The sequence below is a fragment of the Providencia sp. Je.9.19 genome, assembly GCF_051129765.1.
Taxonomy (GTDB): Bacteria; Pseudomonadota; Gammaproteobacteria; order Enterobacterales; family Enterobacteriaceae; genus Providencia.
This window is the reverse complement of sequence record NZ_JBCPSS010000007.1, coordinates 57,672-115,342: the sequence shown is the minus strand read 5'-3', so window position 1 is coordinate 115,342 and position 57,671 is coordinate 57,672. Positions and strand designations below refer to the sequence as shown.

At 38.8% G+C, this 57,671-nt stretch carries 49 protein-coding genes and 1 other annotated feature (2 of these 50 cut by a window edge); of the genes, 17 read left to right on the top strand and 32 right to left on the bottom strand.

The genetic code is table 11. The features are described from left to right. Window positions 1–371, top strand: the 3' portion of a protein-coding gene (locus AAZR93_RS18945) for a GNAT family N-acetyltransferase (protein WP_434720740.1). 142 nt of this gene lie to the left of the window's left edge; the window shows 371 of its 513 coding nt (coding positions 143–513); its start codon lies beyond the left edge, outside the window; the stop codon is at window positions 369–371. A 68-nt stretch (window positions 372–439) separates the two neighbouring features. Here the strand turns inward: AAZR93_RS18945 and yedF are convergent, their stop codons facing one another. From yedF to exbB, 4 genes are all read right to left on the bottom strand, one after another. Next, window positions 440–679, bottom strand: a complete 240-nt coding sequence (yedF, locus tag AAZR93_RS18940; RefSeq protein ID WP_294108346.1) for a sulfurtransferase-like selenium metabolism protein YedF — start codon at window positions 677–679, stop codon at window positions 440–442. Continuing rightward, window positions 676–1,890 carry a selenium metabolism membrane protein YedE/FdhT gene (gene yedE, locus AAZR93_RS18935; RefSeq protein ID WP_434720778.1) on the bottom strand — a complete coding sequence of 405 codons (1,215 nt, stop codon included), beginning with the start codon at window positions 1,888–1,890 and terminating at the stop codon, window positions 676–678. Before yedE ends, yedF begins: the two co-directional genes overlap by 4 nt. 1,748 nt (window positions 1,891–3,638) lie before the next feature. Further along, window positions 3,639–4,064 carry a TonB system transport protein ExbD gene (exbD, locus tag AAZR93_RS18930; RefSeq protein WP_294108344.1) on the bottom strand — a complete coding sequence of 142 codons (426 nt, stop codon included), beginning with the start codon at window positions 4,062–4,064 and terminating at the stop codon, window positions 3,639–3,641. A gap of 5 nt (window positions 4,065–4,069) precedes the next feature. Then, the gene (exbB, locus tag AAZR93_RS18925; RefSeq protein ID WP_434720739.1) at window positions 4,070–5,026 is read right to left on the bottom strand and encodes a tonB-system energizer ExbB; all 957 of its coding nucleotides are present in this window, start codon (window positions 5,024–5,026) and stop codon (window positions 4,070–4,072) included. Window positions 5,027–5,579: 553 nt separating this feature from the next. Between exbB and metC the strand changes: the two genes are divergently transcribed. Both metC and AAZR93_RS18915 read left to right on the top strand, forming a co-directional pair. Next, window positions 5,580–6,764, top strand: coding sequence for a cystathionine beta-lyase (gene metC, locus AAZR93_RS18920; protein WP_434720738.1), 1,185 nt, complete (start codon window positions 5,580–5,582; stop codon window positions 6,762–6,764). A gap of 184 nt (window positions 6,765–6,948) precedes the next feature. Then, window positions 6,949–7,620: a DedA family protein gene (locus AAZR93_RS18915; RefSeq protein WP_294108336.1), complete on the top strand. Its 672-nt coding sequence runs from the start codon at window positions 6,949–6,951 to the stop codon at window positions 7,618–7,620. Between the two features lie 98 nt (window positions 7,621–7,718). Here AAZR93_RS18915 and carB read toward each other — a convergent pair whose 3' ends face one another. The 8 genes from carB to ribF form a co-directional block, all read right to left on the bottom strand. Beyond that, window positions 7,719–10,940 (bottom strand): carbamoyl-phosphate synthase large subunit, encoded by a 3,222-nt coding sequence (gene carB, locus AAZR93_RS18910; protein WP_434720737.1) that lies wholly within the window; start codon window positions 10,938–10,940, stop codon window positions 7,719–7,721. A 14-nt stretch (window positions 10,941–10,954) separates the two neighbouring features. After that, window positions 10,955–12,118 carry a glutamine-hydrolyzing carbamoyl-phosphate synthase small subunit gene (carA, locus tag AAZR93_RS18905; protein WP_434720736.1) on the bottom strand — a complete coding sequence of 388 codons (1,164 nt, stop codon included), beginning with the start codon at window positions 12,116–12,118 and terminating at the stop codon, window positions 10,955–10,957. Window positions 12,119–12,564: 446 nt separating this feature from the next. After that, complete coding sequence (gene dapB / locus AAZR93_RS18900) at window positions 12,565–13,386, bottom strand: 4-hydroxy-tetrahydrodipicolinate reductase (RefSeq protein ID WP_294108330.1); 822 nt, start codon at window positions 13,384–13,386, stop codon at window positions 12,565–12,567. Window positions 13,387–13,736: 350 nt separating this feature from the next. Next, window positions 13,737–14,690, bottom strand: coding sequence for a 4-hydroxy-3-methylbut-2-enyl diphosphate reductase (gene ispH, locus AAZR93_RS18895; RefSeq protein ID WP_294108328.1), 954 nt, complete (start codon window positions 14,688–14,690; stop codon window positions 13,737–13,739). Then, window positions 14,671–15,141 carry an FKBP-type peptidyl-prolyl cis-trans isomerase gene (gene fkpB, locus AAZR93_RS18890; protein WP_294108326.1) on the bottom strand — a complete coding sequence of 157 codons (471 nt, stop codon included), beginning with the start codon at window positions 15,139–15,141 and terminating at the stop codon, window positions 14,671–14,673. Before fkpB ends, ispH begins: the two co-directional genes overlap by 20 nt. A 102-nt stretch (window positions 15,142–15,243) precedes the next feature. After that, window positions 15,244–15,768: a signal peptidase II gene (gene lspA / locus AAZR93_RS18885; RefSeq protein ID WP_294108324.1), complete on the bottom strand. Its 525-nt coding sequence runs from the start codon at window positions 15,766–15,768 to the stop codon at window positions 15,244–15,246. Then, window positions 15,768–18,578, bottom strand: coding sequence for an isoleucine--tRNA ligase (ileS, locus tag AAZR93_RS18880; RefSeq protein ID WP_434720735.1), 2,811 nt, complete (start codon window positions 18,576–18,578; stop codon window positions 15,768–15,770). The genes lspA and ileS overlap by 1 nt, the downstream gene beginning before the upstream one ends. Window positions 18,579–18,606: 28 nt before the next feature. Beyond that, on the bottom strand, window positions 18,607–19,545 hold the full coding sequence (gene ribF / locus AAZR93_RS18875) for a bifunctional riboflavin kinase/FAD synthetase (protein ID WP_434720734.1): 939 nt from the start codon (window positions 19,543–19,545) through the stop codon (window positions 18,607–18,609). A 610-nt stretch (window positions 19,546–20,155) separates the two neighbouring features. Between ribF and rpsT the strand changes: the two genes are divergently transcribed. Continuing rightward, on the top strand, window positions 20,156–20,416 hold the full coding sequence (gene rpsT / locus AAZR93_RS18870; protein WP_294108320.1) for a 30S ribosomal protein S20: 261 nt from the start codon (window positions 20,156–20,158) through the stop codon (window positions 20,414–20,416). A gap of 52 nt (window positions 20,417–20,468) precedes the next feature. Here rpsT and nhaR read toward each other — a convergent pair whose 3' ends face one another. After that, window positions 20,469–21,392 carry a transcriptional activator NhaR gene (gene nhaR / locus AAZR93_RS18865; protein WP_294108319.1) on the bottom strand — a complete coding sequence of 308 codons (924 nt, stop codon included), beginning with the start codon at window positions 21,390–21,392 and terminating at the stop codon, window positions 20,469–20,471. 191 nt (window positions 21,393–21,583) lie between these two features. Then, window positions 21,584–22,756: a Na+/H+ antiporter NhaA gene (gene nhaA, locus AAZR93_RS18860; protein WP_294108317.1), complete on the bottom strand. Its 1,173-nt coding sequence runs from the start codon at window positions 22,754–22,756 to the stop codon at window positions 21,584–21,586. Between the two features lie 403 nt (window positions 22,757–23,159). Here nhaA and AAZR93_RS18855 point away from each other — a divergent pair, with 403 nt between their 5' ends. Then, window positions 23,160–24,008 (top strand): EamA family transporter, encoded by an 849-nt coding sequence (locus AAZR93_RS18855; RefSeq protein ID WP_434720733.1) that lies wholly within the window; start codon window positions 23,160–23,162, stop codon window positions 24,006–24,008. Between the two features lie 44 nt (window positions 24,009–24,052). Here the strand turns inward: AAZR93_RS18855 and AAZR93_RS18850 are convergent, their stop codons facing one another. Genes AAZR93_RS18850 through AAZR93_RS18840 form a run of 3 tightly spaced genes read right to left on the bottom strand, consistent with a single transcriptional unit; the run spans window position 24,053 to window position 26,920 of the window. Then, window positions 24,053–24,964 carry an alpha/beta hydrolase gene (locus AAZR93_RS18850; protein ID WP_434720732.1) on the bottom strand — a complete coding sequence of 304 codons (912 nt, stop codon included), beginning with the start codon at window positions 24,962–24,964 and terminating at the stop codon, window positions 24,053–24,055. A 1-nt stretch (window position 24,965) separates the two neighbouring features. After that, window positions 24,966–25,850: an alpha/beta fold hydrolase gene (locus AAZR93_RS18845; protein WP_434720731.1), complete on the bottom strand. Its 885-nt coding sequence runs from the start codon at window positions 25,848–25,850 to the stop codon at window positions 24,966–24,968. Further along, complete coding sequence (locus AAZR93_RS18840) at window positions 25,847–26,920, bottom strand: sugar phosphate isomerase/epimerase family protein (protein WP_336430897.1); 1,074 nt, start codon at window positions 26,918–26,920, stop codon at window positions 25,847–25,849. The genes AAZR93_RS18845 and AAZR93_RS18840 overlap by 4 nt, the downstream gene beginning before the upstream one ends. A gap of 181 nt (window positions 26,921–27,101) precedes the next feature. Here AAZR93_RS18840 and AAZR93_RS18835 point away from each other — a divergent pair, with 181 nt between their 5' ends. After that, on the top strand, window positions 27,102–27,698 hold the full coding sequence (locus AAZR93_RS18835; RefSeq protein ID WP_434720730.1) for a TetR/AcrR family transcriptional regulator: 597 nt from the start codon (window positions 27,102–27,104) through the stop codon (window positions 27,696–27,698). Window positions 27,699–27,758: 60 nt separating this feature from the next. Then, window positions 27,759–29,159 carry an amidohydrolase gene (locus AAZR93_RS18830; RefSeq protein WP_434720729.1) on the top strand — a complete coding sequence of 467 codons (1,401 nt, stop codon included), beginning with the start codon at window positions 27,759–27,761 and terminating at the stop codon, window positions 29,157–29,159. A gap of 67 nt (window positions 29,160–29,226) precedes the next feature. Here AAZR93_RS18830 and dnaJ read toward each other — a convergent pair whose 3' ends face one another. Both dnaJ and dnaK read right to left on the bottom strand, forming a co-directional pair. Continuing rightward, on the bottom strand, window positions 29,227–30,366 hold the full coding sequence (gene dnaJ / locus AAZR93_RS18825; protein ID WP_294108304.1) for a molecular chaperone DnaJ: 1,140 nt from the start codon (window positions 30,364–30,366) through the stop codon (window positions 29,227–29,229). A gap of 111 nt (window positions 30,367–30,477) precedes the next feature. After that, window positions 30,478–32,391, bottom strand: a complete 1,914-nt coding sequence (gene dnaK / locus AAZR93_RS18820; protein ID WP_434720728.1) for a molecular chaperone DnaK — start codon at window positions 32,389–32,391, stop codon at window positions 30,478–30,480. 335 nt (window positions 32,392–32,726) lie between these two features. On the opposite strand from dnaK, the gene satP reads away from it, so the two are divergent. After that, window positions 32,727–33,293 (top strand): acetate uptake transporter, encoded by a 567-nt coding sequence (satP, locus tag AAZR93_RS18815; RefSeq protein ID WP_294350725.1) that lies wholly within the window; start codon window positions 32,727–32,729, stop codon window positions 33,291–33,293. Window positions 33,294–33,372: 79 nt separating this feature from the next. Here satP and mog read toward each other — a convergent pair whose 3' ends face one another. Both mog and tal read right to left on the bottom strand, forming a co-directional pair. Further along, the gene (gene mog / locus AAZR93_RS18810) at window positions 33,373–33,957 is read right to left on the bottom strand and encodes a molybdopterin adenylyltransferase (RefSeq protein ID WP_294108298.1); all 585 of its coding nucleotides are present in this window, start codon (window positions 33,955–33,957) and stop codon (window positions 33,373–33,375) included. A 224-nt stretch (window positions 33,958–34,181) separates the two neighbouring features. Beyond that, window positions 34,182–35,135, bottom strand: coding sequence for a transaldolase (tal, locus tag AAZR93_RS18805; RefSeq protein ID WP_294108296.1), 954 nt, complete (start codon window positions 35,133–35,135; stop codon window positions 34,182–34,184). A gap of 387 nt (window positions 35,136–35,522) precedes the next feature. Between tal and yaaA the strand changes: the two genes are divergently transcribed. After that, on the top strand, window positions 35,523–36,299 hold the full coding sequence (gene yaaA / locus AAZR93_RS18800) for a peroxide stress protein YaaA (RefSeq protein WP_434720727.1): 777 nt from the start codon (window positions 35,523–35,525) through the stop codon (window positions 36,297–36,299). 253 nt (window positions 36,300–36,552) lie between these two features. After that, the gene (locus AAZR93_RS18795; protein WP_294108292.1) at window positions 36,553–37,548 is read left to right on the top strand and encodes an aldo/keto reductase; all 996 of its coding nucleotides are present in this window, start codon (window positions 36,553–36,555) and stop codon (window positions 37,546–37,548) included. Window positions 37,549–38,071: 523 nt separating this feature from the next. Here AAZR93_RS18795 and AAZR93_RS18790 read toward each other — a convergent pair. Genes AAZR93_RS18790 through AAZR93_RS18770 form a run of 5 tightly spaced genes read right to left on the bottom strand, consistent with a single transcriptional unit; the run spans window position 38,072 to window position 44,696 of the window. Beyond that, complete coding sequence (locus tag AAZR93_RS18790; RefSeq protein ID WP_434720726.1) at window positions 38,072–38,473, bottom strand: DUF411 domain-containing protein; 402 nt, start codon at window positions 38,471–38,473, stop codon at window positions 38,072–38,074. Window positions 38,474–38,521: 48 nt separating this feature from the next. Further along, window positions 38,522–41,659 carry a CusA/CzcA family heavy metal efflux RND transporter gene (locus AAZR93_RS18785; RefSeq protein WP_434720725.1) on the bottom strand — a complete coding sequence of 1,046 codons (3,138 nt, stop codon included), beginning with the start codon at window positions 41,657–41,659 and terminating at the stop codon, window positions 38,522–38,524. Window positions 41,660–41,662: 3 nt separating this feature from the next. Continuing rightward, window positions 41,663–42,931, bottom strand: a complete 1,269-nt coding sequence (locus AAZR93_RS18780) for an efflux RND transporter periplasmic adaptor subunit (protein ID WP_434720724.1) — start codon at window positions 42,929–42,931, stop codon at window positions 41,663–41,665. A gap of 17 nt (window positions 42,932–42,948) precedes the next feature. Next, entirely contained in the window at window positions 42,949–43,305 is a 357-nt protein-coding gene (locus AAZR93_RS18775; RefSeq protein WP_434720723.1) for a copper-binding protein, read from the bottom strand. Window positions 43,306–43,316: 11 nt separating this feature from the next. Beyond that, complete coding sequence (locus tag AAZR93_RS18770) at window positions 43,317–44,696, bottom strand: efflux transporter outer membrane subunit (RefSeq protein WP_434720722.1); 1,380 nt, start codon at window positions 44,694–44,696, stop codon at window positions 43,317–43,319. A 189-nt stretch (window positions 44,697–44,885) separates the two neighbouring features. Here AAZR93_RS18770 and AAZR93_RS18765 point away from each other — a divergent pair, with 189 nt between their 5' ends. The 5 genes from AAZR93_RS18765 to AAZR93_RS18745 all read left to right on the top strand — a co-directional run bounded on the left by AAZR93_RS18765 (window position 44,886) and on the right by AAZR93_RS18745 (window position 48,989). Next, complete coding sequence (locus tag AAZR93_RS18765; protein ID WP_434720721.1) at window positions 44,886–45,569, top strand: heavy metal response regulator transcription factor; 684 nt, start codon at window positions 44,886–44,888, stop codon at window positions 45,567–45,569. Continuing rightward, window positions 45,562–46,953, top strand: a complete 1,392-nt coding sequence (locus AAZR93_RS18760; RefSeq protein ID WP_434720720.1) for a Cu(+)/Ag(+) sensor histidine kinase — start codon at window positions 45,562–45,564, stop codon at window positions 46,951–46,953. Before AAZR93_RS18765 ends, AAZR93_RS18760 begins: the two co-directional genes overlap by 8 nt. A 102-nt stretch (window positions 46,954–47,055) precedes the next feature. Then, window positions 47,056–47,523 (top strand): hypothetical protein, encoded by a 468-nt coding sequence (locus tag AAZR93_RS18755; protein WP_294108279.1) that lies wholly within the window; start codon window positions 47,056–47,058, stop codon window positions 47,521–47,523. A gap of 275 nt (window positions 47,524–47,798) precedes the next feature. Beyond that, the gene (locus AAZR93_RS18750; RefSeq protein ID WP_294108277.1) at window positions 47,799–48,041 is read left to right on the top strand and encodes a hypothetical protein; all 243 of its coding nucleotides are present in this window, start codon (window positions 47,799–47,801) and stop codon (window positions 48,039–48,041) included. 54 nt (window positions 48,042–48,095) lie between these two features. Further along, entirely contained in the window at window positions 48,096–48,989 is an 894-nt protein-coding gene (locus AAZR93_RS18745; RefSeq protein WP_434720719.1) for a hypothetical protein, read from the top strand. Window positions 48,990–49,122: 133 nt separating this feature from the next. Here AAZR93_RS18745 and thrC read toward each other — a convergent pair whose 3' ends face one another. The 4 genes from thrC to thrL form a co-directional block, all read right to left on the bottom strand. Then, complete coding sequence (gene thrC / locus AAZR93_RS18740; RefSeq protein WP_434720718.1) at window positions 49,123–50,418, bottom strand: threonine synthase; 1,296 nt, start codon at window positions 50,416–50,418, stop codon at window positions 49,123–49,125. Between the two features lie 3 nt (window positions 50,419–50,421). Further along, window positions 50,422–51,351: a homoserine kinase gene (gene thrB, locus AAZR93_RS18735; protein WP_434720717.1), complete on the bottom strand. Its 930-nt coding sequence runs from the start codon at window positions 51,349–51,351 to the stop codon at window positions 50,422–50,424. A gap of 3 nt (window positions 51,352–51,354) precedes the next feature. Then, entirely contained in the window at window positions 51,355–53,814 is a 2,460-nt protein-coding gene (gene thrA, locus AAZR93_RS18730) for a bifunctional aspartate kinase/homoserine dehydrogenase I (RefSeq protein ID WP_434720716.1), read from the bottom strand. A gap of 24 nt (window positions 53,815–53,838) precedes the next feature. Beyond that, window positions 53,839–53,959 (bottom strand) — a sequence feature (Thr leader region). Beyond that, window positions 53,898–53,966, bottom strand: a complete 69-nt coding sequence (gene thrL / locus AAZR93_RS18725; RefSeq protein ID WP_434720777.1) for a thr operon leader peptide — start codon at window positions 53,964–53,966, stop codon at window positions 53,898–53,900. (Overlaps the previous feature by 62 nt.) A 1,127-nt stretch (window positions 53,967–55,093) precedes the next feature. Here thrL and arcA point away from each other — a divergent pair. Continuing rightward, window positions 55,094–55,810, top strand: a complete 717-nt coding sequence (gene arcA, locus AAZR93_RS18720; protein WP_004905684.1) for a two-component system response regulator ArcA — start codon at window positions 55,094–55,096, stop codon at window positions 55,808–55,810. An 87-nt stretch (window positions 55,811–55,897) separates the two neighbouring features. Here arcA and creA read toward each other — a convergent pair whose 3' ends face one another. Continuing rightward, the gene (creA, locus tag AAZR93_RS18715; protein WP_434720776.1) at window positions 55,898–56,365 is read right to left on the bottom strand and encodes a protein CreA; all 468 of its coding nucleotides are present in this window, start codon (window positions 56,363–56,365) and stop codon (window positions 55,898–55,900) included. A 208-nt stretch (window positions 56,366–56,573) separates the two neighbouring features. On the opposite strand from creA, the gene robA reads away from it, so the two are divergent. Next, complete coding sequence (gene robA / locus AAZR93_RS18710; RefSeq protein ID WP_434720715.1) at window positions 56,574–57,470, top strand: MDR efflux pump AcrAB transcriptional activator RobA; 897 nt, start codon at window positions 56,574–56,576, stop codon at window positions 57,468–57,470. 72 nt (window positions 57,471–57,542) lie between these two features. Here the strand turns inward: robA and gpmB are convergent, their stop codons facing one another. Further along, window positions 57,543–57,671, bottom strand: the 3' portion of a protein-coding gene (gene gpmB / locus AAZR93_RS18705) for a 2,3-diphosphoglycerate-dependent phosphoglycerate mutase GpmB (protein ID WP_294108182.1). 519 nt of this gene lie beyond the right edge of the window; the window shows 129 of its 648 coding nt (coding positions 520–648); its start codon lies off the right edge, out of view — the gene reads right to left on this strand; the stop codon is at window positions 57,543–57,545.

Sequence of the window (57,671 nt, the reverse complement as noted above, 5' to 3'; positions counted from 1 at the left end):
ATTCAATGGTTGAAGCCCAATTTTCAAATTGTGCTTGGTACCGCGGTATATACGCCGATGATACGCCCGTTGGATTCATTATGCTGCATTCAGGTTTAGATGACGATGAGCTCGAATATAACGGCATCATGCTCTGGCGCTTTATGATTGCAGAGCCTTATCAAAAACTCGGTTTTGGCCGTGAAGCGTTAATTCAAGTGATCAGTTATTTGAAAAATAAAGGGTATCCACGTCTGTATAATAGCTGCGGAGAAGGCGAAGAAAGCCCATTTGAATTTTATAAAAAATTAGGATTCATACCAACAGGCAACTATGTTGATGATGAATGTGAACTGGTACTCGATATTGTTAGTTGGAAAAGCGATAAATAAACCGAAAGTTTAATAAATACAAAATTAAAATGGCGAGCATTAATACTCGCCATTTTGACTCACAATCACTATTTTTGAATTAAATAGCGAATTGTTGGCCCATCTTGTTGAATATCCAGCACGGTATAACCATAGTTTTTAGCATCTAGCGGAATATTATTAATTGATTGTGGGCAATCACTCACCACCTCCAATATTTCCCCAGACTTAAGCGATGGCATCGCTTCAAGTGTTGCCACGGCAGGATAAGGACAAGGTTCACCAACCATATCCAAGCGATAATCTGGAACTATATCTTTCTTATTCATAATGCCTCCACTGATGTGCTAACCGATTTTTGAGCACGCTTACGGAAAAAGTGTTTTTCCCACAACAACATCAAGGCGAAAGCGATGGCTAATAATAAGTAAGTCACGATTAAACCGCCTTCGGGACCAAATGTTTCAAGTAAATTGACCTTATCAAAGTCTGTTGCCAACCAAGGCGCCAAATCATCCCAATAATAAGCCAGGATTGTTGCGCCAATGATATTACCAAAACCGACCCACCAGTAATGAACTTGACCTTCAACAGCACGATACATCCAGCCAGTTTCACACCCCCCAGCCAGCACGATACCAAACCCAAACAGCAATCCACCAATAACCGCATTCGGACCTGCCCAAAGTATTTTTGGCGTCGCACCTAATTGTACGTAGCTAAAAATACCAATGGCACTAACCGCCATGCCGATAATAATGGCTTTTGCCATATGCGTACGTCCGGTGATCCATAAATCACGGAAAGCGGAAGTAAAACAAATTTGAGCGCGTTCAATCAATAGACCGAAACCAATTCCACATAATATCGCAAAGCCCATTACAGGCGCGTCGAATAAAGTATAAAGACCCCACGCCATTGATAAAGTGAAAACAATCATGCCTAATCTGAAACGTCTTTTAGCAACATCCTGTCTTTGCGTCAAAGGTGACGCTGCGCTAACTTTTTGCAGCTTAACGGGAATTCTAAACATGGGCATTAATGTAAATTTTGCACCAAAATAAGAACCTGCCGCAGTAGCCACTGCAAAATACCACGCATGCAAAGAAAACTGAGGGATCCCAGTAAAAAATGCCGCTAAATTACACCCCATTGCTAGGCGTGCACCAAAGCCTGCAATAATTCCACCAATAATCGCCTGAAAAATCCTAATTCGATGTTGAGGCATACGCAATTTAACGTTATTCGCCCATAGTGCTGCCGCAATACATCCTGCAAACATACCGATGATCATCACACCATCAATTCGATCTAGCGGGCTTCCTTCAAAACCAATAACTTTAAAATAGCCCCAGTTTTGTGGCTCAGCACCGAATAGTTGAAGAACGTGTCCACCCCAACGTGTGAATTCACCCGTAACAGCCCAGAAAGTGCCAGTAAGTCCAAAATAATAAGTAGACAAAATACCTGCGGCAATAACAGCAGGAAGGGGTTTCCAAAAAGCGATGAGATAGCGAGATTTGAACTCAAACCAAGTCATTGTAACTTCCAATTCATTCATACCAGAACCTGGCAAAGAATTTCGCTGTTGTATAAATGTGTTACATAACACCCCCACAGCGAAGAGGTGCACATCATACTCCGATTAGTAATTTCGTGAAGAATAAATATCACAAAGTGTTTAAAAATATTGCTCAATTGGATGTACATCAAAGATTGCCAATCACTTCATTCATTTTTACTCACATACTGTTAGTATTTTGAGTTCAAACTAACATAACTAATGAGAAAATCGCCTTCAATGATATTGATCTCGATTATAAAAAGAGAATAAATTACAAAAATATAATGGTAATAGAAAATATCGTTAATCACGATTTTTTTGCAAAAAAAAGCGTTATCTTTTAGATAACGCTGGAAATGTAGTCTTATTTTATTTATAGAGGAGTATAATATGAAACTGCCGTTTTACGGCATTGCTTGCTATGCGTAGTCTGAAGTCAGCCCATTGACCCCAGTAATAACATTTAACTTAATAAGTACTATGCTTTATTTGAAATACAGCTCGACACATAAATTGAGCAAAATTATCTATTTTAATATAAAGTCTCATTTAAATTACATTAAGACTTTATTCATTCCCTAGCATAAGTAAATTTCAAAAATAAACATTTCAATATTAGCAAGTATTAAAAAGTGTTTCTAAATGTTATTGATTGCATTATAACGCAACAATTATGTTGCGCAAGTGTTTTTTAAAATCACCAAAAACCACCAAAAACAAAACAAAAATACTTAAAAATCAATATAATACAAACTAAGCAATCGAATAAATCATTTATTTAAAATAATTATAGTCATTAATATAATTTTAACTAAAAAAATTATATTGAGTAATAAATTAATTTTTTAATTAAAATAATTTATGTTAAGTAGAGCTTGAAAATAATGTCACCTGCTTCCTTTGTTTTCAAAATTATATTAATAAGCATAAATTAAACTTACCCTTTAAATGGATTTTTACTTAGTTAATACCGCATCTTCTTTCTGTTTTTTCATAAAGAATAATATTAAATTTATTTTATCCTTATAAAAATCAAACATTTTTAGACTATCTATACAGATGATTTATTTTATTTGACCAAGTATTAATACTTATAAATTATCGCGCTAACACATACCCTTACTTATTAAATGGTTTATTTTTCATTATCACTTTCCATACAATCAAACCAATAATATAGGCATCGATAGAATTTAAATCTCTCATAACGCTAATTTTAAAACAAAGAAATAACAGATAGGGATTAGAAATTTTTAATAATTTAACAATAAATGCATTAAAATATAATGACTTGGATTTCAGTTTAATATTAGTAATAGACTCGAAATTTCATTTTTCATTATTAAGTTTAATAATACAAATCATTTTTCTTGATACCACCACTTTAAATACTCATATAAAGAGTGAGAAATTCAATAACTTTTATATTGAACTATCTTTTAGTGCCCACTATAAGTTATTAAAATACAAGGAAGCATTGCATATTTAACAAAGCAATAAAAAAATAGCAGACTTACTAGTGAATGGTCTCTTTCGTTCTTCTAACCTAATGAGATTTGAACTCAGGATTGGAAAAAATAGGAATAAACTAACTTGTTATTAACTAAAAATAAAACGCGCCTTATATCTATCATTTTAAGTGAAAAACACACTAAAATTTAGAAACAAGACGCGCAATAAAAAATATAATTCTATTTGTCATACTATGACTACGGTGCTATGACTTATTTAGAAGAAACCGCTTCCATACCAACCAAACCAATCTTAAGGTAGCCTGATTGACGCAATGCATTCATCACATCCATCATTGTTTCATAATCAACGCTCTTATCCGCTTGGAAAAAGATTGTTGTTTCTTTATTGGTATTTGTTGCTTGGTCTAGCATTGCAGAAAGCTGCTCTTTTGATACCGCTTGATCACCAATAAATAACTGATTATCAGCTTTAACTGTCAGAAATACAGGTTTCTCTGGACGCGGTTGTGGTTTCGCCGTCGAGGCTGGCAAATCAACTTTAATATCGACCGTCGCCAAAGGCGCTGCAACCATAAAGATAATCAGCAAAACTAACATAACATCAATAAAAGGTGTTACGTTGATTTCATGCATTTCACCACTGTCATCTTGCTCGTCACCTAAACGCATTGCCATAATCGTTACCTTGCTTTGCTATTGGCCAGATCGAGATCGCGACCAAGTAATAATGCGGCTTGTGCAGCGGTATCACCAACTTGACCACGGTAGTTATTAATCATTCGGGCAAAAATATTGTAAATAACAACCGCAGGAATAGCAGCGATAAGTCCAATTGCAGTTGCCAATAAAGCCTCGGCAATACCCGGAGCAACAACAGCAAGGTTAGTTGTCTGTGAATGAGCAATCCCAATAAAGCTATTCATGATCCCCCAGACAGTACCAAATAACCCCACAAATGGAGAGATTGCACCTATTGTTGCTAAATAACCATTACCGCGCCCCATATAACGGCTAATTGCCGCTACAGCTCTTTCAAGTCTAAATGCTGTACGCTCTTTAGTACCTGATAAATCAGTACTATTTACTGAAAGTGTTCTTTCAGATACGGCTTCGTTTAATAGCATACGAGTAATACTATTCGCTTTAAAACCATCGGCAATACTCACTGCTTCATCGAGTGATTTAACTTGTGCGATAGCTTTAGTCTCGTCTTTCAAACGGCGACGAGCAATTAAAATTTCAATACCTTTAGAGAAGAACAGAGCCCAAGTAATCACAGATGCGATAACTAAACCAATCATCACTGTTTTAACAACGTTATCTGCGTTTTGGTACATACCCCAAACTGATAAGTCTTTATCAAACCCACCAAGTTGATTTTCTGTCGCAATTTCAATACTTTCACTAACAACAGTATTGCTCTCTACCGCACCTGAATTAGGTGCTATTGAAGGTGCAGGTGCAATCTCAGCATTTGGTGAAGTTGTTGGTGTGGAAGTGGGTGTAGCCGAATTATTAGAAGGCGATGTTGACGGTGTATTCTGAGCTGCAGCAGGTGCTGTTGCTGGGGCAGTTTCAGCGACTGCCGTTCCCATCAAGCCAATCGCCAATAGAATAGAAGCTGTTAGTTTACGCATCAGTTGGCCTTTACTCTCTTCTTTAGTGTTGTATAAAAAAATTCATATCGATGATTGTGCCATTCATCGACTAACCTTTAAAAGCGAAATTTGATTCTCACTCTATATCTCTTTTAAAAAGACGAGCAGATGATATCAAACATAGCGCGAATTGATAGTAATTATCATTAGTATTCGCGATTTTTTTACTATTTTTTGTTTTCCAACCAATAAGCCCTCGCCGATGATGAGGTTATTTGAGTTATTACCTAACACATTCAAAATAGACAAAACTAATCATTCTTTAAACATTTTATATTACATACCACCTGATTATATATTTATTCTAAGTAATTCAATCTGTAGGTAGGCACACCTTGAGGAGCATACACAAGTATGTGACCCGAGTAGCTGAGCGCTGCCAACAACCCTACAGGTTGAAGTATGAAGAGTATAAGTATGAAGAATAATCAAGTTGCGACATAACCCTTGCACTCATCTAAGCAAATCATTTAACTTCAATATATTAAATAGCCACCTCTAAAACAATTTAGGATAAAGGAAGGTATATTACATGGCAAAAATTAGACCTGAAACGCAATTAGTTAATCTGGGTAGAAACCCTAAATATACTCAAAAAGGGGTTAATCCTATTATCCAAAGAACCTCTTCTGTTATTTTTAGCTCTCTAGAAGAAAAACGACATGCGACTCGCCATCGTGCTGATGGGGTACTTTTTTATGGTCGCCGTGGTACCCAAACACATTTTGCTTTCCAAGAAGCAATGGCTGAGCTGGAGTGTGGTGCGGGGAGTGCGCTTTATCCTTCTGGTGCAGCAGCAATTACTAATGCCATATTATCATTTGTCTCAACGGGCGATCACATCTTAGTGACGGGTTCTGCATACGATCCTACACAAAATTTTTGTGACAAAATGCTCACAAAACTCAATATTGAAACAACCTACTTTGATCCTTTAATTGGCGCTAACATCACCAGTCTTATTCGCCCTAATACTCGCATTGTCTTTTTGGAATCGCCAGGTTCTATCACCATGGAAGTTCATGACATTCCCGCTATTGTTAAGGCCATTCGTGATAAATCGCCTGAAATCATTATTATGATTGATAATACTTGGGCTGCGGGTGTATTACTTAAACCGTTATTATTAGGTGTCGATATTTCTATTCAGTCTGCGACTAAATATATTAATGGCCACTCCGATGGCATGTTAGGGGTCGCGGTCGCAAATGAACGTTGCCTCGAAGCATTGCGTGAAAACTCTTACCTTTTAGGTCAAACCGCTGATCCTGATACGGTTTATATGGCAGGAAGAGGACTCCACACATTAGCCACTCGCTTAAAACAACATGAAACGAATAGTTTAATCGTTGCTAATTGGCTTGCTAAGCACTCCGAAGTTGAACAAGTTTTTCACCCCGCATTGCCAACTTCACCAGGGCACGAATTCTTTGCCCGTGATTTTGCTGGCTGTAATGGGCTCTTTTCTTTTCAACTAAAAGATCGTTTATCAACAGAACAATTCAGTGCATTTTTAGATAATTTCACCCATTTTAAAATGGGTTATTCATGGGGAGGCTATGAATCGCTTATTTTAGGTTATCAAAAAGAAGATTTATTGAGTATGCGTCAATATGATTTCAAACCCAATGACGGTACATTTTTCCGTATTCACGTTGGCCTTGAACATCCACAAGACTTGATTGATGATTTACAATTGGCATTTGAACGACTCTAACCATTAAAACTATCAATGCGTTTATTCACACTATTGTTGACAACAATTCATCAATGATAGTGTGTAATATCCAATAACATATTTATCTTCAAATAACCTAATAACCCAAACAAATCAAACCCACGATATTTTTTTCCTGTAAGATAGTTTAAGAATTGGCTTTTATGTAAAAACAGGAACAATTATGGAAGTCCTACGCGAAATCGTACAGGCACTTTGGCACCACGATTTCCTTAAACTATCCAACCCTGAAGTCCTTTGGGTTATTTATACCGTACTCTTTGTTGTCATTGTTTTAGAAAATGGCGTTCTTCCTGCCGCTTTTCTTCCCGGTGATACTCTACTTATTCTTTCTGGCGCATTAATTGCAAAAGGTGTTCTACACTTTATCCCCACTGTTTTATTGCTAGCAACGGCGGCAAGCCTTGGCTGCTGGCTTGGTTTTCTACAGGGAAGATGGCTAAGTGACACTAAAACGGTCAAGCGCTGGTTATCTCAAATACCGGAAGAATATCATGCGAAAGCAAATAATATGTTTAATAAACAAGGGCTTTACGCACTACTTATTGGGCGATTTTTAGCTTTTGTTCGTACACTATTACCTGTACTTGCGGGCCTTTCCGACTTAAGTCACCGCCGTTTCCAATTATTCAATTGGTTAAGTGGTTTATTGTGGGTCGGTATTATTGTCACGCTAGGCTATGCCTTAAATCAAATTCCATTTGTAAAACAACATGAACAAATCGTTATTAGTGCATTAATGATTATCCCCGTCGTGTTGCTACTCGCAGGGTTAATTGGTTCGATAGTCATGTACTGGAAACATCGCAAAGCACTCAATAAAAAAGAAAGCTAATCAAAAATTAGCTGTCTACTATTTTTTATATCCCGATCGTACATAAAAAAACCTCAGTTGTTTTTCAACAACTGAGGCTATCATCAGCATCACAGTAATTATTTAATTAATGCGTGCATCTCTTGTACGGAAATCACTTTTTCGGTTGGGTCTGCACTTAAAGACATCGTTGTCGCAAAACCACCATTTAACGTGGTGTCATAATGCACTTTATATTGCAGCGCGCTACGGCGGATCAATTTAGAATCTTCAATAGCTTGACGACCTGCGGTGGTGTTAACAATGTAATCGTACTCACCATTTTTGATCCTGTCTTGAATATGCGGACGACCTTCATGAACTTTGTTAACTAAGCGCGGGTTAATACCAGCCTCACCCAGCACAATCGCCGTTCCATGCGTCGCATCTAATTCAAAGCCATGTTTCAGCAATTTAGCCGCTAAATCAACCACGCGAGTTTTATCGCCTTCACGTACTGATAGCAGTGCGCGACCCGATTTTTTCATCGTAGAACTGCTACCTAACATCGCTTTAGCAAATGCTTCTGCAAAAGTACGCCCCACCCCCATCACTTCACCGGTCGAGCGCATTTCAGGACCAAGAATTGGGTCTACACCTTGGAATTTATTGAATGGTAACACCACTTCTTTGACTGAATAGTAAGGTGGAATAATTTCTTTAGTGACACCTTGCTGTGCCAATGTTTGGCCGACCATGACACGCGCTGCTACTTTGGCTAAAGGTACTCCTGTTGCTTTAGACACAAATGGCACCGTTCTAGCTGCACGAGGGTTAACTTCAATCAGATATACTTCGTTATTTTTGACTGCAAATTGAACATTCATCAGCCCACGAACACGTAACTCAAATGCAAGATTACGCACTTGTTCACGCATTACATCCTGAATTTCTTGACTCAATGTGTAAGCGGGTAATGAACATGCTGAGTCGCCAGAGTGGACCCCTGCTTGCTCAATATGCTCCATAATACCGCCGATAAGCACCATTTCACCGTCACAAATTGCGTCGACGTCAACTTCAACCGCATCATCTAAGAAACGGTCAAGTAAGACTGGTGCATCATTCGATACACTCACCGCATTTTGGAAATAACGACGTAAATCAATCTCATCGTACACAATTTCCATTGCACGACCGCCAAGAACATAAGAAGGGCGAACGACTAGTGGATAGCCTATTCCAACGGCTTTTTCAACCGCTTGTTCGATAGTCGCAACCGTTGCATTTTGTGGTTGTTTCAGATTTAAGCGATTTACGGCTTGCTGGAAACGTTCACGGTCTTCTGCGCGGTCTATCGCATCAGGGCTCGTACCAATAATTGGTACACCGGCCGCTTCGAGTGCACGTGCTAATTTCAGTGGCGTTTGTCCACCATATTGCACGATTACCCCTTTTGGCTGCTCAATACGTACTATTTCTAATACATCTTCAAGGGTTACTGATTCGAAATAGAGACGGTCTGAAGTGTCGTAGTCTGTTGAAACCGTTTCAGGGTTACAGTTAACCATGATGGTTTCATAACCATCTTCACGTAATGCAAGCGAAGCGTGAACACAGCAGTAATCAAATTCAATCCCTTGACCAATACGGTTTGGACCACCACCAAGCACCATTATTTTAGGTTTATCATTGTTTGGGTTAGATTCGCACTCTTCTTCATAAGTTGAATACATGTAAGCGGTATCAGTAGAAAATTCCGCAGCACAGGTATCAACTCGCTTATAAACTGGATGCAAGTCATAACTTTGACGAAGTTTACGCAATTCTGCCTCAGAAACACCGACTAATTTAGCCAGACGTTCATCAGCGAAACCTTTGCGCTTCAAACCACGTAAAAACTCTTTTGTCAGCCCGTTAATACCTTCTTCTGCCACTTGCTCTTCAAGGCGAACAAGCTCTTCAATTTGAACTAAGAACCAGCGGTCTATATTTGTTAAATTGAAAATACCATCGACAGATAAGCCTGCACGGAATGCATCAGCCACATACCAAATACGCTCAGCGCCAGCTTCTTTTAGCTCACGACGGATACGTGTTAATGCTTCTGGGTCATCTAAGCTGACTTTCGGATCAAAACCTGTTGCGCCAACTTCTAGTCCACGTAATGCTTTTTGCATTGATTCCTGGAATGTACGGCCAATCGCCATAACTTCACCGACTGATTTCATCTGCGTCGTTAAACGGTCATTTGTACCCGCAAATTTCTCAAAATTAAACCGTGGGATTTTGGTCACAACATAGTCAATTGAAGGCTCAAATGATGCAGGCGTACGACCACCTGTAATATCATTCATTAGTTCATCAAGGGTGTAACCTACTGCCAATTTTGCGGCAATTTTCGCAATTGGGAAGCCTGTGGCTTTAGAAGCTAAAGCAGATGAGCGGGATACACGTGGATTCATCTCAATCACAATTAAGCGCCCATCTTTTGGGTTAACTGAGAATTGAACGTTAGAGCCACCTGTTTCTACACCAATTTCGCGTAACACTGCCATCGAGGCATCACGCATGATTTGGTATTCTTTGTCTGTTAGTGTTTGAGCGGGGGCAACGGTAATTGAGTCACCGGTATGGATCCCCATGGCATCAAAGTTTTCAATCGAGCAGACAATAATGCAGTTGTCGTTTTTATCACGGACAACTTCCATTTCGTATTCTTTCCAACCAATTAATGATTCATCAATTAGCAATTCATTAGTTGGTGAGAGATCAAGACCACGAGTACAAATTTCTTCAAACTCTTCACGGTTATAAGCGATACCACCACCTGTGCCGCCCATTGTAAACGAAGGTCGAATGATACAAGGAAATCCAACATCATCAGCGACGGCGTAAGCTTCTTCCATATTATGAGCAAAGCCCGAACGTGCCGTTCCCAGACCAATTTTTTTCATCGCTTTATCAAAGCGCTGGCGATCTTCTGCTTTATCAATCGCATCTGCGGTGGCGCCAATCATCGTTACGCCAAACTCAGCAAGCACACCTTTACGCTCAAGCTCAAGAGCACAATTGAGTGCAGTTTGTCCGCCCATTGTGGGTAAAACCGCATCTGGACGTTCTTTTTCAATGATTTTACGTACCACTTCCCAATGGATTGGCTCGATATAAGTCGCATCAGCCATTTCAGGATCAGTCATGATTGTCGCAGGATTTGAGTTAACTAAGATAACTCGATAACCTTCTTCGCGTAGTGCTTTACACGCTTGGGCTCCTGAATAGTCGAATTCACATGCTTGGCCGATAACAATTGGGCCTGCACCTAAAATCAGAATGCTTTTTATATCTGTACGTTTTCCCACTTTCTTGCTCCCAATTATTGTACGTTTTGGCCTGATGTGTTCTTACGATATTCGTTTATCAAATCAATGAAGTGATCAAATAAATTCTCTGCATCATGTGGCCCTGAGCTTGCTTCTGGGTGACCTTGGAAACTAAATGCAGGTTTATCTGTGCGGTGAATACCTTGTAGCGTTCCATCAAACAATGATTTATGTGTCACACGCAACGTATCGGGTAGCGTTGTTTCATCAACAGCAAAACCATGGTTTTGAGCCGTAATCATCACAACATTTCTATCTAAATCTTTAACGGGGTGGTTAGCACCGTGATGTCCAAATTTCATTTTGATAGTGTCAGCACCACTTGCGAGTGCTAATAACTGATGCCCTAAGCAAATACCAAATACAGGAATTTCTGTTTCAAGAAATTGCCTAATTGCATTAATCGCATAGTCACAAGGCGCTGGGTCTCCAGGTCCGTTGGATAAAAAGATCCCATCTGGATTCATTGCTAATACTGTTTCTGCGGGTGTTGTAGCTGGCACCACAGTTAAGCGGCAACCACGGTCAACCAACATACGTAGGATGTTACGTTTTGCACCAAAATCATAAGCCACTACATGTAGAGGTAAATCTTCAGCTTTCTTAGCAGCCAGCTGCCCATCTTCAAGGTTCCAAGAGTTCTGCGTCCAAGTATAAATTTCTTTGGTACACACCTCTTTGGCTAAATCTAATCCATTGAGACCTGAAAATCCGCGCGCTTTCTCAAGTGCAAGTGCAACATCCGGATTATCCCCTGCGATAATACAACCGTTTTGCGCCCCTTTCTCTCTCAACAAACGTGTCAGTTTGCGGGTATCGATATCAGCAATGGCAACAACATTATGACGCTTCAGATATTCCGACAGGCCTTCCTGACCACGAAAGTTACTATAAACTAATGGTAAGTCACGAATTATCAAACCTTGAGCATGTACATTTGGAGATTCTTCGTCATCAGCGTTGGTGCCGACATTACCAATATGGGGATAAGTGAGAGTAACAATTTGGCGGGAATAGGAAGGGTCAGTAATTATTTCTTGGTAACCGGTCATTGATGTATTGAAAACGACTTCTCCAATAGCGGCCCCTTCAGCACCGATGGCGCGCCCGTGGAATTGGGTTCCGTCTTCCAGAACCAATATAGCTGACTTTATCAAAACACCCTCCAGAGAATAATAAATCATAATTACTGCATATTAATTCAGATTTTGCGATCTAAATCAATGCCAAAATGAGTTTTTAATCATATTTTTGGCAAATTGCGCGAATTCTAATGATGTGTTGAGGTCTTGTCTAGAAAAAAATGCATTTTTTACAATTCTATCTTATCTTTTTGCTTGTTTACCTATTTTTTAGTTACATGAGCATTAAAACTAGCACTCATAGTGAATAAGTAAACGGTTGCGATATAAGATAATTGAATAATTAATGATAACCTAGCTTAAAGTTAGAATAAAGTGCAATTAATGAGTAAACCGAAGGGGAAAAATAGATATATCTTTATAAAATACAGGTTATGACAATAAATATATTACAATACAGCGTTATCAAGCCAATGATAACTCATTAGCCTGATTTTAATGTGATTATATATAATTAAAAATTACAAATCATCAAGACTCAAGACATCTTTCATATCATATAAACCACTTTTTTTAGAGCTTACCCACCCAGACGCTCGAATTGCCCCTTTTGCAAAGGTCATACGGCTAGAAGCCTTGTGACTTATCTCAACGCGCTCACCTATATCTGCAAACATCACTGTGTGCTCACCGACAATATCTCCCGCTCTCACTGTAGCAAAGCCAATTGTGCCCGCTTCACGCTCACCTGTGTAACCTTCTCTCGCATACACCGCACAACTATTAAGATCTTTACCTAATGCACTCGCAATAGATTCCCCCATTGCAAGTGCAGTCCCTGACGGTGCATCCACTTTATGGCGGTGATGAGCTTCGATAATTTCAATGTCAGTATAATCACCCATTACCTTGGCTGCTTTTTCGAGTAATTTTAGAACAACATTAACACCAACACTGAAATTAGCAGCAAATACGATGGGGATCACTTTAGCGGCATCTGCAATAGCCTGTTTACCTGATTCATCAAATCCTGTCGTACCAATTACCATCGATTTTTGGTGTGCTTGGCAAAAAGCGAGATAGAGCAAAGTGCCTTCAGGGCGAGTAAAATCAATGACCACATCAAAGTCATTAACGACTTTATCGAGAGAATCAACAATCACAACACCTAAATGCCCAATACCCGCTAACTCGCCGGCATCAACACCAACAAGAGAAGAACCTTCACGCTCTATCGCCGCGCCTAATCGAATGCCTTCTTGCTCTTGTGCTGCTTGAATTAATTGGCGTCCCATACGACCACCAGCACCGACAATCGCAACACGTACCGTTGAATCTGTCATTTGCAATCCTTTAATAATTATTGATGCGAAAATTATGACCAAACCCTATAAATATAAATAATGACTAACCAGTTAAGATAATCAAAACTTTATATTTACTTAAAATTTGTTGTTATACCTAAAGCCACTAGAAAGCCATAAACGATGCTAATACAGCTGAGGTTTGAGATATAACGAATAGACAGATTAACCATCATGGCATTATTGCGCTAGTACTAATCTTAAGTTATTAACAAAACCGTACAGAGAGGAGAAATTATCAGAAAAAGTTGTGATGATGGGTGGTTCAATAGGCAATAAAAAGCCATTTCGCTTTTGCAAAATGGCCACCAATAAGATTGAACAGAAAATTAGTTAATTTCTTTTACTTCCACACGTAATTCTTTTGGCACTTCAAACACAATATTTTCTTCGCGGCCTTCTAATTCAACCACAGAATCAGCACCAAGTTCCTTTAATCTATCAATAACTTGTTGAACTAAAATATCAGGAGCCGATGCTCCAGCGGTTAAACCGATAATTTCTTTATCTGCTAACCATTCAGTTTTAATATCTTCTGCACCATCAATTAAATACGCAGGCTTTTGCATTCTTGAAGCAAGTTCTGCTAAGCGATTTGAGTTTGAGGAGTTTTTAGAACCAACAACAAGGACAATATCTGCGCGCTCTGCGAGCTCTCTCGCGGCTTCTTGTCGGTTTGTCGTTGCATAACAGATATCATCTTTACGTGGTCCTACAATGCTCGGGAAACGGGCCGTTAGAGCATCAATTACATCAGAGGTATCATCAACTGAAAGTGTTGTTTGCGTCATAAAGCGTAGATTATTTTCATCTTTAACTTTTAGCTTCCAAACATCTTCAGGACTTTCGACAAGGTACATTCCCCCCTCTGGGTTGCTATATTGTCCCATAGTTCCTTCTACTTCAGGATGGCCTGCATGACCAATCAGTATAGCTTCTTTCCCTTTTCTACTTGCTCTAGCGACTTCCATATGAACTTTAGTCACCAATGGGCAAGTTGCATCAAATAACATGGTTAAATCGCGTGAGCGTGCTTCTTGGCGAATAGCTTGAGAAACCCCATGAGCTGAAAATATCAGAATTGAACCATCAGGAACTTCAGCGATTTCCTCAATAAAGATAGCGCCACGTTGACGTAAATCATCAACAACATAACGGTTGTGAACCACTTCATGTCGAACATAAATTGGCGCGCCATATAATTCCAATGCTCTTTCTACAATACTAATTGCGCGATCTACACCTGCACAGAATCCACGAGGATTAGCCATTAATATTTGCATTTTGACTCTCCAATTGCGGGTCGACTTCTAGTACTTCAATATCAAAACTGATTTGCTGCTCTGCGAGAGGATGATTAAAATCAACGGTAATTGACTCACCTTCAATTGATTTTACAACTCCGGGCATTTCACTACCATTCATGGCCGAAAATAACATAATAGTGCCAATTTCAGGTATACCTGTTTCAATAAAATCACGTAATGAGAAATATTGAACTAAATCAGGATTATGCTTCCCAAAAACAGCATCACCAGGTAATGAAAAGCTTTTCTTTTCCCCTTCATTGAGCCCTAAAAGCTGGGTTTCAAGTTCAGGAGATAAAGAATCATTCCCTAAGACAAACAACGCAGGCTTTCCTTGTGCGTGTGAAGAATCTGCTGTCGAGCCATCTTCCAATTTCAGAGTGAAATGCAGTAGAACAGAGCTCTGCGCCTGTATTTGAGTAGACATAAATCAAACCTATTTTCTGTCATAAAAATCAGCCCGGTATCATCCGGGCTGTGAGTAATCATGTTATAACCTATTGTCTTTTATCGCATTCGGTTATTTAGCTTACTTTACGTTATCCTGCTTGGCCGTGCTCTGTTTAGTTTTATCTCTATCAGGCAAAAAGCCTTCAATGATAACTAAACCAGCACCGATACAAATTGCCATATCAGCAAGGTTAAAAGTAGGGTAATGCCAGTTGCCGACGTAAAAATCAAGATAATCGACAACAAAACCATGCACTAAACGATCACATAGGTTACCAATTGCGCCACCAATAATTAGTGCATAAGCAATGTTTGTTAGGCGTTTTTGTGCACTTTGACGATACATCATCACCATTAAGATGATAGAGATACCAATCGCAATACCTGCAAAGAACCAACGTTGCCAGCCCCCTTCATTAGCGAGGAAACTAAATGCGGCACCAAAATTTTGGGCATACATCAAGTTAAAAAATGGCGTAATCGGATGTGGTTCGTATAAATTAAGGTCACTCAAAACGAGTTGTTTAATACCTAAATCCGCAACGATAATCACAATGGTTAACCATAACCAACGCAAACCGGTAGAACAAATAGGTGTCTTCATTAAGCAAACTTACGTACTTCGCCGTCACCGGCTACGTTAGTCGCACAACGGCCACATAACTCTGGCTGATCAGCGACAGAACCAATATCGCTAGCATAGTGCCAGCAACGAGGACATTTATCACCAGCTGCTTTACTAAAGGCAATTTTCAAACCGTCTAGTTCACTGTCTTGCGCGTCCGTTGGCGCAGTTGCAATATCTGCAACAACCGCTTGAGATGTCAGTAAAACAAAGCGCAGCTCATCACCTAAACTATTAAGCTTTTCAGTCAACTCTTTATCTGCATACAGTGTAACTGCTGCCTCTAACGACCCGCCAATTTGTTTATCTGTGCGTGCTTGTTCCAATACTTTATTAACTTCACTACGGATAACTAATAGTTCAGCCCAGAAGCTATCATTCATTTCTTCTGATGCATCTAAACCGAATAATTTGTCATACCATTCTTCAGTTAATACAAATTGTGAACGTTTACCCGGTAATTCATTCCAAATCTCATCTGAAGTAAATGAAAGTACAGGTGCAACCCAACGAACAAGAGCTTCAATGATATGGTATAACGCAGTTTGACAGCTACGGCGCGCGAGGCTATCACCTTTCGCTGTATACTGGCGATCTTTAATGATGTCCAGATAGAAAGAACCCATTTCAATAGAGCAAAAATGCATTAAACGTTGAATAACAGAGAGGAAATCGCAGGCTTCATACGCTTTCGTGATCTCTTTTTGTGCTTCTAATGCACGACCCACCGCCCATCTATCTAAAACCACCATGTCTTCTGCCTTCACCATATCGGTTTCAGGATTAAAGCCATTTAGATTAGCTAAGAAGAATCGTGCAGTATTACGAATACGACGATAAGAGTCGGCTGCACGTTTCAAGATTTCATCAGAAACAGCAATTTCGCCAGTATAGTCTGTCGATGCGACCCATAAGCGTAGGATATCTGCGCCTAGCTTATTCATTACATCTTGCGGGCTAACAGTATTGCCTAATGACTTGGACATTTTACGACCTTGACCATCAACGGTAAAACCGTGGGTCAATACTTGGCGATAAGGCGCTTTACCTTTCATCGCAGTCGATAACATCAGTGAAGACATAAACCAGCCACGGTGCTGATCTGAACCTTCTAGGTACATATCAGCAGAATTACCATGAAACTCTGGACGAGCGTCTACGACAGCAAAATGTGTTGAACCAGAGTCAAACCAAACATCCAGCGTATCTGGCACTTTACGATACGTTTCAGCGTCATCACCTAATAGCTCAGCCGCGTCGAGATCCCACCATGCTTGAATGCCATCAACTTCGACACGTTTAGCGACTTCTTCCATCAACTCTAAAGTACGAGGATGTAACTCTTCCGTCTCTTTATGGACAAACAACGACATTGGAGTACCCCAAGTACGTTGACGAGAGATACACCAGTCTGGGCGGTTTTCAACCATTGATTCAATACGTGCGCGACCCCAACCTGGGATCCATTGAACCATATCAATTTCTTTCAGTGATTGCTCACGTAAGCCGTTTTTATCCATGCCAATGAACCATTGTGGTGTTGCACGGAAAATAACTGGCGTTTTATGGCGCCAACAGCACGGATAGCTGTGGGAAATCGCTTGCTTAAACAGCAAAGCTCCCTTTTCATTTAATAGCTCGACAATCACGTCATTAGCTTTAAATACAAAGAGGCCATCAAGGGTCGGATAGGTGTCAGGTAAAAAACAACCATTTGGTCCGACTGGATTCGCAGTTTCCAAACCGTATTTTTGACCAACCACGTAGTCTTCTGGACCGTGGCCCGGTGCTGTATGAACAGCCCCTGTACCTGCATCTAAAGTAACGTGGTCACCTAAAATCGCAGGGATATCAAAGCCCATAAATGGGTGTTGGAAACGTAATAATTCAAGAGCGCTACCCCCACATTCACCGAGAACAGTCCATGATGTAGTACCGACCGTTTTCATGACGTCTTCGATAAGATCAGTCGCAAGGATCAGTAACTCATCATTCGCTTCAATCAAACTATATTGAAATGCAGGATTTAATGAAATTGCGCGGTTAGCAGGCAAAGTCCAAGGCGTTGTAGTCCAAATAACCAACGACGGTACTTTATCAGTCATTACGCCAAATTTTTCACATACCGCTTTGCTATCTACCGCAGGGAAGCGAACATAAATAGATGGGGATGTTTTATCGTAATATTCAACTTCCGCTTCAGCCAATGAAGAGCCACAAGCTGTACACCAATGAACAGGCTTAGCACCTTTAATAAGATGACCATTCGCAATGGTTTTAGCCAATGCTCGGATGATATGAGCTTCTGTTTTAAAATCCATGGTCAGGTAAGGTTTATCCCACTCGCCTAACACACCTAAGCGCATAAAGTCCGCTTTTTGCCCTTCAATTTGCTCTTTAGCATATTGGCGGCACTGTGCACGAAATTCAGCGGCGGAGACTTTTTCTCCTGGTTTACCAACGATTTGTTCAACTTTATGTTCAATCGGTAAGCCATGGCAATCCCAACCTGGGATGTATGGGGAATCAAATCCCGCTAGCCCTTTGGATTTAATAATAATATCTTTGAGAATTTTGTTAACTGAGTGACCAATATGAATACTACCGTTAGCATATGGAGGGCCATCATGCAGAATAAAGGTTTTTTTGCCCAATTTTGCTTTACGGATTGCCTGATACAAGTTTTCTTTGTACCAGCGTTCTAACATCTGTGGTTCGCGTTTGGCGAGATCGCCACGCATTGGGAACCCGGTTTCTGGTAGATTCAGGGTATTTTTATAGTCACTCATCGATTCTCAGTTCCAATTTTCCGCTAAATTATTTGATTCCTATTGCACAGAGGTATTCTCTTGCTGCAATGACATCATTAGCAATTTGCTCCTTCAGCGCTTCCAACGAAGCAAACCGCTGCTCATCACGTAATTTTTTACGTAGCACTACATCAATATGACGCCCATATAAATCAAGGCTGGCATCAATCAGATGTACTTCTAACTGTGTTCCTTTTCCAGAAACTGTCGGTCGTGTGCCGATATTCGCCACACCCGGTAGAGGGTTATCACCTAAACCGTGAACCTCTACAGCATACACACCTGTGACTGGTGTGACTAAACGTTTTAATGGTAGGTTTGCTGTCGGAAAACCTATAGTTCGCCCAAGCTGATTACCATGTACAACACGCCCACTAATCCGATAAGGATGACCCAGTAAACTTTCCGCTAATGCGAGGTCATTTTCTTGAATCGCTTTGCGTATTGCCGTACTGCTTATACGTAGCCCTGAATCGCAAAAGCTTTCAGTATTTGCCACTTCAAAGCCAAATTGCTCACCCGCTTGCTGTAGGAAAGTAAAATCGCCCATCCGATTTTTTCCAAAACGGAAATCATCGCCAATCGCAAGGTATTTTACGCCTAGTTTATTAACCAATAAGTCCGACACAAACTCATTTGGTGTTAGCGAAGCAAAATGCTGATTAAATTCAACACATAACAGATAATCAACACCACTATCTGCAAGGTATTTTACTTTATCTCGTAGACGTGTCAGTCGAGCAGGTGCTTTATCTCCAATAAAGAATTCAAGAGGCTGTGGCTCAAAAATCATCACAACAGTGGGTAGCCCCAACTGCGCACTCTTCAACTTCAAATTTTGAAGCAATACCTGGTGACCTCGATGGACACCATCAAAATTACCAATAGTCAGTACGCAACCACGATGGTGCGCCCGGATATTTTGTATACCGCGAATTAGCTCCATAACAGGCTCAATACCGAGGAAATTGCAGGATTATACCCTGTACGACGCATAAGGTTAACCTAAGTTCGTAAAAGGTTTCATTAAACCCTATTTTTTTGATCTCCACACTATTTACCAACAGATTTTACCTCGATTGTAAACAGTTATGCTACTCAAACTCATCTAATATTACCTGATAGTATACGGATCTCAAAAATGTTGGGATAACCAATGGATTATCAATACAACAAATTTACGCTGAGGTCTCTAAAAATATTAATTTTTTCTTTTTTTCTTACTGTGGCTATTTACTAAATACATTATCTGTTTATGATTCATGCAATAAATGTATTGTTTTCATACAGCCACCGCATAAATACTGAGGCTATCTCGCTAGAAAATATTTTTTATCTAAAATGTTTTCCATTTTCTGCAAACAATTGCGCTTTTTTTCACGCTAAGATCTGTATTCTTCTTGTCTTTACTGATAGAATCTTGCACCATTCACAGCGATATAAATATCGAAGTACACGATGTTTATTTGCACAAATCCATTGACAAATGAAGGCCGAGAGGGCATATTCCTCGACCTTTGAATTGTCCTCAGTAGAATACATTTGGGAGTTGGAACTTGGCTAATATCAAATCAGCTAAGAAACGTGCCATTCAATCAGAGAAACGTCGCCAGCATAACGCTAGCCGTCGCTCTATGGTACGTACTTTTATCAAGAAAGTTTACGTAGCTATCGCTGCTGGCGATAAAGAAGCTGCTCAGAAAGCATTCAATGACATGCAACCTATTGTTGATCGCCATGCTACTAAAGGCCTGATCCACAAAAATAAAGCAGCACGTCATAAAGCTAACTTAGTTGCTCAAATCAAAGCAATGTAATATCGCTTCTTGATTAGCTAAAAAAACCGGCTTCTGCCGGTTTTTTTGTCTGCTAAATTTTTTGTTCTAAGTTATCGAATGGTGCTGAAAATAAATCAGAAAAATCTTTATTACAGACGCGTTGTACTGCTGGATGTTGAATCATTCTCTCAGCAAAAATAACATAATACTCTTCTTTTACACTATCTAATCGCCCAATCTCTTGCACTTCATTATCTGCAAAAATATCGAGAGCATATAAAGATGGCGCCACAAATATTGCATTATGGTACATGCCAAATGCTTTCATCAGTGCTGCATCATCAAATTCCCCTAACACTTCAACTTGTAAATTTTTATTACGTATCCAGGTTAATAAATGACGCCCTAACATTGAACGACGGCCCGGGATCAATAAGCGGCGCTCTTCAAGACATTCTGGAAATGGTTTTTTAGGTACGGGCTGTCGACAAAAAAAGCTTACGCTACACTCTCCTAATTTAACCGAGAATAGCCCTTCTTGTTGCGATGAATCCACAGGACAATCCGATAAAATCATATCCAATTTGTGCTGACTAAGCTGCTCAAGTAATAATTCATGCGTTGATTCAAAACAACGTAAATGAATTTGTTCATGCTCGACAACAGCTGTTTCTAATACTCGACTAACTAAACGTTTAGATAATGCGTCAGCAACACCAACATCAAATAAAAGATTTGATTCTCGACTGTAGTTAACGATATCTAACATTTCCTGACTAAGCATAAACATTTTATCTGCATAGCGAAAAATGAGTTGCCCAAGCTCTGAAGGCACTAAACCTCGCCCTTGGCGTTTAAATAACTTACCGCCTAAGCGCTCTTCAAGTGCTTTAATTTGCCCTGTAATCGTCTGAGGAGTCAGATAAAGTGCTTCAGCTGCTCCGACAACAGAACCTTCTTTACACACATGCCAAAAGTAGTAAAGGTGATTATAATTAAGATGTGAAACCCGCATATCGATTCCTTTTGTATCACCAATAACCAGTATAACAACTATTGACCATACGATTTTACCTGCGCTCCTTTTTTCAGGAGTGATATTTAAAAACCCGCAGTATGCAAAACACATACTGCGGGTACATCATAGTCGATTAGTTCGGAAATTCTTACTAATAAATTCTGTAAAAATACTAATTTTACAACTAATTACTCTCTATTTTGTTTCGGTAACACTACCCTTAACATGAAATATCCTAAAAAGGCAGCCACAGTCGAACCAATTAAAATCCCCAGTCTTGAGTAGGTACTATACACTTCATCAAGTCCATCGAATGCGAGGCCTGTTATAAAAATAGACATAGTAAAACCGATCCCACACAGTACCGAAACAGCAAAAACTTGTTTCAGGTTAATTGATGCTGGTAATTTTGCCAACCCAAGTTTTATCGAAACCCAACTAAACAAAAAGATCCCAATTGGTTTACCTAACAAAAGACCTGCGGCAACACCTAATGGTAATGGGCTCATTAAACCGTCTAAAGTTATCCCATTTAACGATACCCCTGAGTTTGCAAAAGCAAAAATAGGTAAAATTAAATAAACAACCCACGGATGTAATACATGCTCTAGCTCTTCAGATGGCTTAGTATCATTAGTGCCACGTAATGGAATTAAGAAACCAACGATAACCCCCGCTAAAGTTGCATGAACGCCTGATTTAAGAATACATACCCATAATATTAATCCAATAACCAAATATGCTGCTGTATTTTCAACTCGTCGCCAGTTCATTGCACACAGTGCTGCAATACATAACGCCGCAAGCCCAAGAGCGATAACCGATACAGAGCTTGTATAGAAAAAGGCGATAATGACAATAACACCAAGGTCATCAATAATTGCTAGTGCTAATAAGAATACTTTAAGCTCTGTTGGTACACGTTTACCTAATAACGCCATCACGCCCAATGCAAATGCAATATCCGTTGCCGCAGGAATTGCCCACCCCTGCTTTGTTATCTCATCTGCCCCATTAAATAATAGGTAAATCAAAGCTGGTGCAATCATGCCACCCAGTGCAGCAACTGCTGGAAATATAGCTTTATCACGCCCTGCTAACGATCCTTCCAATAACTCTCGTTTAACTTCAAGACCAACAACAAGGAAAAAAATTGCCATTAGGAAGTCATTAATCCAGAGAATCAATGGCTTATCCAAACCAAAAGTGGATATTTTGATCGATACAGGTATATCTAAAAATTGCTGATAAGCCCCTTGAAGTGGCGAGTTAGCCATCATCAATGCGACTATGGCAGCAATAATCAGGAGTAACCCTCCTGCTGCTTCTAACCTTAAAAACTTACGAATAATTGCTGTCATATATTTAACCTCAAAATATTTTTGATATGTTAATAATATGCTAATTATCAATTCGTAAAAAGTCGTTTATTTATCCATAATAATTCGTTATTTTCGATTTATTCGTGTTAAAGATCACTAGAAATGATAACAATTAGTTAATTTTACTATAGACAAATTTTGTAAAAATAAACAATAAATTAATTATTTTAATATTATTGCGATTTAAGCCATTTATTATTCTGACTTCTCATTAAAAATACACGGTTAAGTGAGTTTGTAACCATAAACGATTTTAAATCTACATACCGTTTCGCAAAACTTTTCGATTCCAAGCACTATCTCCGAATAATGCTGCCAAGCGCTTCACAAAACAATGAGGATCAGCAATACTAACCTCACCGTTTAGCAATACATTTTTATTATGACTACTTATGTTTTACTTGCTGTTCTAGTCGCCGCACTTTGTCATGCAAGTTGGAATGCCTTAGTTAAATTTGGTAATGACCGGTTTTTTGGTTTAGTCATGATTTCATTTTTTGCAGGGATCTTAACTATTCCAGCCTTGTTTTGGTTCGGACTTCCCTCCCCTAATGCTATCCGTTGGCTTATTTTGTCGGTCATTTTTCATATTGGTTATACCTATTTTTTAAGTCAGGCCTATACCCATGGTGACTTAAGCCAGATTTACCCCATTTCAAGGGGTTCAGCACCTTTAATTACGGCAATACTCAGTGCAGTCCTTTTTAATGATCTTATCTCTTTCATGGGCTTAATTGGTATTCTATTAATTATTTCTGGGGTAGTTATCATTGCTTTTGCAGGAAAAAAGTTCACTTTAAATATCAAAGGAAAAGCATTAGTTTTTGCCTTATGCACTGCATTTTTTACCGCCTGCTATACCCTATCTGATGGGTATGGTTCAAGAGCCAGTGAAGATCCTATCGTCTATACCCTTTGGCTATTCCTGTTAAATGGTATCGTATTAATGGTTCCTGGAATCATAAAATACCGCAATACACTCTTTCAAGGTATACAGCAATATTGGCGTTCAGGATTATTTGGTGGATTGATGCAGCTATTAAGCTATGGCATCGTCATATGGGCAATGAGCCAAGCTCCTATCGTCATTGTGGCTGCAATTAGAGAAACTAGCGTTTTATTTGCGATGTTTTTATCTATTGTGTTTTTGAAAGAGAAATTCAACCTAATGCGTGTAACAGCCTGCGTAATTATTCTATTTGGCGTACTATTAGCCAAGCTAAGCACTTGATAAATAAAAAGGATTAAGAGATTCCCTAATCCTCTAAATTATGGTTATAAAACTATTTTTTTATAGATATCAGAAATATCATTACAAATAGTATTCATATGGATAGCACCGTGGATCATGCCTGACAAGAGGTGGAAATCAACATTAACACCAGCCTCTAATAAGCGCTCTTTATAACGTTCCCCATCACCACGAACAGGGTCATATTCACAAACAAAAATAGTTGCGGCAGGCAAACCTACTAAAGATGAAGCCATTAATGGATTTGCAAGTTCATTCAAACGTTCGGCAGGATCAGTAAGATACTGATTCCAGCAATATTCCATCGTAGCCGCAGTAAGGTCGTAACCTTCCCCATAAATTTGATAAGACTCACTGCTCATCAAAGCATCCAAAGCTGGATAAAAGAGTAGCTGATGACTAATCGTCATGTCCGGCACTTGCCTTGCTAATAAACAAGCCGCTGCTGCTAAATTTGCCCCTGCACTATCACCAGCAACAGATATTCGTTGCTTATCAATATTAAGCAAATTCGCATTTTTATAAATATAAGTAAGTGCAGTAAAATAATCAGTCAATGGAACTGGAAATTTAAATTCAGGGGATAAACGATAATCCACTGAAAAAACAACCTGCTGTGTTGATTCAGCCAATAATCGACATGTTCTATCCCAAGCAGATAAACTCCCTAAGCACCAACCACCACCATGAGCTAAAACCAATGCTGGTCGTAATTTATCCTGTTCTAACCCATAAGGACTATATGTACGCACTTCGATTTGCGCTTGATCCTCAGTGGTCACTAAAAATGAGTTTTGATAGCAATCATCCATTTGGATGCCTTGCTGTTCAATAATATCTTGATCAACATTTATTCTTAATTGTTCAAGACTATTTGCTGGCTGATTTAGCTCTCTCAAACTCAACCAATTCGCAATCTCAGTCCGTAATGCCATGTTATTCACCTTGCTGTAGAAAATTAATGATGAGTGCATTAAATTCTTTTGGCTGTTCTTCCATAATAAAATGCCCGCAGTCTGCCACTATTGCGCTAGTCAAGTTTGATGCGACTTTCTTCATGGTTTCATAAGGCGCATCTTTAGTTGCATGTTCTGCACCAATCGCCAATACGGGAATAGTTAAGGGTTGTTGCTCTCGTATTATGTTCTGCCGAATTGTTTCTGGGATTGAACGATAATAATTGAAGCCTGCGCTTAATCTTCCCGGTACACGATAGCTTTGAACATAAATTTCGGCTGCAACCTTGTCACGATGCCACGACCATTTATCAAAAATATAATTCAAATAGATATCTTCACGTCCGGTAATAAGCGCTTCAGGCAAATCTGCCACTTGATTGAACATGAAGTGCCATAAAAAAATGTTCTCATTTGGTGCAACAAAAACAGGAGGAGACGGCGCAAGACCAGGGATCACCGCTTCCGTCACCACTAAACGAGAAACGTTTTCGGAATAATCAGTAGCGAGTGCATAAGCAACCCACATACCAATATCATGTCCAATGACCGGATAATCTGTATGACCCAATGAGTCCATTAACTTTGCTAATAATCCAGCAATCCGGCCTGTGTCATAACTTCCTGTTAATGAAGCTGAATATCCAGTTCCCGGCGGGTCGATAGCAATAGCTTGATAACCGTTTTCAGCCAATGCTTCCATTACATTTCGCCATGCATACCATGTCTGTGGCCAACCGGGGAGCAACAGTACAGCAGGACCTTCACCTAAAGTTACATAATGTAATTTATTGCCTTCAATCACTGTATAATGGTGCTCAACAGCATTCAAAAAATACCCATTTGTAGTAATATCTAGCATCATTGTTTGCTCCCTCTTGGTGTTATTCCTAATAATTCATTCAACTGAGACTGGCTCACAGGTGCCGCAGCAAAATCATCAAAAACCTTATCTGTGACACGAATAATATGTTGCTTGATAAATTCAGCACCTTCACTCGCCCCATCATCTTTATTTTTTAAACAACATTCCCACTCTAAAGATGCCCATCCCTGATAACCATTTTGGGTTAATTTAGAAAAAATCGTTGTAAAATCAACTTGCCCATCTCCTGTTGAGCGAAAACGTCCTGCTCTATCAGCCCAGTTTTGATAGCCACCATACATACCTTGACGGCCTGTAGGATTAAATTCCGCATCTTTGACATGGAACATACGAATAAAATCTTTATAGATATCTAAATATTCAACATAATTAAGCTGTTGCAAGATAAAATGGCTTGGATCAAATAGAATTTTGCAGCGAGGATGATTTCCAGTTCGCGCATAAAACATTTCAAAGCTGATCCCATCATGCAGGTCTTCACCCGGATGAATTTCATAGCATAAATTGATATTGTGTTCCTCACAGGCATCTAGAATTGGCATCCAACGACGCGCTAATTCATCAAATGCCGTTTCTACTAATCCTGCTGGCCGCTGTGGAAATGGAAATACATATGGCCAAGCCAGTGCACCCGAAAAAGTGCCCATATCGGTCAAACCTAAGCGTGCAGAAGCTTTTATTGAGGCTAGTAATTGTTGGTGAGCCCACTCACCTCTTGCAACGGTATTACCACGTAATTCAGGTGGTGCGAAACTATCGCATAGCGCATCATAAGCAGGATGTACCGCCATTAATTGTCCAAAAATATGCGTCGTCAACTCACTAATAACCAAGCCATGTCGATTTAAAATAGCTTGAATCTCATCACAATAATCTTGGCTTTCTGCGGCTTTATTTACATTAAACAAGCGGCTATCCCATGCGGGTAGCTGTACTGCTTTAAACCCATTATCGGACGCCCATTGCGCAATATTTTCTAAGCTATTGAAAGGAAAAACATCATCACTAAATTGTGCTAAATGAATACTTGGGCCTTTAATTGTTTGCATCTTAATTACTCTATTGTTTGTCGATCGACAAACAATAGAGATCTTGTATAATAAACACAACTCTTTTTTTAAAAAAATTTGATGAGTACTGACTATTTTCAATCAATATGATTGATTTATTTGTAGAAAAAATATTTTCAACGGATAATAAAAATCGTACATACCGAATAAGGAATAGACAATGGCTGGCAGACCTCGGGAATTTGATCGAGATGAAGCACTAATTAAAGCGCGAAATTTCTTCTGGCTACATGGGTATGAAGGCACTTCCATCTCAGATCTAGTTAATGTACTCGGCATCGCATCTGCTCGAATTTATAAAGCGTTCGGCTCTAAAGAAGCATTATTTCGTGAGGCCGTTATTCACTATGAAACCAATGAAGGTGGATTTGCGCTTATCGCTTTGCACGAAAAAGATATTATGACGGCCATAACACAGATGCTTACTGAAGCGGTAAATCTATATACCCGTAAAGAACATGCCATGGGTTGCATGGTGGTTTCATCAGCCAATGCCCTCAGCGAAGAAAATCATTCACTACTTGAATGGATGACAACACAACGAATTGAACGCGGTAAAGGTATTATCACGCGCTTCGAACAAGCTAAAACAGAAAAACAGTTATCTGAAGATGCTAACCCTCAACTTCTTGGCCAATATTTTTCTTTAATTCTTCATGGATTATCAGTACAAGCTCGAGATGGTGCATCAAGAGAAACATTAATGGATGTCGTTAATTTTTCTTTGCGAAACTTAGTACAATTTTATCGTTCATAAACTAAAACATATAATTTCCATATTAAGAATATTTAATATTTCACCAGAAATGAGGTCATTATGTCACTGTCAAAGTCCCTACTTGCTTTATCCATCATAACTGCTTCTATGGCTAGCTATGCAGTAAAACCTGCAGATATGATGATCGTAGATGGCACAGTACTCACCATGGATGCACAAAATAAAATCATAGAACAAGGCACCGTCGTCATCGATAAAAATAAAATCATCGCTGTTGGCGGCCCTGAGTTAGCAAAACAATATCAAGCAGCCAAAGTATTAGATGTTGATGGTGATATTGTCATGCCAGGTCTAATAAACACACATACCCATGCTTCGATGACCGTCTTTCGCTCGCTCGCAGATGATGTACCTGACCGCTTACATCGCTATATCTTTCCATTAGAAAGTAAAATGGTTTCTCGGGATATGGTACGTATTGGTGCAAATTTAGCCAATGCAGAAATGGTCAAGGGTGGTGTTACAACCTATGTTGATATGTATTACTTTGAAGATGAAGTGGCAAAAACTGTTGATAAAATTGGTCTTAGAGCTGTGCTTGGTGAATCCGTCATTCAATTTCCGGTAGCAGATGCGAAAAATGCTGATGAAGGCATTACTTATGCAGTCAATTTTATCAATGAATACAAAGACCATCCACGAATAACACCGGCTTTTGCCCCTCATGCACCTTATACCAATACAACGGAGCATTTACAAAAGATTGCCAAGTTATCACAAGAACTTGATGTTCCTGTCATGATCCACCTAGCAGAAACAGATAGAGAACAAGAAGAAATCGCTAAACGCACCGGCGGTAAAAGCCCAGTTCAATATATGGCTGATATCGGTGCACTAAACAATAAAGTGATTGCGGCTCATGCCATCATGGTGGATGAAAAAGATTTAGACTTACTCAAGCAATATGATGTTGGGGTGGCACATAATATCAGTGCAAATACAAAATCAGCTAAGGGTGTTGCACCGGTTACGGCAATGCTAGCAAAAGGTATTCGAGTCGGATTAGGAACTGATGGCCCAATGTCGAGTAATACATTGACCACAATGAACGAATTGGGGCTCGTCGGTAAAGTCCATAAGCTTGCCAACAAGGACAGAGCTGCGATGCCGCCAATCACGGTTGTCGAAATGGCAACAATGGGATCAGCAAAAGCATTGCATATGGAAGATAAACTCGGCTCACTTGAAGTAGGTAAGCTCGCTGACATCATTGTCGTCGATACTAAATCACCAAATATGGTGCCGATGTATAGCCCATTTGCCGCTCTGGTTTATGGCGCAAACGGCGCAAACGTACGCCATACCATTGTCGATGGTAAAATTTTGATGGAAGACCGTAAACTTCAAACCGTTGATGAAAAAGAAATTATCCAAGAAGCTCAAAAATTTGCTAAGCAAGTTCGTGAAACTGTGATTGCAAGTGGTGAAGCTGTTAAGTAAAAACAAAAAAATGGCTGACTCAACGAAATATTGGTCAGCCATTTTTCTTAAACTAAAATAATTTCAACTACTTACTAGTTAAATCATCAAAGAATTTTTTCACGCCATCTAAGAAGCTTTTTGAACGAGGGCTATTTTTCTCACCACTAGTGCCGCCTAGAGATTCACCAAACTCTTTGAGTAACTCTTTTTGTTTCTCATTAAGTTTAACTGGAGTTTCAACCACGATATGGCACATTAAATCACCTTGCAAGCCACCACGAACTGATTTCACGCCTTTGCTCTTCATGCGGAAAACCTTACCCGTTTGTGTTTCTGCAGGAATTTTCAGTTTCACACGCCCATCAAGGGTTGGAACTTCAATTTCACCACCAAGTGCTGCAATGGCAAAATTAATAGGAACCTCGCAATGCAGGTTATTACCATCACGTTCAAAGATATTGTGAGGTAATACATGAACCTGTACGAATAAATCGCCTGCTGGTGCACCTTTCTCTCCAGCTTCCCCTTCACCAGATAAGCGAACACGGTCGCCAGTGTCTACGCCCGCTGGAATTTTCACCGACAATGTTTTATATCTTTCAACACGTCCATGACCATGACATTTATTGCAAGGGTCTTTGATGACTTTTCCGCGACCATGACAGGTTGGACAAGCTTGCTGTACAGAGAAGAATCCCTGACGCATATGCACTTGCCCCATACCATGACAAGTAGAACAAGTATCCGCACTCGTACCTGGTTTTGCGCCATTACCATGGCATACATCACAAGTTTCTAATGTTGGAATACGGATCTCTTTGGTCACTCCACGGACAGCCTCTTCAAGAGTCAGTTCCATGTTGTACTGTAAATCAGAACCACGGCTTGGGCGCTGCTGTCTGCGGCCGCCTCCAAAAATATCACCGAAGACGTCACCAAAAACATCACTAAAGTCAGCACCACCGCCAAAACCACCGCCGCCGCCCATTCCACCTTGCTCAAACGCAGCATGGCCATATTGGTCGTAAGCTGCACGTTTTTGCTCGTCGGAAAGCACTTCGTAAGCTTCTTTAATTTCTTTAAATTTGGCTTCAGACTCATCTTTGTTATCCTGATTACGATCAGGATGGAATTTCATTGCTAAGCGCTTATACGCTCTTTTGATGTCTTTTTCTGAAGCGTTTTTTTCAAGTTCTAGGACCTGATAAAAGTCTCTTTTTGCCATTTATTTTACCCTTAACATGCGGACACGGGCGCAGAGTTTCCTCGACGCCCGTGTCCGGTATCAGCAACCATTAACAACTATTAGCTATAGTTACTGCGCCCGCTAAGGGCATTATTTTTTGTCTTTATCGTTAACTTCTTCGAATTCAGCGTCAACAACATCATCATCTTTCTTCGCTTCTGCACCAGCACCAGCAGCGCCTGCTTGAGCTTGTTGCTGTGCGATTTCCAGAAGTTTAGCTGATGCAGTTACCAAAGCTTGAATTTTCGCTTCGATATCTGCTTTGTCTTCACTTTTCAGTGCAGCTTCTAGCTCAGATACTGCTGTTTCAATGCTCGCTTTATCTTCTGCTGGTAATTGCTCACCTGCTTCTTCGATTTGTTTACGAGTGCCGTGGATCAGCTGGTCAGCTTGGTTACGAGTCTGAACTAACTCTTCAAATTTACGGTCAGCTTCAGCATTCGCTTCGGCATCACGTACCATTTTTTCGATTTCTTCATCATTCAAACCTGAAGACGCTTTAATGGTAATGTTTTGCTCACGACCACTGTTTTTATCTTTTGCAGAAACATGCAAAATACCATCAGCATCGATATCGAAAGTAACTTCGATTTGTGGCATACCACGTGGAGAAGGTTGGATGCCATCTAAGTTAAACTGACCCAATGATTTATTATCACCGGCACGTTTACGTTCACCTTGCAGCACATGAATTGTTACGGCCGCTTGGTTATCTTCCGCTGTAGAGAACACTTGGCTATGTTTTGTTGGGATAGTAGTGTTCTTCGCGATTAACGAAGTCATTACGCCACCCATGGTTTCGATACCTAAAGACAGAGGTGTTACGTCAAGTAACAGAACGTCTTTAACATCACCCGCCAATACGCCACCTTGTACAGCCGCACCGATTGCTACTGCTTCATCTGGATTCACATCTTTACGTGGCTCTTTTCCGAAGAAGTCAGTGACCACTTTTTGCACCATAGGCATACGGATTTGACCACCAACTAAAATAACGTCGTTGATGTCGCTTACACTTAAGCCCGCATCCTGTAGAGCAACTTTAACTGGCTCCATAGTGCGTTTTACTAAATCTTCTACCAGTGACTCAAGTTTTGCACGAGTCACTTTGATGTTCATGTGTTTAGGACCTGTCGCATCTGCGGTAATGTATGGCAGATTTACGTCAGTTTGTTGAGCTGAAGACAACTCAATTTTTGCTTTTTCAGCAGATTCTTTCAGACGTTGCATTGCCAGTGGATCGTTACGCAGATCAACACCTTGGTCTTTCTTGAATTCTTCTACTAAATAATTAATTAAGCGGTTATCGAAGTCTTCACCACCTAAGTGAGTATCACCATTGGTAGCCAGAACTTCATAGGTTTTTTCGCCATCAACTTCATCAATTTCAATAATTGATAAGTCGAATGTACCACCACCTAAGTCATAAACCGCGATAGTACGGTTACCAATTTCTTTATCTAAACCATAAGCCAATGCAGCAGCTGTTGGTTCGTTGATAATACGCTTAACTTCTAAACCTGCGATACGGCCAGCATCTTTTGTTGCTTGACGCTGCGCATCATTAAAGTATGCAGGAACAGTAATAACAGCTTCAGTTACAGGCTCACCTAAGTAATCTTCTGCTGTTTTCTTCATTTTTTTCAGAACTTCAGCAGAAATTTGTGGTGGAGCCATTTTTTGACCTTTAACATCCAACCAAGCATCGCCATTATCAGCCGCTATAATTTTATATGGCATGATAGAAACGTCGCGTTGAACTTCTTCGTCTTGGAAACGACGGCCAATCAAACGTTTAATTGCAAATAATGTATTTTCTGGATTTGTCACAGCCTGACGTTTTGCTGGCTGGCCTACCAAAATTTCACCATCTTGAGTGTATGCGATGATGGAAGGAGTAGTTCTATCACCTTCGCTGTTCTCAAGAACACGCGCAGTAGTACCATCCATAATTGCAACGCATGAGTTTGTTGTACCCAAGTCGATACCAATAATTTTACCCATCTAATACGCCTCCAAAGGAATTTGTTTCAATATAATTTCGATATCAATCTATATGAGGCTCAATATTTCATTTTCAAGGGAGTCTTCACTCTGAGCCTAACTTTTTTTTACTTTACGCAATAATTCAGATTGAAATCGGCTGATGTCTTAAAGATGGGGCCACAAATTCATTCATCAAGGGGATGATTAAAAAAAATTTGCATTTATTGCCAAAAAACCTACCTCTCGATCATTGTTTAAGCAGCCAAAACTGCGTATGATTCGCCGCCACCCCCAATTTGGTGGAATTAACATTTTATATCTATTTGAATTTTATATATTTTACCAGAGGTTATATGCACTCCAGCTCTCTTGCAAATCCAGGTCCACTTGGTTTATTGGGTTTTGGTATGACGACAATCCTGCTGAACATTCATAATGCAGGCTTTTTCCCTCTCTCATCAGTTATTTTAAGTATGGGAATTTTTTATGGTGGTATTGCTCAATTTATTGCTGGACTTATTGAATATAAGAAAGGAAATACATTTGGTGCAACGGCGTTTACCTCTTACGGTATGTTTTGGCTATCCTTAGTGGGTCTACTATTTTTACCTACTATGGGATTAGCTGAAGCCACCGATCCTGCGTTCTTGGGTATTTACTTAATCGTTTGGGGCATTTTCACCTTCTTTATGTTCCTAGGTACTTTCAAAGCTAACTTTGTACTGCAATTTGTCTTTGGCAGTTTAACCGTGCTATTTGCACTATTAGCTATCGGTAATTTAACCGGTAATGCGATGTTATTAAAAATTGCAGGCTTTGAAGGGATTATCTGTGGTGCCAGCGCATTCTATTTAGCAATGGCTGAAATATTAAATGAACAATACGGCAAAACTATCCTGCCAATTGGTCAGCGCAGTTAATTATCTGACTAAATAATATCATTCGAGTTGCAGGCTAGCGGTGACAAACCATTGACCTGCAACTTTAATGTTCAGTCTATTATTCAACATCCCGAATTGCCGATTTTGGTCTGAAAGCTTTAACTATCGATGGGTCAGTTTCAATATATGGACCATCAAGTAATTGAATACAATAAGGCACACTAGCAAAAATGCCTGAAACGACCACATTACCTTCTTTGTCTTTTAAACCTTCTAACGTTTCTGCGATGGCTTTTGGTTGCCCCGGTAGATTCAAAATCAATGCTTGATTACGAATAACACCCACTTGGCGAGATAAAATCGCTGTTGGCACAAATTTTAAGCTAATTTGACGCATCTGTTCACCGAAACCTGGCATTTCACGATCAGCGATAGCCAGTGTTGCATCAGGTGTCACATCGCGGCGTGCAGGACCCGTTCCCCCCGTCGTTAAGACTAAATGGCAGGCAAACTCGTCAACTAACTCACACAATGTTTGCTCTATCAAAATTTGCTCATCAGGGATTAGGCGAGTTTCAATACGAAAAGGTGTTGTCAGCGTTTTTGCTAACCATTCTTCCAAAGCAGGAATGCCTTTATCTTCATAAATACCACTTGAAGCACGATCAGAAACCGAAACCAGACCTATGCGCAGTTCATTCATACAAACCTCAAAAAATTAATCATCAGAAGCCGTTTATGTTGTCGCTATATGAGATGGAATTATGAATAAACGGGTGTCATATCATAGCATGATGAGGGCTCGGTTACAGTGTGGCATTGCTTAAATATTTGAATTGAGAACTTAATCAATATCGCTAATTTAATAAAAAAGACATAAAAAAACCCAGTCACGTTGAACTGGGTTTTAAAGAAAAGATGACAAAATTACAGCAGAGCTGCGATCATTTTCTCAAGTTTTTCTTGGTCAACAGCAAATTTGCGGATACCGTCAGCCAGTTTATCAACAGCCATTGGATCTTGATTATGCTGCCAATAGAATTCAGATTCCGTTAACTTAGCTTCTGGCGCTGAAGTTTGACCTGCATCAGTGAGTTTACGAACAATTTCACCTTGTGATTCAGACAGTTCTTTCAGTAAGTTTGGCGAAATTGTTAGACGGTCGCAACCGGCCAGTTCAATAATCTCACCAACATTACGGAAGCTTGCGCCCATGACCACAGTTTTGTAACCGTGCGCTTTGTAATAGTTATAGATTTCAGTGACTGAAACAACACCCGGATCTTCTTGTGGTGCAAACTCTTTTTTATCTGTGTTTGCTTTATACCAATCAAGGATACGACCAACAAATGGAGAGATCAGGTAAACGCCAGCTTCAGCACAAGCACGCGCTTGAGCAAAAGAGAATAATAGCGTTAGATTACAGTTGATACCTTCTTTTTCTAGCTTCTCAGCAGCACGGATCCCCTGCCAAGTCGACGCCAGTTTGATCAAGATACGATCATTGCTGATACCCGCTTCATTGTACAGTTTGATCAAATGACGTGCTTTTGCAATACAAGCTTCTTCATCATATGAAAGACGTGCATCAACTTCAGTTGAAATACGGCCTGGAACTAATTTAAGAATTTCCAAACCGATGTTAACTGCCAGTTTGTCACAAGCGTCAACAACTTGTTGTTCACGATTATTGCTTTGCTTACGCGCCCATTCTACCGCTTCATCAATCAATTTACGGTATTCTGGAATTTGTGCCGCATTCAAGATAAGCGAAGGGTTAGTTGTCGCATCTTGTGGCTTATACAGCTTCATCGCTTCAATGTCGCCAGTGTCAGCAACAACTGTTGTTATTTTACGTAAGGAGGTTAGTTTATCGGTCATTTCTTTAATCTCGTTGTTATACCCGTCATGCTTCAAGCTGTAAGTGTACTGGTTTAGCATTAGCCTATTGGCATCATGCCTCTTCATTACTGACCCTATAACTCGAACTACTCGGTGTATATAAAGGAATTGAGGCTAACGCCGCACCGTTCAATGATAATATCACGCATCTAGGTTGCTGCAAGTGAGGAAATACAGTCAAAGGCAACTATTTGATTGGCAATCGGTTTCGCACCCTGATTTAAAACTGAATCCATTAAGCAAAATGGTTATCTTGATGTTAGTAAAGCAAATAAAAGAAATTGATTCTACTTATTGCATCAATTAGCTATTTCAGATGAATTTTTGCTACAGTAAAGAAAATAATTATTTTATAAGGCTAAAGTCATGCTTATTACTCTTTCACCTGCTAAAACATTAGACTACGAAAGCCCTCTTGCGACCCATAAATTTACTCAGCCTGAATTACTAACTGAATCAGAACAGCTGATTAAAGTCTGCCGCAAACTAGCTCCCGCAGATATTGCTAGCCTAATGAAAATTAGTGATAAGCTTGCTGGACTCAATGCCGCTCGATTTGGAGAATGGCAGACAAACTTTACCCCAGAAAATGCGCGCCAAGCTATTCTAGCTTTTAAGGGTGATGTTTATACTGGCATGCAAGCAGAAACTTTTTCTGTTGCAGATTTCGATTTTGCCCAAAAGCATTTACGTATCCTTTCTGGACTATATGGGCTATTACGCCCACTAGATTTAATGCAACCCTACCGTTTAGAAATGGGAATTCGCCTTAAAAACACGCGAGGAAAAGACTTATATGAATTTTGGGGCGATATCATTACTAACCAATTAAACCAATCACTTGCAGAACAAGGTGACCAAATTTTAGTGAATCTTGCATCTGATGAATATTTTAAATCCATCAATAGTAAAAAGCTCGATGGTACGATAATTAAACCCGTATTTCTCGATGAAAAAAATGGTAAATATAAAGTCATCAGTTTTTATGCAAAAAAAGCACGCGGCTTAATGAGTCGTTTTATTATTCAAAATAAACTCACCAAAACAGAACAGCTCTCTGATTTTAATTTAGAAGGTTATCAATTTGATGAAAGCCAATCTAAAGGAAATGAGTTAGTTTTTACTCGTACCGAACAAATTTAAAATTTCGATTCGTTTGAAGTATGGGTATTCAGACATATGGATACCCAACCGTTACAAGCGTTCTCATGATTTTTCCATCACAACTCACACATTAATGATGACGTATCTATTTAATGAAAAATTAGCATTGATTCCTCAGCTGATTTCTTGTGCTTATGACAATATAGTTGAGATCTTTATAGCCATGTTTTAATCACAATATTTTGGTAACAACATAGCTAAAGTTTTCTATCAATAATTTAAGGGGTGAAATATGCCTTACGTCGCATCATCTCATCGTTATACTGATATGGAATATCGTCTGTGCGGGCGCAGTGGATTGCGACTACCTCTCATCTCATTAGGACTATGGCATAATTTTGGCGATAATAAGCCTATCGATAATTGTCGAGCTATGCTTAGACACGCCTTTGATTTAGGGATCACCCATTTTGATCTCGCCAATAACTACGGCCCCCCACCTGGATCCGCTGAAAGTAAATTTGGCCAAGTTTTACAGCAAGACTTTCTTCCTTATCGCGATGAAATGATCATTTCATCTAAAGCTGGCTATACCATGTGGGACGGACCTTATGGTGATTGGGGAAGCAAAAAATATTTAATCGCTAGCCTTAATCAAAGCCTAAAAAGAATGGGGCTCGACTATGTGGATATTTTTTATCACCATAGACCCGATCCTAATACACCTTTAGAAGAAACAATGGGTGCGCTCGATTTAATTGTACGCCAAGGTAAAGCGCTCTATGTCGGAATATCTAATTATCCAGCTGATATTGCGAAAGATGCTATTAGCATTCTGAATCAGTTAGGCACCCCTTGCCTGATCCACCAACCTAAATATTCCATGTTAGAGCGTACTCCGGAAGAAGGACTACTCGATTTACTGGAAGAAGAAGGCGTAGGTTCCATCGCGTATTCACCGCTTGCGGGGGGTATTTTGACCGATCGTTACCTCAATGGAATTCCTGCTGACTCAAGAGCTGCGGCTAATCCCGCATTGCCTCCCGAAAGGCTGACATCAGCAGTTTTATCCAAAGTCAAAAAACTTAATGAATTAGCCTTAAATCGTGGTCAAAAGCTCAGTCAAATGTCATTAGCATGGATACTGCGCCATGACCGAATTACATCCGTGCTCATTGGTGCAAGCCGTATCAGCCAAATTGATGATGCTATGGGTATCATAAAAAATCGTGAATTTAGCCAAGAAGAACTCAAAGCAATTGAGCTAATTCTAGAAGATACGATTTAAATTCCAAATAAGTGCCCCCACCTGACGGGCAACCCTAGATAATGCGGGTTGTAGCTAGGCGGCAAGTAAATGAGCCCCTAGGAACATAGGCAAACTATGTGACTAGGGCGAGTAAGCGTAGCCCCCCCCTACAACACGAAGCCTGACGGGCAAACCCTAGATAATTCGAGTTGTAGCTAAGAGGCAAGTAAATGAGCCCCTAGGAACATAGGCAAACTATGTGACTAGGGCGAGTAAGCGTAGCCAACACCCCCTACAACACGAAGCCTGACGGGCAAACCCTAGATAATTCGAGTTGTAGGTAGGCGGCAAGTAAATGAGTCCCTAGGAACATAGGCAAACTATGTGACTAGGGCGAGTAAGCGTAGCCAACACCCCTACAGCTTGAAGTATGACGGGTTAGACGCTAAATAATTCGGGTTGTAGCTAGGCGGCAAATGAAGACATCTTGGGGAGCATACACCAGTATGTGACCCAAGGGGCTGAGTGAAGCCAACACCCCTACAACTCGAAGTATGACGGGTTAGAACGTTACGACAGAATAACTCTGCTTAAACCCACTAACCTGCTCCATGCCTAAACTCCCCGCAGGCATACCTGGTACAGATATCCCTGTAATCTCTTTTGGCAGGAATTCTATTGATGTTAGGCTACTTGCTGGCACATGCCCGACGATAATTTTGCCTTTATATTTTGCTATGTGGCAGCTACGTAAATTATTGGGAACCTTTAATTCATCATTGAGCTTATTTAATTCTTCATAGCTAATTTCATTAACGACTACATTGTAGCCTGCTTTTTGAATTCCTTCGCCCCATAATTGGCAACAGCCACAGTTTGCATCTTTATATAATTGCACGGTACTGGCTTGTGAATATGCTGAGAATGACAATAGCAGTATTCCGCTTAAAATTATCTTTTTCATTACTATTTAACCTTATTCAATAATAAAGGGATTATCCCCATTAAAATGTTATTTTTTATTTCTAGACTGGCAAATTAGTTTATAGGCAGCTGGAATAATAAATAGTGAGAGCAATGGTGCAGTTATCATTCCGCCAACCATTGGCGCTGCAATTCGACTCATAACCTCGGAACCAACACCTGTACCTAATAATATAGGTAATAGACCTGCAATAATTACCGCAACCGTCATCGCCTTTGGTCTCACCCTTAAAACAGCCCCTTCATATAACGCATTATCTAATTCTTTATTTGATAAATGATTAATATTCATAGCTTGTTGTTTATCTTCTATGGCGTGTCTTAAATAAATCAACATCACCACACCAAATTCAGCGGCGACACCCGCTAATGCAATAAATCCCGTTCCGGTTGCAACAGATAAATGAAAGTTCATCCAATATAAGAACCAAACACCACCAACCAGCGCAAAAGGTAAACTTAATAAAATAAGCAATGCTTCACTAAAGCGTCTAAAGGCTAAATAGAGCAGTATAAAAATAATCATAATAGTTGCAGGAACCATTAACATAAGTTTTTGATTAGCGCGCTCTAATAATTCAAATTGCCCCGTAAATGAATAACTCAATCCGGCTTTCATTTGAATATTTGATTTAATCGCAGCATCAATATCTGAAATTACTGAAACCATATCCCGACCACGCGCATCAATATAAATCCAGCTTGTAGGGCGTGCATTTTCAGTTTTCAGCATTGGTGCGCCCATTTGTACAATAACTTCGGCTACATCACCTAAGACAATCTGTTGCTTATTTGGTGTCAAAATAGGGAGCAAACGTAAAGCAGAAACACTATTTCGATAATCTTGAGGATAACGAATACTAATTGGATAACGCTCAATTCCCTCGACTGTTTCCCCTATCATTTCGCCGCCCGTTGCCATTGAAATATAAGCTTGTACATCGCTAATACTCATTCCATAGCGTGCCGCTTTTTCTCTATCGATTTTGACATCAATATAGCGACCACCGACCAACCTTTCGGCTAAAACAGACACTACACCGGGAACCGATTTAGTTACTTTTTCAATTTCCTGCGCTAACACATCGATTTCGTTGAGATCTTTGCCTGATACCTTAATACCAATTGGACTTTTTACCCCTGTGGATAACATATCAATACGATTTCTAATTGGGGGTACCCAAAGATTTGCTACGCCAGGTAAACGCACTGTTTCATCGAGCTCATCAATAATTTTGTCTAGTGTCATTCCAGGGCGCCACTGATCTTGTGGCTTTAATCTAATGGTGGTTTCTATCATTTCCATTGGCGCTGAATCTGTCGCCGTTTCTGCTTTACCCGCCTTACCAAATACCGTATCCACCTCAGGAATAGTTTTTATCAGTTTATCCGTATTTTGTAGCAAAAATGCGGCTTGAGCGGGTGATACCCCCGGTAATGTCGAAGGCATATACAATAAATCACCTTCATTAATTGATGGAAGAAACTCACCACCTAAATGCTTCAAAGGCCATATCACGGTAAATAATGAAAGGAATGCAACCAATAATGTCGTTTTTGGCCACGCTAATACTTTCAATAAGATGGGACTATATGCAGAGATCAAAAAACGATTAATCGGATTCTTGTTTTCATTTGGAATTTTGCCACGTATCCAATATCCCATTAAAATAGGAATAACAATCAACGCGAGAGCCGCCGCCCCTGCCATAGCATAGGTTTTAGTAAAGGCTAATGGTCCAAATAAGCGTCCTTCTTGACCTTCAAGGGTAAAAATAGGAATAAAAGATAATGTGATAATAAGTAAACTAATAAATAATGCAGGCCCCACTTCAACTGCGGAGTCGGTAATTAATTTCCAACGCTGTGCATTATCTAACGATTTTCCTTCATTTTCATATTGCCACTTTTCTAACTTTTTATGCGCATTCTCTATCATTACAATAGCAGCATCGACCATGGCACCGATTGCAATCGCAATCCCGCCAAGCGACATAATGTTTGCATTTATACCTTGATAGCGCATCACAATAAAAGCAATAAATAACCCTAATGGTAAAGATATTATGGCAACCAATGCAGAGCGAAAATGCCATAAGAAAATAGCACAAACTAATGCGACCACAATAAATTCTTCAAGTAACTTATAACTTAAGTTATCAATTGCATTATCTATCAAAATACTTCTATCGTAGGTAGTCACGATTTCAATGCCTTCAGGTAAGCTGGCACTTAAATCTTCAAGTTTTTGTTTTACATCTCGAATAACATTACGTGCATTTTCACCTGAGCGTAATAAAATAATACCGCCGACAACTTCACCTTCCCCATTGAGCTCAGCAACCCCTCGACGCATTTCTGGGCCTTCTTGGACTCTCGCCACATCCTGTAAATAAATAGGTATGCCGCTTTGCGCTGTTTTTAGATAAATTTTATTAAAATCATCCATCGACTGAAGATAGCCACTAGCTCTTACCATATATTCCGCTTCAGCTATCTCAATAGATGAGCCTCCCGCTTCTTGGTTCGCCATTTCGACTGCTTGCTTAATCTCTGGAAGTGTCACTGAAAATTGCGTTAACTTTAATGGGTCAATAATAATTTGATAGGCTTTTACCACGCCACCGACTGTTGCCACTTCGGATACATTAGGTAATGCTTTTAATTCATACTTTAGGAACCAATCTTGTAAAGATCGTAATTCTGCTAAATTATGTTTTCCTGTTTTATCAACTAATGCATATTCAAATATCCAACCTACTCCCGTAGCATCAGGGCCTATTGATGCCACCGCACCTTTAGGTAATTTGGATTGCACCTGATTTAAATACTCAAGAACCCGTGAGCGCGCCCAATATAAATCGGTGTTATCTTCAAAAATCACATATACATAAGAGTCACCAAACGCGGAAAAACCTCTTACTGTTTTAGCGCCAGGCACTGATAACATTGTCGTTGTAATCGGATAAGTAACTTGATTTTCCACTAATTGTGGGGCTTGTCCCGGATAGGTAGTTTTGATTATGACCTGTACATCAGATAAGTCGGGCAATGCATCAACCGGAGTATTTCGGATACTCCAAATCCCAGCTATCACTAGAAATACCACCCCCATCATAACGAGAAAGCGATTAGCGACCGACCGTCTAATAACCCATTCCAACATAATCTACCCCTGAGCTTCATGTGATGAATGATTAACAGGAACCACTTCATTTTGCTGTGCATTCATTCTTTCTAAAGCGCCTGCAATATTTGCTTCAGAATCGATGAGAAATATTCCTTGGGTCACAATACGTTCCCCAACTTGCACACCATCAGAAATAGCGCTCATCTGTTTAAATTCATTAATCATGCGAATTTTCTTAGGGATGAATTCGCCATTTTCGCCAATGGCAATGACATGCTGCTCAGTCCCCGAATCCACAATAGCTTGTGAGGGAATTAGCATACTTTCACTACCCTGCGCGATCAGATTTAAATAAGCCGTCATACCCGGTTTTAATAAATCAGTTTCATCGTTAATTTCCGCTCGAATATTAATTGTTCGGCTTGTAATATCCGCACTCGGTAATATCACCCAATTATTCACAACAAATTTATGAGTTGGATAAGCAGGAATTGAAACTGAAAATTGAACATCTTTATTCAGTAATTCAGCTACCGATTGAGATATAGAGGCATTAATCCACAATGGATTAGTTCCTTGGACTTGAGCAATGACACCTTCTTTAGTTACATTCATCCCTTGTCGTAAATTTAGGGCTGTGATAACGCCAGATATCGGTACTTTAATGGTAAATCGAGTTTGTACTTTCCCCGTTTTAATAAACTGTGTAATTGCGCCCTCTGGCATACCATTTAAACGTAGACGTTCTAATACACTATTAAGATTTTTTTGTGAGGCATCCATTTGGTTTAATGCAAGATATTCACTTTGTGCCTCAACCCAAGCCGGCATCGTTAAATCTGCAATTGGGGCACCTTGTTGAATTCGCTCACCCATTGCTATCGGATAAATTTTTTCAACAAAACCATTTTCCCTTGCCTGAACAACAGCATATTGATGGTCGTTAAATGCAACTTCAGCAGGAAATGTTAAGTCATAGTTTAATTTTCCCCACTTTACCTCAACAGTTTTAAGACCCAAATTTTGAGTTTGTGCTGGATTAATCGTAATACCTTTCGTATTAATAGATGAACTATTTTCATCTTCATACTTAGGAACTAAATCCATATCCATAAAGGGTGATTTTCCCGGCTGATTAAATTTTGTATTGGGATACATCGGGTCATACCAATATAAAACAGTGCGCTCTTTAATTTCTGTTTGTTCTGTTTTTTTTTCAACTACAAAAAAATAACGATAAAGAAATATTGAAACTGCACTTGATAGAATAACAACCAAGAGTAACTTAACCAGATTAACTAGTGACATAACATCTCTCTATCTATTTAGTTTTTCTTTTCAATGGATTTCAATAATGAAATATTACCCTTTTGAGAAAATGAGAATTTTAATTCGTCATTATCACTGAGCCCATCAATCATACTGTCATCTTCATAAGTAAATCGCATTGTCATCGGCGGCCAGCCAATACTCTCTATAGCCTGATGATTTATTGTTAATTTTTTATTTTCTCTATCTATAGAAACTAATTTACCTTCTGTATGAATAATCGGTTCTACTGTTTTTTCAGGATAAACACCATGGTTATGTTCGAGTGCATTTGAATATCCTACAGAGGTAAAAAATACTGATGAAAATAATGTAATAGAAATTATAAATATAGACTTATTTAATTTTTTCATTTTAAACCTTGTTATTTTATTAATCCGCCACCAAGTGCAGAGAATAAATTAATTTCATTCTTCTGCTGTTCTATTTCTAACAATAATAAATTTTGTTTACCTGTAAATAAATCTCTTTGGGCTTCAAGAACATTAAGATAGCTTAAACCACCGTAGTGATAGCTTACTTGCTTTTGAGCTAAAATATTATTCAACGTATTAACGTAATCGATTTGTGATATGAGCTGTTTTTTCATACTTGATTTTAATATCAATGCATCTTTAACTTCTCTAAATGCTACTTGAATACTTTTTTCATAATTAACTATCGCTTTATTTTTCCTAATATTGGCTAATTCTAAGTTTTTGGTATTTTTACCACCGGTAAATATCGGTAATGTGATTTTAGGAATAAAATTCCAAATACCATTAGAAGAATCAAATAGGCCAGATAAAGAGTCGTTACTATTTTCTATCCCAGTATTAAATGAGATTGAAGGAAAAAAAGCGGCTCTTGCTACACCAATATTGGCATTCTCTGAAAGAATGTTTTGCTCTGCGGCCATCACATCTGGGCGTTCGAGTAAAATTTCAGAGGGAATATTTTCAGGAACAGTTATTAGTACATAGTTTAATGTCTGTGAGTTGAGTTTATCCGTATAATCATTGGTTAAAAAATCAACTAAATTCTTATTTCTAAGGATCTCACTCTTAACTTTTTCAATTGTAATATCAATAGCCTGAACTTGCCCTTTAGCCTGCTCTAAATCAGAAATATTGGCATTACCTGCAATCACCTTTTGCATGACAATAGATTGGCTATTTAAGTAGTTCTTTTTTGTCTCTTCTGAAATAATGAGCAGCTGTTGATTATAAATAACATCAAGATAGGCCTCTGCCACTGTTTTCATCGTAATAATTTGCGTTGCTCGATTCATTTCTTTTGATGCTAAAAATTTGGCTTTATCTGCTTGCGTCAAATTTTTTATACGTCCAAAAAAATCTAATTCGTAGCTGATATCAACACCTGCACTGTATTTTTTTCCTAATGTAGAGCCATTATTCAAACCTTTACTATAATCACCACTCATAGAGGACATAATTTGTGGATATTGTTCAGATTCAGCAATACCAAAACGCACTCTTGCTTCTTCAACCTCTAAAGCTGTTAGAAACAAATCATTATTTTTTTCAAGCGCTAACTGAATTACCTGCTGTAGTTGGGTATCTACAATAAAATCCTTCCAACTAGGAATAGATAATTTAACGTCAAAACTCTCAACAGATGAATTTTGATCTTGTGCTAAGCTATTGGGAACACCTAGATCAGGACGTTTATATCCAGGAGCAAGTGAAACACATCCACTTAAAAATAGAGAACTGACTATTAATAATATTTTGGAAGAATACATAGTATAGCCGCGCCTCAATGTTTATTTGTGTATCGCCATTTGAATATTCCTTATTTGTATATCGCTAGTGTAAAAAGAACATCCTGTTAGATTAGTGACATGAAAATGACAAATTTGTCATTTTACATTTCATCGGTTCAATGCTTAGAATGAGAGTGTCCATATTACTGGCTAAGCTTTGAGGCTACCGTGAAATTACTTATTGTCGAAGATGAACATAAAACGAGAGAATATCTTTCCAAAGGTTTAACTGAATCTGGCTTTATTGTTGATGCTATTGAGAATGGGATCACAGGCCTTCATATGGCATCTACAGAAGAATATGATTTAATTATTCTTGATGTGATGTTGCCAGATATTAATGGTTGGGATATTGCTAAAAACCTACGTGTAATAGGCAAAAACACACCAATATTAATGTTAACTGCATTAGGTAATGTTGAGCATAGAGTCAAAGGTCTGGAACTTGGTGCTGATGATTATTTGGTCAAACCGTTTGATTTTTCAGAGCTATTGGCACGTATAAGAACATTATTACGCAGAGGTAATAACAACATCCAAAAAACACAATTTACCATTGCTGATTTACATGTCGATTTAATTAAAAGACGAGTTACTCGGGCAAATGAAAAAATAAACCTAACCAGTAAAGAATTTTCACTATTGGAATTTTTTGTATTACATCAAGGTGAAGTATTATCTCGATCTCTTATTGCATCCAAAGTTTGGGATATGAATTTTGATAGCGACACCAATGTAATTGATGTCGCAGTAAAACGTCTTAGATCAAAAATTGATCTTAATTACGATCCTAAATTGATTCATACTATTAGGGGCATGGGCTATTTACTTGAGATCCCACAAAATGAATAATATATTCAAATCTCCAGTTTCAATATCTGCACGACTTATTTTTCTGATTAGTATCGCTCTTTCCTTCGCGCTATTACTATTTAGCTGGATCATGATCAACTCTGTTGTTTTGCATTTTAAGCAGCAAGATGAATACACACTAAATCAAATGAATCTTACTATTAGTAGTTTACTAAGTGAAAGTATTGATTCTGAAAGTGAACACTTTACTCGAATCAAAACCATCATTAATGAACATCAAGATATTATTGTATATCTCGTTGATAACGAAGGTAATGAGTTAATATCTCCAACTGCTAATACTGATATTATTACACAATTAAAGAACTATGACCCAATTAAAGATAATGCGGATGAATACCTAGAAGACTACAGGTTATCCGAATCTTTTATTGATGTAAGTGCTGATAACCATAACAAAAAAAAATATCGATTAGTCACAGCACTTTCATTGAACTTTCATCATGATTATCTTAATTCTTTAATAAACAGCTTAATCATCAGTGCAATTTTGCTATGCCTGTCTACTATATTCGTCGTTTATTTTTTAGTCATCAAAGGATTAAAACCCCTTAAAGACGTGAGTAATAAAATAAAAACGGTTACCTCTGAAAACTTGAGTATTCGTTTAGATCCGACAGCAGTACCGGCAGAATTAAAGCAATTAACACTTTCATTCAACGAGATGTTAGTCAAAATTGAAGATGTTTTTGTTAGGCAAACAAATTTTTCTGCCGATATCGCTCATGAAATGCGAACGCCAATCACTAACTTAATGACTGAAACACAAATTTCATTGAATAAAAATCGAACTAAAGAAGAGTTAGTTGAAGTGCTTTATTCAAACTTAGAAGAATATAACCGACTATCACGTATGATATCTGATATGCTTTTTTTAGCACAAGCTGATGATAATATGTTAATACCAGAAAAAAAATTAATTAATATAAAATCAGAAATCGAACTGATTTTTGATTATTTTGAATTTCTTGCTGAAGATAATGAAATTAAATTAAAATTAATGGGCGATGCTCAACCCATATTAGCAGATAAAGATATGCTAAGAAGAGCAATAACAAATTTATTATCTAATGCTATCCGCTATACTCCTAAAGGGGATACAATTAGCGTTAATCTAACTAATATTAATAATGGTATAGAAATTATTATCAGTAATCCGGGCCATAAAATTCCAGTGGAACATCTACCCAAACTTTTTGACCGATTTTATCGTGTTGATAAATCAAGACAACGTAAAAATGAAGGCAGTGGAATTGGACTTGCCATTGTCAAGTCAATCATATTAGCGCATAAAGGCTCTATTAAAGTATCTTCTGATGATTATTCAACGCGATTTACCTTATTCATTCCTAATATAAATTAAAATAGTAAAATGGCAATTTTGTCATTTTACTGTCAGTATTAAGACAGAGATTAACCCTTATTATAGTCACAACAAAAATTACTTTACTTAATAGGGTTTATTATGAAAAAGATCATCTTCACACTAAGTTTAATCATGAGTACTGTCAGCATCGCTAATGCACAATCAAATATAGAGATGCATAAAAATGCAGCTACCGCATTAAGCTTTACGGAGAACAACACCTCTGCTTCTAATCAAAATTCAATCAAGAATCATTTAATACAAGCCGGTGTCGATGTAAAAAATAACATTAGCTCAGGTGTGCCTTTTTCACAGCTTGATATTAATGAAAAAGCTGCCGTTTCATTCAGTTTTTCACAAAATAATACCTCGCCGTCTATGAGTAAGATGATCAATGATCATCAAAAAAAATCATCTAGTTATACTAAAAATCAACAACAAACGGCAAAATTATTTGCTGATATGAATGAACATGAAAAAGCTATCGTCATGTTAACTTTTAATAAAAATAGTGCATCGTCAACTATTAAAAATGATATTAACAATCATTTAAAACAAATAAAATAATTATCTCACTATAAAAGCCATACTATTTTTCAATATGGCTTCTTTTCATATTAATCATACATAATCTTATTATAAAAAATACAATAAATCATTAATCAAAAAATTTAAATTACGCATATTAAGTTAAAACCCATAGATAATTTATATTATTATTTTATAGTTAACTCCATACAAATTTAATTATCCATTGGCATCAATCACTCATTGATTATCTCAGTCTTTAAATTACAATTTCCATGCAGTTTATTTATTCACTTAAAACCAAAGGAAATTATATGCGTAAATCATCTATTATCATGGCAACTTTATTTTTTCCAATATTAGCATCTGCATCAGCTATTCAATATAAAACTACCACTCAATATACTGAGCTAACATCAATTCAAACCCCAATTGAATACGTTAATTATAACGGAAATGGTGGTAATGGTGGTAATGGTGGCCATGGAGGAAATGGTGGTAATGGTACCAATGGAGGCAATGGTGGTAATGGCGGAAACGGTGGTAATGGTAAATAGGTAATCATAATATTAAATATTTCCCCCTTCAATGAGAAGGGGGATGGAGGAACTATGAATTATAAACTAACCTTTTCAATTAGCATTTTATTCATTGCATTAACTCCCACATTTAGTTACTCACAACACTCTTTTAATATCTCATTAAATTGTTCCAAATTTAATAAAATTATTATTCATGAAATTAAAAACAACAAATTATGCAAACTAATAAATAATCGTCATTTTTATTCAAAAACATCTAATAATGGCAATAATGGTACAAATGGTACAAATGGTACAAATGGTACAAATGGTACAAATGGTACAAATGGTACAAATGGTACAAATGGTAGCAATGGTAGTAATGGTAGTAATGGTAGTAATGGAGCTAATGGTACTAACGGCGAAAATGGTGGAAGTGGTGGAAACGGTGGAAGTGGTGGAAACGGTGGAAGTGGTGGAAACGGTGGAAACGGTGGAAGTGGTGGAAGTGGTGGAAGTGGTGGAAACGGTGGAAACGGTGGAAGTGGCCGAAGCCAGAAAACGAGTGCTAGCCATGGGGGAAGCGGTCAAAATGGTGGTAATGGCGGTAACGGTGGTAGTGGTACTAACAACAGTCATGGCAGCAATGGTGGCCATGCGCAAGCGGGCAGTAATGGCAATGGCGGAAATGGTGGAAGTGGTGGTATCAATGGGGGAAATGGCGGTTATGGCGGTTATGGCGGAAATGGTGACGGTCAAGGAAGCGGTGGAAACGGTGGGAATGGATCTGTAGATGGAAATGGAGGGAACGGAGGAGATGGTGGAAATAACGGAGGTCATGGAGGTCATGGTGGTGCAGGCTCCGGCTCTGGAAATGGGGGGAACGGTGGTAATGCAATTTCGGGAGGAGGCCATGGTGGGAAGGGAGGTCAAGGTGGAGAAAATGGAGGAATAAATGGCATTGATGGTGTGAGTTCACATTAATACACCAGTAATAGTTCTAAGTAGATAAGTGATACCACAATATGAAATCATATTATCATCTTTTCGGAAGATGGTTTTATCAGTAAAAACGGAAGCATAAGCTTCCGTTTGATTCTGATTCAAAGACTGATACTTATTGTTTAGGTGCTAATTTCATTAAAAATGCACGTAATTCAGCAAAATCAGAAGGTAAAAAATGAGATAATAATGGTAATTCTGCGCGCTCTGCTAATTCTGCCGGTAATGGAATTTTTTTACCTAAAATTTCTTCCACACTTTCTTTAAATTTCGCAGGATGAGCTGTTCCTAAAAATAAACCGTACTCACCATCTTGCAGTTGATCACGTAAAACGCGATATGCAACAGCAGCATGAGGTTCAGATAAATAGCCTTTTTTATCCAATTCACGAACCGTATCTTTAGTCACATCATCACTCACAACACCATATCCGAGTTCTTTTAGCGACCAACCTTTACGACGGAATAATTCTTCAATGCGAGGCCAATTATTCGGTTGGCTTACATCCATTGCATTAGATAAAGTTGCCTTCGTTTTATTTGGTACCCATTTGCCATCAACAAGAAAACGCGGAACAGTATCATTGACGTTAGTTGCAGCAATAAAGCGTTTAACCGGTAAACCCATTGATTTAGCCAATAGTCCGGCCGTTAAATCACCAAAGTTACCACTTGGTACTGAGATAACTAATTGATCGCGTTTTTCTGCAGGAATTTGAGCAACCGCTTCAAAGTAGTAGCAAATTTGAGCCAGTAATCGACTAATATTAATCGAGTTTGCTGAGTTCAAATATAAAGCCTGTTTTAGCTCTTCATCATCAAATGATTGCTTTACTAATGCCTGGCATGCATCAAAATCATCTTTAATCGCCACGGTGTGAATATTTTCACCTAGTGTACAAAACAATTTTTCTTGTAGAGGGCTAATTTTGCCTTCTGGATACAAAATAACGACCTGAACATTTTTCAATCGATAGAATGCATGAGCCACTGCCGCACCAGTATCACCCGAAGTTGCAGTTAAAATAGTCACAGGCTGCTCACCAGCAACTTGACCCAACGCTTGGGCCATAAAACGTCCGCCAAAATCTTTAAAAGCTAATGTTGGGCCATGATATAACTCAAGAGTGGCTACATCATCTTCGACTTTTTTTACGGGAGCAGGAAATGCAAATGCATTTTTAACGCGCTCAGCAAGGGCTTCTTGCGGAATTTCATCACCGATAAAAGCACTTAAAATACGGCTACTACGCGTAACAAAATCTAATTTCAACAAAGCTTCAATTTCAGCTTCATTAAATTCAGGAAGATCCTGAGGGAAGAATAGTCCTTGCTGCTTTCCAAGCCCTTGTTTTACTGCTTGCGCGAAGCTGACTTGCTCGTTATTGTCTTTTAAATTATACAGTTTCATCGTTTACCCTATTGTCCTTGCCCCGGCGAGATCCAAATGGCAGATATGCACAAAGCCTTCATCATTCTGAATGTAATGTTGTTGCAAATAATCAGCCATTTTTTCTGCAATGACTTTATCATCACAAATAGCAAATAATGTCGGTCCCGACCCTGAAATACCACAAGCCAAAGCCCCAATTTCTTTCGCATTTTGGCGAGCTTCAGCAAAGCCCGGCAACAATTGGGTGCGATAAGGCTCTGCAACAACATCCTTGATCATGGTTGCAGCAAGTAATGACTGTTTTGTGTGGCAAGCATGAATAAAACCCGATAAGTAGCGGCCATGATTAACAATATCATGACGTGGGTAATTATTAGGAAGAATAGCTCTCGCTTCTGCTGTTGACACCTTAATTCCCGGATACGCCATCACCCAGTACCAATTATCAAAAGCAGGAACAGATTGAGAAATAATGCCCATTTGCTCAATAATTAATTGTAAACCACCTAAATAACAAGGGGCTACATTATCATAATGAACACTACCCGAAATACGCCCTTCTAACTCGCCCATCATATCGAGTAATTGGGTTTGATCGAACGGCTTATCAGCAAACTCATTCAGTGCCATCAATGCAGCCACAACAGAACAAGCACTCGAACCTAATCCTGAACCAATCGGCATGTTTTTTTCAAGGATCATGGCAACATTAAGTTGTTTACCAAGGCGCTCGCAAAATAGCTGCCAGCACTGATAGACAATGTTGTGCTCATTTTTTTTAGGGAGCTTAGAAACAAATTTACCTTTATTTGTTAATGAAAAGACCTCAGCGGCCTCAACGCTCACACAGTCACCTAGTAATGAGCCATCAACTGGTGATACGGCAGCCCCAAGCACATCAAACCCAACACTCACATTACCAATTGAAGCAGGTGCATAAACTTTAATCACTTCTTAAACTCCCAATTTCCACGATAGGGTGCGCAACATATCTGCAAATACGCCGGCAGCAGTAACATCATTACCTGCTCCATAGCCCCTTAATACTAAAGGAATTGGTTGGTAATAGCGCGTATAAAAAGCCAGTGCGTTTTCGCCATTTTTTACTTTAAACAAAGGGTCGTTACCATCAACGGCAACCATTTTAACCTGACAACGCCCCTCTTCAATAAGACCGACATAGCGTAACACTTTTTCTTCTGCTTCTGCCGCTTTTATACGCTGAGCAAACTGAACATCAAGCTGTGGTAATCGAGCCATAAAGTCAGCCACATTACCTTCACTATTAAAGTCAGTAGGTAAAACAGGTTCGATTTCAATATCATTCAACTCTAAATCGTAACCCGCTTCACGCGCAAGAATAAGCAACTTACGCGCCACATCCATACCCGATAAATCATCACGAGGATCTGGCTCTGTAAAACCTTTTTCTTTCGCCAGAGTCGTTGCGTCTGATAACGACATTCCTTCATCCAGTTTACCGAAAATAAATGACAAGGATCCTGAAAGAATACCGCTAAAATGCACTAATTCATCACCTGCATTAAGCAAGTTTTGCAGATTTTCAATAACCGGTAATCCAGCCCCTACGTTAGTATCATATAAGAATTTACGTTTTGAATTCTCTGAAGCCGCTCGTAGTTGATGATAATAATCCATTGATAAAGTATTGGCTTTTTTGTTTGGTGTGACGACGTTAAAGCCATCTTTTAAGAAATTAACATACTGCTCTGCAATTTCTTGATTCGAGGTACAATCAATGATCACCGGATTCAAAAAGTGATATTCACGTTCCAATCTAATCAAACGACTCAAACTAAAAGGTTCTTTAGCTTGCGCTAATTCATCTTTCCAATTAGCAAGATCAATACCTTGCATATTCGTTAACATCGCTCTTGAATTAGCGATACCACAGACACGCAAATCAATATGTTTTTGCTTCAACCATTGTTGCTGACGACGAATTTGCTCAATTAATGCATTACCTACGCCACCAACCCCGATGATAAATGCTTCAATAACTTGCTCAGCATTAAAAAGCATTTGGTGACAAAGTCGTACCGCTGTTGTCGCAGATTCATTGGCAATAACCGCTGAAATAGAACGCTCTGATGAACCTTGAGCGATTGCAACAATATTAATATTTCCACGAGTCAGTGCAGAAAAGAAACGCGCAGAAATGCCTTTCAACGTACGCATTCCATCACCCACGACTGAAATGATCGATAATTGCTCCATCACATCAAGCGGCTCTAATACATCATCTTTTAGCTCTAAATAAAACTCTTCTTCAAGCGCTGCACGTGCGCGACGTAATTCACTTTGTGGTACACAAAAGCTAATACTATATTCAGACGATGATTGGGTAATCAGCACGACCGAAATTCCTTTGCGTGACATCACAGAGAAAATACGTGCAGCCATGCCAACCATGCCTTTCATTCCAGGGCCTGATACGTTAATCATCGCCATATTATTCAGGTTAGTTATCCCTTTAACCGGCGTACTGTCATCGGTTTGGCCATTACCAATTAAAGTGCCTGGTGCGCTTAGATTAGTGGTATTTTTTATGAGGCAAGGAATTTGGAATTGGGCAATCGGTGCAATAGTACGAGGGTGGAGAACTTTAGCGCCAAAATAAGAAAGCTCCATCGCTTCTTGATAGGACATTCCCTTTAACAATCGGGCATCAGCAACAAGACGTGGATCGCAAGTATAAACGCCATCAACATCAGTCCAGATTTCACAGCAATCCGCACGTAAACACGCCGCTAGCACTGCCGCCGAGTAATCGGAGCCATTACGTCCAAGTACCACCAATTCACCTTTATCATTACCAGCAGTAAAACCGGCCATTAAAATGAAATGATCTTTAGGGATATTTAATTCAGCAATACGTTTAGTTGATTCATTAATATCGACGGTAGATTCAAGATAATGTCCCTTAGCCAGTAAACTTTCTACTGGGTTAATGACCGTGACCTTGTGTCCACGTGCACTCAGCACAGATTCCATAATAGCAATTGAGAGTTTTTCACCACGACAGATAATAGAAGCGTTAATGCTATCAGGACATTGACCGAGAAGAGTAATACCATGCAGTACTTGTTTTATTTGTGCGAATTCTTGTTCAGTGAGTTTTTTTAAACGATCATAATCAAAACCTGGCTGTTTCTCTTTTAGTCCTTTCAAGAGGTTAGCAAAAATCATTTCTGCATCATTCACATGCGTGATGACATCCTGACCTTCAACTGTTTTTTCAATCATAGCAACGAGATGGTTGGTAATTTTAGCTGGTGCTGAAAGCACCAGAGCGACTTGTCCATCAGCAAGTTTACTTTCAGCGATGTCAGCTACATTCAGTACCCGTTCATCATTCGCAACTGAGGTACCGCCAAATTTAAGCACACGCATGGTATTTCTCTCCTGAATTAACACCAAAAAAAAGCCCGCATCTTGTTGGATGCGGGCTTTTTCATTTTTATTTTTTGGATGCGTCAGCCCGCCCCGTTTCCTGTGGTTACGGTGGTGGTAATAATAATCGTAGTCAGGCTGAAATTACGCATATGAATTCTGTTTGTCTCTTGTTTCATTAAGTTTCTCTCTATACGGTTAAAGCAATTACCACAATATGTCAAATTTATTTGCGCCAAATCACATTGAAACCCAAGTATTCTTAGGGGGGAATCATCTAGTAACATGATTAACGATAAAATAAAAAACAAAAATAAATTAAAAATTTGAAGTTAAAATTCAATCAATGCAAAAATAACAAGATATAAATCCATTTGAATTCCGCCACTCTCCACTGATTAATAAACAAACAATTCATCCTTTTATTTCTTTAATCTCTCTTTTTTAAGAGAGTCTAAAAAACACAAAAAAGACCTCATTTATTGCAAAGATTATCAAAAATAGTTATTCAATAAACAAAGATTAAAGCTTCAAAAATCAGCCTATTTATTAAGCATAAACACAGACCAACTGTTGTACTAATAAATTAATACTAATAATTCAAATCGCGGGACGCTACATCATCTAAGAAAGGGGAGCACTTCAAGTAAATAGTTATTAAAAAAATGTAAAAAAAAGAGTTTTAAATATAAAACACTGACCCCATCCAACTATTAAACACAAAAAACCAATCAGACCTAATTTATTGCTATTTAAAGTCAACAATCTGTAAAATAACCTCTTTCTTTGCAAAAACACGATCAGCCAAAATTTGAGCCAAGTCACAAATTCGATATAATTTATAATACTATATTTACGCGCTTTGTGACTTAACCGTTTACTTTCAACCTGAAGTAGAAGCCTCTACCAAATTCTTGCGATAATTTTAGTGATAATCTGATACCTAAATGCAATGTTGATTTATATAATTATCTTCCTAACAATTTTTGTTAACGTGCTACAATTGATTTTGATATGTATCAACAAAAGTTAGTTTTTTAGGTGGTAAATGCAGTATTAGCTGTTATATTGCTGTTAACAGCCCAATATTGGGAAAGTGCTTATATTTTGGTTCGTTTTTTGAATCATTTGCCCGGAGAGGCAACATAAAGTCGCTGTTGAATTTAATGACAAATTTATACTCATAAACGTATTTATTCAGAGAAAAATATTAATAACCACCTAACTGAAAACGGCTTGTGAGTTCAGTATTTCTATTTTAATACTTTAGGTAGCAACTATGCAGACCCCACACATTTTAATTGTTGAAGATGAAATTGTCACACGCAATACGCTGAAAAGTATCTTTGAAGCTGAAGGCTATGTGGTTCATGAAGCCACTGATGGCGAAGAGATGAATAATGTTCTATCTGAACATGACATCAATTTGGTTATCATGGATATCAATTTACCAGGTAAAAATGGTCTTCTTCTCGCACGTGAATTACGCGAGCAGGAAAGCATTGCTTTAATGTTCTTAACTGGCCGCGACAATGAAGTTGATAAAATCCTTGGACTTGAAATTGGTGCTGATGACTATATCACCAAACCATTCAACCCTCGTGAACTCACTATTCGTGCTCGTAACTTGCTTTCTCGTACTATGAATCTTGCTGGCGGTACAGAAGAGCGTCGCCTAGTTGAAAGCTACAAGTTCAATGGTTGGGAATTAGATATCAATAGTCGCTCTTTAGTTAGCCCTGCTGGTGAACATTACAAATTACCGCGTAGTGAATTCCGTGCGATGCTGCATTTTTGCGAAAATCCTGGAAAAATCCAAACTCGTGCTGACTTACTGAAAAAAATGACTGGCCGTGAATTAAAACCACACGACAGAACGGTCGACGTAACTATTCGTCGTATTCGTAAGCATTTTGAGTCTACACCCGATACCCCAGAAATTATTGCTACCATTCATGGTGAAGGTTACCGTTTTTGCGGTGATTTAGACGAGTAATTAATAACTTCTTAAAAAACCGGCTTAATTGCCGGTTTTTTTATTTAACACTAAAAAATATATTGGTGATCCTTTTTTTGGTAAATATTACCACGGCATAATCGGGACTGCGCTGATAGCATTTTTAGGAGAACCATCAATCATTTTATCTGAGTAAGTTAAGTAAATTAATGCATTACGTTTTGGGTCGTAAAAACGAACCACTTGCAGTTTTTTGAATACTAAAGATGTTCGTTTTTGAAAAACAACGTGAGGTTTCTTTGGCGAACGCTTAACACGATCGCTCAACTCAATCGGTCCAACTTGTTGACATGAAATTGCCGCGTCCGATGTATCTTCCGCTAAACCCAATCCACCTTTTATCCCACCCGTTTTAGAGCGGCTAAGATAACAAGTGACATTCTCAACATCAGGATCATCAAATGCTTCAACTACAATTTTATGATCAGGCCCAAAAACTTTAAATACGGTATCCACTGAACCAACTTCTTCTGCAAGTACAGTGACGGGTAATATGGATAAAAATGAAGCTAATACAATGTTTTTTAGACTCATTTTTTTTAATATGGAAAAACGCATACTGGATTTCCTTTTCAACTTAAAACGCTTTATACCTTAACAATTAAAGGCGCAATCATTCTCTTTTGTAACAAAATACCAAATACAACTCTTTTACTATAAACGAAAAAGGTAACTTGATATAGAATAGCCACCTATAGATAACTCATATCAGTTTTATGAGTAGCATTGGCTGGGGATATACATGGATCAAACTAATATTATTCGCGATCTCCTACGCTGGATCGATGATAACCTTGATAAACCATTATCACTTGATAATGTTGCCGCTAAAGCAGGTTATTCTAAATGGCACCTGCAAAGAATGTTTAAAGAAATCACTGATCAAGCTATCGGTGCTTATATCCGAGCCAGAAGACTTTCTCGTGCGGCAGTCGCTTTACGCCTCACAAGCCGCCCTATTCTTGATATTGCTCTTCAGTACCGCTTTGATTCGCAACAAACCTTTACCCGCGCATTCAAGAAACAATTTAATCTAACACCTGCATTTTATCGTCGTAGTGACGAATGGTGTGCAACAGGTATTTGTCCACCGATTATTTTAGATAATCATAAACATGTCGATCACGAGTTTGTTCAAATGCCTGAACAACCACTAGTGGGCTTAGAACAAAGTTGTTCTTATGCATTAGAAGAGTGGTCAACAGCTTGTTCACAAATGCGTCAGTCTTTTTGGCACTATTACTTAGATCACACCACAAAAGTGGCTTCTGAAGTTTTTGGTTTGCATCATGCAATCCACAACAAAGAAAAAGAAGATGAGCAGACTGTTTTTTATACCACGGCAGTAAAACCTGAAGATGCAAGTTTCAACACAACACAATATAGCCACCTAAAAATTCCTGCGGGTGAGTATGTGAAATTTACGTTTCGTGGTGAAGCAAATCGAGGTGCTCTGCAAGAGTTCTTATATCAAATTTATGGCGTTTATATGCCGAAATTGAATTTAACACGCCGGCCCGGCTATGATATTGAACATTATAGACTTAAAGATATAAATATGAATGAAGCCCGAGATGATGATCCGAAATCACATATTGATGCCTTTGACTATTATGTCCCAATAAAAATAGCGAGCTAATAATAAGGAGTTTCAACATTATTGAAACTCCTTATTTTTCATTGAATTATTATTTACCGATTTTTAATCTCACTAGCCTTGCTGCTCATCCAAAGAAGGCTGTGTTAAATGAGTCACTTCTCCTGCCGTTTCAACAATCCATCCACTTGCCAACCAAGGGCTATTTTGGTAATCCACTCGTGAAAGCGAGCAATTACGAAG

Excerpts from the sequence above, each read along its gene's own strand:
- exbD (WP_294108344.1), bottom strand. The coding sequence starts at position 4,064 with ATGGCAATGCGTTTAGGTGACGAGCAAGATGACAGTGGTGAAATGCAT.
- ileS (WP_434720735.1), bottom strand. The coding sequence starts at position 18,578 with ATGAGTGACTATAAAAATACCCTGAATCTACCAGAAACCGGGTTCCCA.
- AAZR93_RS18750 (WP_294108277.1), top strand. The coding sequence starts at position 47,799 with ATGCGTAAATCATCTATTATCATGGCAACTTTATTTTTTCCAATATTA.
- ispH (WP_294108328.1), bottom strand. The coding sequence starts at position 14,690 with ATGCAAATATTAATGGCTAATCCTCGTGGATTCTGTGCAGGTGTAGAT.
- dnaJ (WP_294108304.1), bottom strand. The coding sequence starts at position 30,366 with ATGGCAAAAAGAGACTTTTATCAGGTCCTAGAACTTGAAAAAAACGCT.
- lspA (WP_294108324.1), bottom strand. The coding sequence starts at position 15,768 with ATGAAGACACCTATTTGTTCTACCGGTTTGCGTTGGTTATGGTTAACC.
- ribF (WP_434720734.1), bottom strand. The coding sequence starts at position 19,545 with ATGGAGCTAATTCGCGGTATACAAAATATCCGGGCGCACCATCGTGGT.
- yaaA (WP_434720727.1), top strand. The coding sequence starts at position 35,523 with ATGCTTATTACTCTTTCACCTGCTAAAACATTAGACTACGAAAGCCCT.
- AAZR93_RS18775 (WP_434720723.1), bottom strand. The coding sequence starts at position 43,305 with ATGAAAAAATTAAATAAGTCTATATTTATAATTTCTATTACATTATTT.
- AAZR93_RS18845 (WP_434720731.1), bottom strand. The coding sequence starts at position 25,850 with ATGATGCTAGATATTACTACAAATGGGTATTTTTTGAATGCTGTTGAG.
- AAZR93_RS18915 (WP_294108336.1), top strand. The coding sequence starts at position 6,949 with ATGGAAGTCCTACGCGAAATCGTACAGGCACTTTGGCACCACGATTTC.
- mog (WP_294108298.1), bottom strand. The coding sequence starts at position 33,957 with ATGAATGAACTGCGCATAGGTCTGGTTTCGGTTTCTGATCGTGCTTCA.
- yedE (WP_434720778.1), bottom strand. The coding sequence starts at position 1,890 with ATGACTTGGTTTGAGTTCAAATCTCGCTATCTCATCGCTTTTTGGAAA.
- yedF (WP_294108346.1), bottom strand. The coding sequence starts at position 679 with ATGAATAAGAAAGATATAGTTCCAGATTATCGCTTGGATATGGTTGGT.
- AAZR93_RS18745 (WP_434720719.1), top strand. The coding sequence starts at position 48,096 with ATGAATTATAAACTAACCTTTTCAATTAGCATTTTATTCATTGCATTA.
- thrC (WP_434720718.1), bottom strand. The coding sequence starts at position 50,418 with ATGAAACTGTATAATTTAAAAGACAATAACGAGCAAGTCAGCTTCGCG.
- robA (WP_434720715.1), top strand. The coding sequence starts at position 56,574 with ATGGATCAAACTAATATTATTCGCGATCTCCTACGCTGGATCGATGAT.
- AAZR93_RS18855 (WP_434720733.1), top strand. The coding sequence starts at position 23,160 with ATGACTACTTATGTTTTACTTGCTGTTCTAGTCGCCGCACTTTGTCAT.
- fkpB (WP_294108326.1), bottom strand. The coding sequence starts at position 15,141 with ATGTCTACTCAAATACAGGCGCAGAGCTCTGTTCTACTGCATTTCACT.
- AAZR93_RS18795 (WP_294108292.1), top strand. The coding sequence starts at position 36,553 with ATGCCTTACGTCGCATCATCTCATCGTTATACTGATATGGAATATCGT.
- metC (WP_434720738.1), top strand. The coding sequence starts at position 5,580 with ATGGCAAAAATTAGACCTGAAACGCAATTAGTTAATCTGGGTAGAAAC.
- dapB (WP_294108330.1), bottom strand. The coding sequence starts at position 13,386 with ATGACAGATTCAACGGTACGTGTTGCGATTGTCGGTGCTGGTGGTCGT.
- nhaA (WP_294108317.1), bottom strand. The coding sequence starts at position 22,756 with ATGACAGCAATTATTCGTAAGTTTTTAAGGTTAGAAGCAGCAGGAGGG.
- arcA (WP_004905684.1), top strand. The coding sequence starts at position 55,094 with ATGCAGACCCCACACATTTTAATTGTTGAAGATGAAATTGTCACACGC.
- AAZR93_RS18780 (WP_434720724.1), bottom strand. The coding sequence starts at position 42,931 with ATGTCACTAGTTAATCTGGTTAAGTTACTCTTGGTTGTTATTCTATCA.
- AAZR93_RS18770 (WP_434720722.1), bottom strand. The coding sequence starts at position 44,696 with ATGTATTCTTCCAAAATATTATTAATAGTCAGTTCTCTATTTTTAAGT.
- creA (WP_434720776.1), bottom strand. The coding sequence starts at position 56,365 with ATGAGTCTAAAAAACATTGTATTAGCTTCATTTTTATCCATATTACCC.
- AAZR93_RS18830 (WP_434720729.1), top strand. The coding sequence starts at position 27,759 with ATGTCACTGTCAAAGTCCCTACTTGCTTTATCCATCATAACTGCTTCT.
- AAZR93_RS18835 (WP_434720730.1), top strand. The coding sequence starts at position 27,102 with ATGGCTGGCAGACCTCGGGAATTTGATCGAGATGAAGCACTAATTAAA.
- AAZR93_RS18755 (WP_294108279.1), top strand. The coding sequence starts at position 47,056 with ATGAAAAAGATCATCTTCACACTAAGTTTAATCATGAGTACTGTCAGC.
- exbB (WP_434720739.1), bottom strand. The coding sequence starts at position 5,026 with ATGCGTAAACTAACAGCTTCTATTCTATTGGCGATTGGCTTGATGGGA.
- thrA (WP_434720716.1), bottom strand. The coding sequence starts at position 53,814 with ATGCGTGTGCTTAAATTTGGCGGTACCTCAGTTGCGAATGATGAACGG.
- AAZR93_RS18785 (WP_434720725.1), bottom strand. The coding sequence starts at position 41,659 with ATGTTGGAATGGGTTATTAGACGGTCGGTCGCTAATCGCTTTCTCGTT.
- AAZR93_RS18760 (WP_434720720.1), top strand. The coding sequence starts at position 45,562 with ATGAATAATATATTCAAATCTCCAGTTTCAATATCTGCACGACTTATT.
- satP (WP_294350725.1), top strand. The coding sequence starts at position 32,727 with ATGCACTCCAGCTCTCTTGCAAATCCAGGTCCACTTGGTTTATTGGGT.
- AAZR93_RS18850 (WP_434720732.1), bottom strand. The coding sequence starts at position 24,964 with ATGGCATTACGGACTGAGATTGCGAATTGGTTGAGTTTGAGAGAGCTA.
- nhaR (WP_294108319.1), bottom strand. The coding sequence starts at position 21,392 with ATGCGGGTTTCACATCTTAATTATAATCACCTTTACTACTTTTGGCAT.
- tal (WP_294108296.1), bottom strand. The coding sequence starts at position 35,135 with ATGACCGATAAACTAACCTCCTTACGTAAAATAACAACAGTTGTTGCT.
- dnaK (WP_434720728.1), bottom strand. The coding sequence starts at position 32,391 with ATGGGTAAAATTATTGGTATCGACTTGGGTACAACAAACTCATGCGTT.
- AAZR93_RS18840 (WP_336430897.1), bottom strand. The coding sequence starts at position 26,920 with ATGCAAACAATTAAAGGCCCAAGTATTCATTTAGCACAATTTAGTGAT.
- AAZR93_RS18790 (WP_434720726.1), bottom strand. The coding sequence starts at position 38,473 with ATGAAAAAGATAATTTTAAGCGGAATACTGCTATTGTCATTCTCAGCA.